The following is a 54,990-nucleotide window of genomic DNA, read 5'->3' on the forward strand; positions in this document are numbered from 1 at the left end:
CAAGCGGTACGACCTGGCGAAGGTGGGCCGCTACAAGATCAACAAGAAGCTCGGGGTCGACGCGGAGATCACGCAGGGCACCCTGACCGAAGAGGACATCGTCGCCACGATCGAGTACATCGTCCGGCTGCACGCCGGCGAGGAGTCGATGCCGGGGGCCAACGGTGAGGTGATCGTCGAGATCGACGACATCGACCACTTCGGCAACCGCCGCCTGCGCAGCGTCGGCGAGCTGATCCAGAACCAGGTCCGGCTCGGCCTGGCCCGCATGGAGCGGGTCGTGCGCGAGCGGATGACGACGCAGGACGTCGAGGCGATCACGCCGCAGACCCTGATCAACATCCGGCCGGTCGTGGCGTCGATCAAGGAGTTCTTCGGCACCTCCCAGCTGTCGCAGTTCATGGACCAGACCAACCCGCTCGCCGGCCTGACGCACAAGCGGCGTCTGTCCGCGCTGGGCCCCGGTGGTCTGTCCCGTGAGCGGGCCGGCTTCGAGGTCCGTGACGTGCACCCGTCCCACTACGGCCGGATGTGCCCGATCGAGACCCCTGAAGGCCCCAACATCGGCCTGATCGGCTCGCTGGCCTCCTACGGCCGCATCAACGCCTTCGGCTTCGTCGAGACGCCCTACCGCAAGGTCGTCGACGGCAAGGTGACCGAGCAGGTCGACTACCTGACCGCCGACGAGGAGGACCGCTACGTCAAGGCGCAGGCCAACACGGCGCTCAACCCCGACGGCTCGTTCGCCGAGGCCCGCGTCCTGGTCCGCACCAAGGGCGGTGAGACCGAGCTCGCCCGTGCCGAGGAGGTCGACTACATCGACGTGTCGCCGCGCCAGATGGTGTCGGTCGCGACGGCGATGATCCCGTTCCTCGAGCACGACGACGCCAACCGCGCGCTCATGGGCTCCAACATGCAGCGCCAGTCGGTGCCGCTGCTCAAGAGCGAGGCGCCGCTGGTCGGCACCGGCATGGAATACCGCGCCGCGACCGACGCCGGCGACGTCATCAGCGCCGAGAAGGCCGGCGTGGTCGAGGAGGTCTCCGCCGACTACGTCACCGTCATGAACGACGACGGCACGCGCACCACCTACCGTGTCGCCAAGTTCAAGCGTTCCAACCAGGGCACCAGCTTCAACCAGAAGCCCATCGTCGCCGAGGGCGACCGGGTGGAGGTCAACCAGGTCATCGCCGACGGCCCCTGCACCGACCAGGGCGAGATGGCGCTGGGCAAGAACCTCCTGGTGGCGTTCATGCCGTGGGAGGGCCACAACTACGAGGACGCGATCATCCTGTCCCAGCGCCTGGTGCAGGACGACGTGCTGTCGTCGATCCACATCGAGGAGCACGAGGTCGACGCCCGCGACACCAAGCTGGGCCCCGAGGAGATCACGCGGGACATCCCGAACGTCTCCGAGGAGGTGCTGGCCGACCTCGACGAGCGCGGCATCATCCGCATCGGCGCCGAGGTCGTCCCCGGCGACATCCTGGTCGGCAAGGTCACCCCGAAGGGCGAGACCGAGCTGACTCCGGAGGAGCGGCTGCTTCGCGCGATCTTCGGCGAGAAGGCCCGCGAGGTCCGTGACACCTCGCTGAAGGTGCCGCACGGCGAGTCCGGCAAGGTCATCGGCGTCCGGGTGTTCTCCCGCGAGGAGGGCGACGAGCTTCCTCCGGGCGTCAACGAGCTGGTCCGCGTCTACGTCGCGCAGAAGCGCAAGATCACCGACGGCGACAAGCTGGCCGGCCGGCACGGCAACAAGGGCGTCATCTCCAAGATCCTGCCGGTCGAGGACATGCCGTTCCTGGAGGACGGCACCCCGGTCGACATCATCCTCAACCCGCTGGGCGTGCCCGGCCGAATGAACGTCGGCCAGGTGCTGGAGACCCACCTCGGGTGGATCGCCGCCCGTGGCTGGGACATCTCGGGTGTCCAGGAGGCGTGGGCCGAGCGGCTGCGCGACAAGGGCTTCGGCCAGGTCGAGCCGCGCACCAACGTCGCCACCCCGGTCTTCGACGGCGCGCACGAGGAGGAGATCGTCGGTCTGCTCCAGAACACCGTGCCCAACCGCGACGGCCAGCGGATGGTCCAGCCCTCCGGCAAGGCCCAGCTGTTCGACGGCCGCTCCGGTGAGCCGTTCCCGTACCCGATCTCGGTCGGCTACATCTACATCCTCAAGCTGCTCCACCTGGTCGACGACAAGATTCACGCTCGGTCGACCGGCCCGTACTCCATGATCACCCAGCAGCCGCTCGGCGGTAAGGCCCAGTTCGGTGGCCAGCGCTTCGGTGAGATGGAGGTGTGGGCGCTGGAGGCGTACGGCGCCGCCTACGCCCTGCAGGAGCTCCTGACCATCAAGTCCGACGACGTCCTCGGCCGCGTGAAGGTCTACGAGGCCATCGTCAAGGGCGAGAACATCCCCGAGCCCGGCATCCCGGAGTCCTTCAAGGTCCTCATCAAGGAGATGCAGTCGCTGTGCCTCAACGTCGAGGTGCTCTCCAGCGACGGCATGTCCATCGAGATGCGCGACACCGACGAGGACGTCTTCCGCGCCGCGGAGGAGCTCGGCATCGATCTGTCCCGGCGTGAGCCGAGCAGCGTGGAAGAAGTCTGAGGGGGAGATCGCACATAATGCTGGACGTCAACTTCTTCGACGAGCTTCGGATCGGGCTGGCGACGGCCGACGACATCCGTCAGTGGTCGCACGGCGAGGTCAAGAAGCCGGAGACCATCAACTACCGCACCCTCAAGCCGGAGAAGGACGGGCTCTTCTGCGAGAAGATCTTCGGTCCGACCCGCGACTGGGAGTGCTACTGCGGCAAGTACAAGCGCGTCCGCTTCAAGGGCATCATCTGTGAGCGCTGCGGCGTCGAGGTGACCCGCGCCAAGGTGCGTCGTGAGCGGATGGGCCACATCGAGCTGGCCGCGCCGGTCACGCACATCTGGTACTTCAAGGGCGTCCCGTCGCGTCTCGGCTACCTGCTCGACCTGGCCCCGAAGGACCTGGAGAAGGTCATCTACTTCGCGGCCTACATGATCACGCATGTCGACACCGAGATGCGTGAGCGTGACCTGCCCTCGCTGGAGGCGAAGATCTCCGTCGAGCGGCAGCACATCGAGCAGCGCCGTGACGCCGACGTCGAGTCCCGGCAGAAGAAGCTCGAGACCGACCTGGCCGAGCTCGAGGCCGCCGGCGCCAAGGGCGACCAGCGCCGCAAGGTCCGTGAGGGCGCCGAGCGCGAGATGCGTCAGCTCCGTGACCGGGCCCAGCGCGAGCTGGACCGGCTGGAGGAGGTCTGGAGCCGCTTCAAGAACCTCAAGGTCCAGGACCTCGAGGGCGACGAGCTGCTCTACCGCGAGATGCGCGACCGCTTCGGCCGCTACTTCAAGGGCGGCATGGGCGCTCAGGCCATCCAGGACCGCCTGATCGGCTTCGACCTCGACGCCGAGGCCGAGAACCTCCGCGAGACGATCCGCAGCGGCAAGGGCCAGAAGAAGGCCCGCGCGCTCAAGCGGCTCAAGGTGGTGTCGGCGTTCCTCAACACCACCAACTCGCCGCGCGGCATGGTGCTCGACTGCATCCCGGTGATCCCGCCGGACCTGCGTCCGATGGTGCAGCTCGACGGTGGCCGCTTCGCGACCTCCGACCTCAACGACCTCTACCGCCGGGTCATCAACCGGAACAACCGCCTCAAGCGTCTGCTCGACCTCGGCGCGCCCGAGATCATCGTGAACAACGAGAAGCGGATGCTCCAGGAGGCCGTGGACGCGCTGTTCGACAACGGCCGGCGCGGCCGCCCGGTCACCGGCCCCGGCAACCGTCCGCTCAAGTCCCTCAGCGACATGCTGAAGGGCAAGCAGGGCCGGTTCCGCCAGAACCTGCTGGGCAAGCGAGTCGACTACTCCGGCCGTTCGGTCATCGTCGTCGGCCCGCAGCTCAAGCTGCACCAGTGCGGCCTGCCCAAGCAGATGGCGCTGGAGCTGTTCAAGCCGTTCGTGATGAAGCGGCTGGTCGATCTCAACCACGCCCAGAACATCAAGTCGGCCAAGCGGATGGTCGAGCGCGCCCGCCCGGTGGTGTGGGACGTGCTCGAAGAGGTCATCACCGAGCACCCCGTGCTGCTCAACCGCGCTCCGACGCTCCACCGCCTGGGCATCCAGGCGTTCGAGCCGCAGCTCGTCGAGGGCAAGGCCATCCAGATCCACCCGCTCGTCTGCACCGCGTTCAACGCGGACTTCGACGGCGACCAGATGGCCGTGCACCTGCCGCTGTCGGCCGAGGCCCAGGCCGAGGCGCGCATCCTGATGCTCTCGACCAACAACATCCTCAAGCCGGCCGACGGCAAGCCCGTCACCATGCCGACCCAGGACATGGTCATCGGCCTCTACTGGCTGACGACCATGAAGGAAGGCGCGAAGGGCGAGGGCCGGGTGTTCGGCTCGGTGGCCGAGGCGCAGATGGCCTTCGACCGCCGCGAGCTGGACATCCAGGCCAAGATCCAGATCCGGCTCAAGGACGTCCTGCCGCCGCGCGCCTGGGTGGCTCCCGAGGGTTGGGAGCAGGGCGACCCGGTCCGGCTGGAGACCACGTTCGGGCGGTGCCTGTTCAACCAGACGCTGCCGGTCAGCTACCCGTTCGTCGACTTCCAGGTCGGCAAGAAGCAGCTGTCCCAGATCGTGAACGAGCTGGCGGAGACCTACCCGAAGATCGAGGTCGCCGCTTCGCTCGACGCGCTCAAGGACGCCGGCTTCCGGTGGGCGACGCGCTCCGGCGTCACGATCTCGATCGAGGACGTCGTCGCGCCGCCGAACAAGACCGACATCATGGAGAACTACGAGCGCCGGGCCGACAAGGTCCAGCGCGAGTACGAGCGCGGTCTGATCACCGACGAGGAGCGCCGTCAGGAGCTCATCGAGATCTGGACGCACGCGACGGCCGACGTCGAGACCGACATGGTCAACGCCTTCCCGGCGACCAACCCGGTCTGGATGATGGTCAACTCCGGCGCCCGAGGCAACAAGATGCAGGTCCGCCAGATCGCCGGCATCCGCGGCCTGGTGTCCAACACCAAGGGTGAGACGATCCCGCGGCCGATCAAGGCCTCGTTCCGCGAGGGCCTGTCGGTGCTGGAGTACTTCATCTCCACCCACGGTCAGCGGAAGGGTCTCGCCGACACCGCGCTGCGCACCGCCGACTCGGGCTACCTGACCCGTCGTCTGGTGGACGTCGCGCAGGACGTCATCGTGCGTGAGATCGACTGCGGCACCGACCGCGCGGTCCCGCTGCACGTCGGCGACAGGGACGCCTCGGGCAACCTGGTCAAGGCGGAGAACGCCGAGTCCAACGTGCACGGGCGCATCCTGGCCGAGGACGTCGAGGTCGACGGCAAGGTCATCGTGCCGGCGGGCGTCGACATCAACGACACCCACGTCACGAAGCTGGTCGAGGCCGGCGTCGAGACCGTGCGCACCCGCAGCGCGCTGGTGTGCGAGGCGAAGATCGGTGTCTGCGCCACCTGCTACGGCCGCTCGCTGGCGACCGGCAAGCTCGTGGACGTCGGCGAGGCGGTCGGCATCATCGCCGCCCAGTCGATCGGTGAGCCCGGCACGCAGCTGACGATGCGGACCTTCCACACCGGTGGTGTGGCGGGCGCCGACATCACCCACGGTCTGCCCCGTGTCACGGAGCTGTTCGAGGCGCGCATCCCCAAGGGTGTCGCCCCGATCTCCGAGGCCGAGGGCCGGGCGAGGATCGACGAGACCGACAAGACCAGGAAGATCGTCATCACTCCGGACGACGGCTCGGAGGAGATCGCCTACCCGGTCTCGATGCGTTCGCGCCTGCTCGTGCAGGACGGCGACCGCGTCTCGGTCGGCACCCAGCTCGTGGCCGGTGCGGTCAACCCCAACGAGGTGCTGCGCATCCTCGGCCCGCGGGCCGTGCAGCTGCACCTGGTGGCGGAGGTCCAGCAGGTCTACCGCTCGCAGGGTGTGTCGATCCACGACAAGCACATCGAGATCATCGTCAGGCAGATGCTCAAGCGGGTCAACGTCCTGGAGTCCGGCGACACCGACCTGCTGCCCGGCGAGCTCGTCGAGCGGCCGAGGTTCGAGCAGATGAACCGCGAGACGGTGGCCGAGGGCGGCAGCCCGGCCGCGGGCCGTCCGGTGCTCATGGGCATCACCAAGGCCTCGCTGGCCACCGAGTCGTGGCTGTCGGCGGCCTCCTTCCAGGAGACCACCAGGGTCCTGACGGACGCGGCGATCCACGCCAAGTCCGACTCGCTCCTGGGCCTGAAGGAGAACGTCATCATCGGTAAGCTCATCCCGGCCGGCACGGGCATGCCCCAATACCGCAACATCCGGGTGGAGCCGACCGAGGAGGCCAAGGCTGCCATGTACACCGTCGGCGGTTACGACGGCTCGGCGGCCGACTACACCTTCGGCACCGGCAGCGGCGAGGCCGTGCCGCTGGAGGAGTACGACTTCGGCCAGTACAACCGGTAAATCCGCGACGTACGGCGCGCCCGGGCCCCTCTGCCGAGGGGCCCGGGCGCGTCGCTTCTCCGGGGCGCTCAGGCCCGCGGGGGCGTCGTTTCCGGTCGCGGTACGGTGACGGTTCGCCGTACCGCGAACGAGAGCTCGTCAGGGCCTATATCATTACCCGGGAGCTGTGGGACGGGCCGCATGCGAGACGCCTGATGAAGCAGGGCCCCGACGACCCGGAGCAGCATGGCTTGCTGGTCATGCTGCGCCGTTTTGACGTGTCGCTCGGGCCTGGGTAGTCTTGAGCATCGTGCCCGTTCTCATGCGGGCTCTCGACCGTGCGCTCATGACAAGCGCAGGACGGTCTTCCGGCTCGTAAACCTCGCGGGAAGTCTGCGTGAACAACGCGACACGCCCGAGCGCGGGGGCACCGGGACGGAGAAAATCAGCAGGTCATGACACCGGCAGTGCCTGCGAAAAGCACCACCAATGACGTGACACCGGCCAAGGCACGAAACGGAGTGGCAGTGCCCACTATTCAGCAGTTGGTCCGCAAGGGCCGGCAGGACAAGGTCTCCAAGACCAAGACTCCTGCCCTCAAGGGGAGTCCGCAGCGGCGCGGCGTCTGCCAGCGCGTTTACACCACGACTCCGAAGAAGCCCAACTCGGCACTGCGCAAGGTGGCCCGCGTTCGGCTCACGAACGGCATCGAGGTCACGGCTTACATCCCCGGTGTGGGTCACAACCTTCAGGAGCACTCCATCGTGCTCGTGCGTGGCGGTCGTGTGAAGGACCTGCCTGGTGTTCGCTACAAGATCATCCGCGGTTCGCTGGACACCCAGGGTGTCCGCAACCGCAAGCAGGCCCGCAGCCGCTACGGCGCGAAGAAGGAGAAGAGCTAACAATGCCTCGTAAGGGTTCTCCTGGCCGTCGGCAGCTCATGGCCGACCCGGTCTACAGCTCGCCCCTGGTTACCGCTCTGATCAACAAGGTCCTCCTCGACGGCAAGCGTTCCATCGCCCAGTCGATCGTGTACGGCGCCCTCGAGGGCTGCAGGGAGAAGACCGGCAACGACCCGGTCGTCACCCTGAAGCGCGCGCTCGACAACGTCAAGCCCACCCTCGAGGTCCGCAGCCGCCGCGTCGGTGGCGCGACCTACCAGGTGCCGGTCGAGGTGCGCGCCGCGCGCAGCACCACCCTGGCCCTGCGCTGGCTGGTGCAGTACTCCCGCGCCCGCCGCGAGAAGACCATGACCGAGCGCCTCATGAACGAGCTCCTCGACGCCAGCAACGGCCTCGGGGCGAGCGTCAAGAAGCGCGAGGACACCCACAAGATGGCCGAGTCCAACAAGGCCTTCGCCCACTACCGCTGGTAACCCGGCGGGTCCGACGAGACGACGAGGACGCGAGTTACAGTGGCCGCTACGACCGCTCTTGACCTGGCCAAGGTCCGCAACATCGGGATCATGGCCCATATCGACGCGGGCAAGACCACCACGACCGAGCGCATCCTGTTCTACACCGGCATCAACTACAAGCTCGGTGAAGTCCACGAGGGCGCAGCCACCATGGACTGGATGGAGCAGGAGCAGGAGCGCGGCATCACCATCACGTCTGCCGCGACGACCTGCGAGTGGATCGGTCACACGATCAACATCATCGACACCCCGGGTCACGTCGACTTCACCATCGAGGTGGAGCGTTCGCTCCGCGTCCTCGACGGCGCGGTCGCCGTGTTCGACGGCGTCGCCGGTGTTGAGCCCCAGTCAGAGACGGTGTGGCGCCAGGCGGACCGCTACAACGTCCCGCGCATCTGTTTCGTGAACAAGATGGACCGGGTCGGCGCGGAGTTCCACCGCTGCGTCGACATGATGGTCAGCCGTCTGGGCGCCACGCCGGCCGTCATCCAGCTCCCGCTGGGCGTCGAGGCCGACTTCAAGGGCGTCATCGACCTGATCAAGATGAAGGCCCTGCTCTGGAGCGCCGAGGCGGCCAAGGGCGAGATGTACGACACCGTCGACATCCCGGCCGACCACGCCGACGCGGCCCGTGAGTGGCGCGACCGCCTCATCGAGACGGTCGCCGAGAACGACGACGAGCTGATGGAGCTCTTCCTCGAGGGCACCGAGCCCTCCGAGGAGCAGCTGGTCGCGGCCCTGCGCCGCGCGACGCTGGCCAGCGCCATCAACCCGGTGCTGTGCGGCACCGCGTTCAAGAACAAGGGCGTGCAGCCCCTGCTCGACGCCATCGTCGCCTACCTTCCGGCGCCGACCGACATCCCGGCCTTCAAGGGCCACGCGGTCGGCAACGAGGACAAGGTCATCGAGCGGCACGCGGACCCGGCCGAGCCCTTCTCGGCCCTGGCCTTCAAGATCGCCAGCGACCCGCACCTGGGCAAGATCACCTACATCCGCATCTACTCGGGCACGCTCGAGTCCGGTTCACAGGTCATCAACTCTGTGAAGGGCAAGAAGGAGCGGATCGGCAAGATCTACCAGATGCACGCCAACAAGCGCGAGGAGCGCCCGTCGGCGATCGCTGGTCAGATCGTCGCGGTCATGGGTCTGAAGGACACCACGACCGGCGACACCCTGTCCGACCCGTCCAACCAGGTCGTGCTCGAGTCGATGACGTTCCCGGCCCCGGTCATCAACGTCGCGATCGAGCCCAAGACCAAGGGCGACCAGGAGAAGCTGTCCACCGCGATCCAGCGGCTGGCCGAGGAGGACCCGTCCTTCCAGGTCCGCCGTGACGAGGAGACCGGTCAGACGGTCATCTGGGGCATGGGCGAGCTTCACCTGGAGATCCTCGTCGACCGGATGCGTCGCGAGTTCAAGGTCGAGGCCAACGTCGGCCGCCCGCAGGTCGCCTACCGCGAGACCATCCGCCGCAAGGTGGAGAAGGTCGACTACACCCACAAGAAGCAGACCGGTGGTTCCGGTCAGTTCGCGCGGGTGATCATCGACCTCGAGCCGCTCGGCGAGGGCAACGACGGCTACGAGTTCGAGAACAAGGTCACGGGTGGCCGTGTCCCGAGGGAGTACATCCCGTCGGTCGACGCGGGCGCTCAGGAGGCCGCCGAGTTCGGCGTGCTGGCCGGCTACCCGATGGTGGGCGTGAAGGTGACGCTCCAGGACGGTGCCGCGCACGACGTCGACTCCTCGGAAATGGCCTTCAAGATCGCCGGCTCGATGGCCTTCAAGGAGGCCGCGCGCAAGGCGGACGCCGTTCTTCTCGAGCCGATGATGGCCGTCGAGGTCACCACGCCCGAGGACTACATGGGTGATGTCATCGGTGACCTCAACGGTCGCCGCGGGCAGATCCAGGCGATGGACGAGCGGGCCGGCGCCCGTGTCGTCCAGGCGCTCGTGCCGCTGTCTGAGATGTTCGGCTACGTGGGCGACCTGCGTAGCAAGACGCAGGGGCGCGCGAGCTACAGCATGCAGTTCGACTCCTACGCGGAGGTGCCTCCGGGCATCGCCAAGGAGATCGTCGCGAAGGCCCGGGGCGAGTAGTTCCGGTCCCTGGCGGGGTGGTGCGAGCCACCCCGCCGCCTAGGGGTCTGGGTTCTCCCGGGCCCGAGTGTGTAGACGAAAGTCAGTCAGATTCTCTAAGGAGAGAACCAGTGGGCAAGGCCAAGTTCGAGCGGACCAAGCCGCACATGAACATCGGCACCATTGGACACATCGACCACGGCAAGACCACGCTGACCGCGGCGATCACCAAGGTGCTTCACGACCGTTACCCCGAGCTCAACAAGGCGACCCCGTTCGACAAGATCGACAAGGCGCCGGAGGAGAAGGCTCGCGGCATCACGATCTCCATCGCGCACGTCGAGTACCAGACCGAGAAGCGCCACTACGCCCACGTGGACTGCCCCGGTCACGCCGACTACGTGAAGAACATGATCACCGGTGCCGCTCAGATGGACGGCGCCATCCTCGTGGTCGCCGCCACCGACGGCCCGATGCCGCAGACGAAGGAGCACGTCCTCCTGGCCCGCCAGGTCGGCGTCCCCTACATCGTCGTGGCCCTCAACAAGTCCGACATGGTGGACGACGAGGAGATCCTGGAGCTCGTCGAGCTCGAGGTCCGCGAGCTGCTGTCGGCGCAGGAGTTCCCCGGCGACGACCTGCCCGTGGTGCGTGTGTCCGCGCTCAAGGCCCTCGAGGGCGACGAGAAGTGGGCCGACAGCATCATCGAGCTCATGAACGCCGTGGACGAGAACGTCCCCGAGCCGCCGCGTGAGACGGAGAAGCCGTTCCTCATGCCGGTCGAGGACGTCTTCTCGATCACCGGTCGCGGCACGGTCGTCACCGGCCGTATCGAGCGCGGCATCGTCAAGGTCAACGAGCAGGTCGACATCATCGGCATCAAGCCGGAGAAGACGACGACCACCGTCACCAGCATCGAGATGTTCAACAAGATGCTCGACGAGGGTCACGCCGGTGACAACGCCGCCCTGCTGCTCCGCGGCATCAAGCGCGACGACGTCGAGCGCGGCCAGTGCATCATCAAGCCGGGCACGACCACCCCGCACACCGAGTTCGAGGGCCAGGTCTACATCCTGTCCAAGGACGAGGGCGGCCGGCACACGCCGTTCTTCAACAACTACCGCCCGCAGTTCTACTTCCGTACGACGGACGTGACCGGCGTGGTGAACCTCCCCGAGGGCACCGAGATGGTCATGCCGGGCGACAACACCGAGATGCGCGTTGAGCTGATCCAGCCCATCGCCATGGAGGAAGGCCTGAAGTTCGCGATCCGTGAGGGTGGCCGCACCGTCGGCGCCGGTCGGGTCACGAAGATCATCAAGTAGCCAGACCGTGGGGGCGGCGGTCGGGCCCCGAATCCCGGGCCCGACCGCCGTTCCACGTGGACCTCGCGCAAAAGGCGCCGTGATCCAGCAGTGAATTCGGCCCCAGTGACCGAAGTCACTGCCGGATCACGGAAGAAAAGGCAGATCGACTACGTCTGCCTCGTGGGGTCAAAGCAGGCATCGACCTGCACTGACATAGCGGCAACAGGCCGCACGATACTTTTTCAGACGACAGCGAAGGACACCGAGGCCACTATGGCGGGACAGAAGATCCGCATCCGGCTTAAGGCCTATGACCACGAGGTCATCGACAGCTCGGCCAAGAAGATCGTCGAGACGGTGACGCGGACTGGCGCGAAGGTCGCGGGCCCGGTGCCGCTGCCGACCGAGAAGAACGTGTACTGCGTCATCCGCTCGCCGCACAAGTACAAGGACAGCCGCGAGCACTTCGAGATGCGCACGCACAAGCGGCTGATTGACATCATCGACCCGACCCCCAAGACGGTCGACTCGCTCATGCGGCTCGACCTCCCCGCGGGTGTCGACATTTCGATCAAGCTCTGAGGGAACGCACTGACATGGCTAAGACGATCAAGGGCGTCCTGGGCAAGAAGCTCGGCATGACCCAGGTCTTCGACGCGGACAACCGGATCGTACCGGTGACCGTGGTCGAGGCCGGTCCGTGCGTGGTGACCCGGGTCCGCACCGCGGAGAAGGACGGCTACACCGCCGTCCAGCTCGGCTACGGGCAGGTCGACCCCCGGAAGGTCAACAAGCCGCTCGGCGACTACCTGCGCAAGCACGACATCACCCCGCGCCGTTACTTCGCGGAGATCCGCACCGACGACGCGAGCGACTACACCATCGGCCAGGAGCTGCTGGCCGACACCTTCGAGGCCGGCCAGTTCGTCGACGTGACGGGCAAGAGCAAGGGCAAGGGCTTCGCCGGTGTCATGAAGCGGCACGGCTTCGGTGGTCTGGGCGCGTCGCACGGTACGCAGCGCAAGCACCGCTCGCCGGGTTCCATCGGTGGCTGCGCCACCCCGGGCCGCGTTTTCAAGGGTCTGCGCATGGCTGGCCGGATGGGCAACGTCCGCACCACCGTGCAGAGCCTCAAGGTTCACGCCGTGGACGCCGAGAAGGGTCTCATCCTCATCAAGGGTGCGATTCCCGGCGCCAACGGCAGCCTGGTCCTCGTCCGTACCGCTGCCAAGAAGGGGGCTGCCAAGTGAGCACCACTATTGACGTCCTCGACGCCAGCGGCGCGAAGACCGGCACCGTCGACCTCCCCGAGGACATCTTCGGGGCCAAGGTCAACGTTCCGCTGATCCACCAGGTGGTCGTGGCCCAGCTCGCCGCTCGCCGGCAGGGCACCCACAAGGCCAAGACCCGTGGTGAGGTCTCCGGCGGCGGCAAGAAGCCGTACCGCCAGAAGGGCACCGGCCGCGCCCGTCAGGGCTCGACCCGCGCGCCGCAGTTCGCCGGCGGTGGCGTCGTCCACGGCCCCGTGCCGCGCGACTACTCCCAGCGCACGCCCAAGAAGATGAAGTCCGCCGCGCTGCGCGGCGCGCTGTCCGACCGCGCGAGCGGCGGCCGCGTGCACGTGGTCAGCTCGCTGGTCACGGGGGAGACCCCGAAGACCAAGTCGGCGCTGGAGGCCCTGCGCAAGATCACCCAGGCTCCGCGCGTCCTCGTCGTGGTCGACGAGGCCGACGAGCTGACCTGGCTGAGCCTGCGCAACGCCCCCGAGGTCCACCTGCTGGACTCCGGGCAGCTCAACACCTACGACGTGCTCGTGCACGACGACGTGGTCTTCACCCAGGAGGCCTACGACCAGGTCGTCGCTCGCCTGAGCAACAGCGGGAAGGAAGAGGCCTGATGGACAAGATCGCCGACCCGCGCGACGTCATCATCAAGCCGGTCGTCTCCGAGAAGAGCTACGGCCTGATCGACGAGAACAACAAGTACACGTTCCTGGTGAAGAAGACCGCGAACAAGACCCAGGTCAAGATCGCCGTCGAGCAGATCTTCGGGGTCAAGGTCACCAGCGTGAACACGATCAACCGGCAGGGCAAGCGCAAGCGCACCCGCACCGGCTACGGCAAGCGTCCCGACACCAAGCGCGCGATCGTGAGCCTGGTCGAGGGCGATCGGATCGACATCTTCGGTCAGATCGGCTAGCAGCCAGAAGATAGAGCGGGCCCCCGAGGTCCGCGGGGTGAGACCGCCGCACGCTCGTGCGGCGGGCTCATCCATGTAACCGACGAAGGATGAACGAAAAAGATGGGCATCCGTAAATACAAGCCGACGACTCCCGGTCGCCGCGGATCGAGTGTCTCGGACTTCTCCGAGATCACTCGCAGCGAGCCCGAGAAGTCGCTGCTTGCGCCCCTTCACAACAAGGGCGGCCGCAACGTGCACGGCCGGGTGACCGCACGCCACCAGGGCGGCGGCCACAAGCGCGCCTACCGGATCATCGACTTCCGTAGGCATGACAAGGACGGCATCCCGGCGAAGGTCGCTCACATCGAGTACGACCCCAACCGCACCGCCAACATCGCTCTGCTGCACTACGCCGACGGTGAGAAGCGCTACATCATCGCGCCGACGGGCCTCAAGCAGGGCGACCGCATCGAGAACGGCCCCGCGGCCGACATCAAGACGGGCAACTGCCTGCCGCTGCGCAACATCCCGACCGGTACCTTCATCCACGCGGTGGAGCTCCGTCCGGGCGGCGGCGCCAAGCTCGGTCGCTCCGCCGGCGCCCAGATCCAGCTGCTCGCCAAGGAAGGCCAGTACGCCACCCTGCGTATGCCGTCCGGTGAGATGCGCATGGTCGACGTGCGCTGCCGGGCGACGGTCGGCCAGGTCGGCAACGCCGAGCAGGCCAACATCAACTGGGGCAAGGCCGGCCGTATGCGGTGGAAGGGCAAGCGCCCCACCGTCCGCGGTGTCGCGATGAACCCCGTCGACCACCCGCACGGTGGTGGTGAGGGCAAGACCTCCGGTGGTCGCCACCCGGTGAACCCGAAGGGCAAGCCCGAGGGCCGCACCCGCCAGGCGAACAAGGCCAGCGACCGGCTGATCATCCGGCGTCGCAGCAAGAGGAAGAAGCGGTAGGAGCAGCCGAAATGCCACGTAGCCTTAAGAAGGGTCCCTTCGTGGACGACCACCTGCAGAAGAAGGTGGACGCCCAGAACGAGAAGGGCACCAAGAACGTCATCAAGACGTGGTCGCGGCGCTCCATGATCGTTCCCGACATGCTCGGGCACACGATCGCCGTGCACGACGGCCGTAAGCACGTCCCGGTGTTCGTCACCGAGTCGATGATCGGCCACAAGCTCGGAGAGTTCGCCCCGACGCGGACGTTCCGCAGCCACGTCAAGGAAGACCGGCGCAGCCGGCGATAGACGCCTTCAGAAGCATTCAGAGGAGTAAGCGATGGAAGCCAGGGCTCAGGCGCGGTTCGTCCGCGTCACGCCCCAGAAGGCCCGCCGTGTGGTGGACCTCATTCGCGGGCTGCCCGCTTCGGAGGCGCAGGCCGTGCTGCAGTTCGCTCCCCAGTCGGCGAGCGAGCCGATCTACAAGGTGCTCAGCAGCGCCATGGCGAACGCCGAGCACAACTTCGACCTCGACCCGCAGACGCTCGTCGTCAGCCGGGCCTGGGTCGACGAGGGCCCGACGCTGAAGCGGTTCCGCCCGCGTGCACAGGGTCGTGCCTATCGGATCAACAAGCGGACGAGCCACATCACCGTGATCGTGGAGTCCCGCGAGCCGAAGGGAAGGACCCGATAGTGGGCCAGAAGGTTAACCCGCACGGGTTCCGCCTCGGCATCACGACCGACTTCAAGAGCCGGTGGTACGCCGACAAGCTGTACAAGTCCTACGTCGCCGAGGACGTGTCGATCCGCCGCATGCTCCAGAAGGGCATGGAGCGGGCCGGCATCTCCAAGGTCGAGATCGAGCGCACCACGGACCGCGTGCAGGTGGACATCCACACCGCGCGTCCCGGCATCGTGATCGGCCGTCGCGGCGCCGAGGCCGACCGCATCCGCGGTGACCTGGAGAAGCTGACCAAGAAGCAGGTCCAGCTCAACATCCTCGAGGTCAAGAACCCGGAGATCGACGCGCAGCTCGTCGCGCAGGGCGTGGCCGAGCAGCTGTCCAGCCGTGTCTCGTTCCGCCGCGCCATGCGCAAGGCGATGCAGTCGGCCATGAAGTCCGGCGCCAAGGGCATCCGTGTCCAGTGCTCCGGTCGTCTGGGCGGCGCCGAGATGTCCCGGTCGGAGTTCTACCGCGAGGGCCGCGTGCCGCTGCACACCCTCCGCGCGGACATCGACTACGGCTTCTACGAGGCCCGCACTACCTTCGGCCGCATCGGCGTGAAGGTCTGGATCTACAAGGGCGAGGCTCCGACCAGCCGCGCCGAGCGCGAGGCGGCTGCCGCCGGCGCCCGGGCCGGCCAGCGCCGTGAGCGTGACGACCGTCGCGGTGGCGGCGACCGTCCGCGCCGTGGCGGCGACCGCGCACGTCGCGGCGGCCGCGCCCCCCGCACCGAGGCGGCCGCGCAGGCCGCCCCCGAGACCGGCCCGGCCGCGCAGCCGGGTGCTGAAGGGAGCTGACCATGCTGATCCCGCGCAGGGTCAAGCACCGCAAGCAGCACCGGCCCGACCGCAGCGGAGCCGCCAAGGGCGGCACCAGGGTCGTGTTCGGCGAGTTCGGCATTCAGGCCGTTGAGCACTCCTACGTGACCAACCGCCAGATCGAGTCGGCTCGTATCGCCATGACCCGTCACATCCGCCGTGGCGGCAAGGTGTGGATCAACATCTACCCCGACCGTCCGCTCACGAAGAAGCCGGCCGAGACCCGCATGGGTTCCGGTAAGGGTTCGCCTGAGTGGTGGATCGCCAACGTCAAGCCCGGACGCGTGATGTTCGAGCTGTCCGGCGTGGCGGAGCCGATCGCTCGCGAGGCGCTTCAGCGTGCGATCCACAAGCTCCCGATGAAGTGCAAGATCGTTAAGCGTGAAGTGGGTGAGGCGTGATGGCACAGGGCCTGACCGCCGGCGAGCTGCGGCTCGAGGACCAGGACACCCTGGTCCAGAAGCTGAAGGAGGCGAAGGAGGAGCTGTTCAACCTCCGCTTCCAGGCGGCGACCGGTCAGTTGGAGAGCCACGGGCGGCTGCGGGCCGTCCGCCGCGAGATCGCCCGTATCTACACCGTGATGCGCGAGCGGGAGCTCGGCATCGTCACGGTCGAGAAGGAGTCGAGCGATGGCTGACGAGACCACCACCAGCACCGAGGCCGGCGCGGCCGAGGCCGAGGGCACCCAGCGGAACTTCCGCAAGGTGCGCGAGGGCCTCGTCGTCAGCGACAAGATGGACAAGACCGTCGTCGTCGCCGTCGAGGACCGCGTCAAGCACCGCCTGTACGGCAAGGTCATCCGCCGGACGACCAAGTACAAGGCGCACGACGAGGCCAACGCCTGCGGCGTCGGCGACCGCGTGCTGCTGATGGAGACCCGCCCCCTCTCCGCCACCAAGCGGTGGAGGGTTGTGGAGATCCTCGAGAAGGCCAAGTAAGGCCCTCTCGCATATACCGCGCCCCGTGGGGGCTCTCCAGAGCCCCCATGACGGCGTCCAAGGACGCGGGGTCCTCCGGGGCCTCGCGTCGCCTGCGGTGCGGCCCCAGCGGGGCTGTGGCCGTGGGAACAAGACAACATCAGGTTCCGCCAGGCTCAGCGATGAGAACCGGCGCGACTAACAGGAGTTAACGTGATCCAGCAGGAGTCGCGGCTCAAGGTCGCCGACAACACGGGCGCGAAGGAGATCCTTTGCATCCGTGTGCTCGGCGGCTCGGGCCGACGCTACGCCGGTATCGGCGACGTGATCGTCGCCACTGTCAAGGACGCGCTGCCGGGCAGCACGGGCGTCAAGAAGGGCGACGTGGTCAAGGCCGTCATCGTCCGCACGGTCAAGGAGCGGCGCCGGCCCGACGGCTCCTACATCCGCTTCGACGAGAACGCCGCCGTCATCATCAAGGACAGCGGTGACCCTCGTGGCACTCGTATCTTCGGCCCGGTCGGCCGCGAGCTGCGTGACAAGAAGTTCATGCGCATCATCTCGCTCGCCCCGGAGGTGCTGTAATGCCGAAGCTGCATGTGAAGAAGGGTGACCTGGTCGAGGTCATCGCCGGCAAGGACAAGGGCGCCAAGGGCCGGGTCATCGCCGCGCTCCCGGGCGAGGACCGTGTGGTCGTCGAGGGCGTCAACATGATCAAGAAGCACGCGAAGGAGACCCACCAGGGTCCGCGCGGCGCCAAGACGGGCGGCGTGCAGACCATGGAGGGCCCCATCCACGTCTCGAACGTGAAGAGGCTCAAGGACGACAAGCCCGCCGACAAGAAGGCCGACGAGAAGAAGGCCGACGAGAAGACGGGTGAGGACAGCTGATGACTGCCACGACCACTGAGACCGAGCGCCCGACGCCCCGGCTCAAGACGAAGTACCGCGAGGAGATCGCGGCGCAGCTGCGCGAGCAGTTCGACATCAAGAACGTCATGCAGACCCCCGGCCTGGTCAAGATCAAGGTCAACATGGGTGTCGGCGAGGCGGCTCGCGACTCCAAGCTGATCGAGGGCGCCGTTCGCGACCTCACCGTGATCACCGGCCAGAAGCCGGCCGTCGTCCGGGCCCGCAAGTCCATCGCGCAGTTCAAGCTGCGTGAGGGCATGCCGATCGGCGCGCACGTCACGCTGCGCGGCGACCGCATGTGGGAGTTCCTGGACCGGCTGCTCGCGCTCGCGCTGCCCCGTATCCGTGACTTCCGCGGCCTTTCGCCCAAGCAGTTCGACGGCAACGGGAACTACACCTTCGGTCTGACCGAGCAGGTCATGTTCCACGAGGTCGACCAGGACAAGGTCGACCGGCCGCGCGGCATGGACATCACGATCGTGACCACCGCGACCAACGACGACCAGGGCCGGGCGCTGCTGAAGCTCCTCGGCTTCCCGTTCAAGGAGGCCTGATCCAATGGCGAAGAAGTCGCTGATCGCCAAGGCGGGGCGCAAGCAGAAGTTCGAGGTCCGGGCCTACACCCGGTGCTCGCGGTGCGGCCGTCCCCGCGCCGTCTACAGGAAGTTCGGGCTCTGCCGCGTGTGCTTCCGCGAGATGGCGCACCGTGGCGAGCTGCCCGGCATCACCAAGTCGAGCTGGTAGGTAACCTGGTGGGCGGCTGTGCCGCTCACCAGGCACTCATATTTTCGTAGTACAAGGATCAGGACGCCCGGTGCGGGCGTCCGTGACCACGCCGAAGGTCCACCGGCAGAGCGCTGCTTGGCCGACTGGAAACCGCGGCGAGGAAGGCCACTGGCCATGACGATGACCGACCCGATCGCAGACATGCTCACGCGTCTGCGCAACGCGAATTCGGCGTACCACGACAGCGTGTCGATGCCGTACTCGAAGATCAAGGCGCACATCGCCGAGATCCTCCAGCAGGAGGGCTACATCCAGGCCTGGACCGTCGAGGACGCCAAGGTTGGCAAGAACCTTGTCGTGGAGCTCAAGTTCGGGCCGACCCGTGAGCGGTCGCTCGCGGGTCTGCGCCGGGTTTCCAAGCCCGGCCTGCGGGTCTATGCGAAGAAGGACAATCTGCCTCGAGTCCTGGGCGGGCTGGGCGTCGCGATCATCTCGACGTCCCACGGCCTCATGACCGACAAGCAGGCCGGCAAGCGTGGCGTGGGCGGGGAAGTCCTCGCCTACGTCTGGTAGAGGGGAGGAACCCAGCATGTCGCGTATCGGACGGCTGCCCATCCCTGTGCCCAGTGGCGTGGACATCACGATCGACGGCCAGAGCGTTCAGGTGAAGGGCCCTAAGGGCACGCTTACTCACAACGTCGCGGAGCCCATCCAGGTGGGTCGCGACGACGACGGCTCCATCGCCGTCACCCGTCCCAACGACGAGAACAAGGTCCGTGCCCTGCACGGCCTCTCGCGCACGCTCATCGCCAACATGGTGCAGGGCGTGACCCAGGGCTACTCGAAGTCCCTGGAGATCGTCGGCGTCGGTTACCGCGTCCAGGCCAAGGGCCCGACGCAGCTGGAGTTCTCCCTGGGCTTCAGCCACCCGGTCATCGTGGACGCCCCCGAGGGCGTCACCTTCCGCGTCGAGAAGCCGACGCTGTTCCACGTGGACGGCATCGACAAGCAGAAGGTCGGCGAGGTCGCCGCGAACATCCGCAAGCTGCGCAAGCCTGACCCGTACAAGGGCAAGGGCGTGCGCTACCAGGGCGAACAGATCCGCCGCAAGGTCGGAAAGGCTGGTAAGTAGGCATGGCTCCGAAGACTGCGTTCAGCAAGCACACGGCTGCCCGCACCGTCTCGCGGGCCCGCCGTCACCGCCGCGTCCGCAAGTTCGTCGTCGGTACGGCCGAGCGTCCGCGCCTGGTCGTCAACCGCTCGACCCGTCACATGTTCGTCCAGATCGTGGACGACTCCGTCGGCCACACGCTGGTGAGCGCGTCCACCATGGACCCCTCGCTGCGCACGCTGGAGGCGGACAAGACCGAGAAGGCGAAGAAGGTCGGCGAGCTCCTCGCTCAGCGGGCCAAGGAAGCCGGGATCACCAAGGTCGTCTTCGACCGCGGTGGCAACCGCTACGCGGGGCGCATCGCCGCGCTGGCGGACAGCGCCCGCGAAGGTGGGCTCGAATTCTGATGACCGCAAATGCTGAGATGAGGAACCACTGATGGCTGCAGCTCCGCGTCGCGGTGGCGGCACCGGTGGCGAGCGGCGGGACCGTCGTGACGATCGCCGCGGTGGCGCCGCCGACAAGGGCGTCTCGTACATCGAGCGCGTAGTGAAGATCAACCGAGTGGCCAAGGTCGTGAAGGGTGGTCGTCGCTTCAGCTTCACCGCCCTCGTCGTCGTCGGTGACGGCAACGGCCTGGTCGGCGTCGGCTACGGCAAGGCCAAGGAAGTGCCCGCGGCCATCGCCAAGGGCGTCGAAGAGGCCAAGAAGCACTTCTTCAAGGTGCCCCGCATCCAGGGCACCATCCCGCACACCGTGCAGGGCGAGGAGGCGGCCGGTGTCGTCTTCCTGCGTCCGGCCTCGGCCGGTACCGGCGTCATCGCCGGTGGCCCGGTGCGCGCGGTGCTGGAGTGCGCCGGCATCCACGACGTCCTGTCGAAGTCGCTCGGCTCCGACAACCCGATCAACATCGTGCACGCCACCGTGGCCGCGCTGAAGGGCCTTTCGCGCCCCGAGGAGATCGCCGCCCGCCGTGGCCTGCCGATCGAGGACGTGGCTCCGGCCGCCATGCTCAAGGCTCAGCGCGAGGGCCTGGCGGAGGCCGCGGCCGCTAAGGCGGTGAGCTAGTCATGGCACGCCTGAAGATCACTCAGGTTCGCTCGAAGATCGGTGGCAAGCAGAACCAGCGTGACTCGCTGCGTTCGCTTGGCCTGAAGCGAATCGGCGACGTCGTCGTCAAGGAGGACCGTCCCGAGATTCGCGGGATGGTCTCCGTGGTGACGCACCTCGTCGAGGTGGAAGAGGTCGACTAGTCATGACTGACAAGGCTCCGCTCAAGATTCACGACCTCCGTCCGGCTCCGGGCGCCAACAAGTCCAAGATCCGCAAGGGTCGCGGCGAGGCGTCCAAGGGCAAGACGGCCGGTCGGGGCACCAAGGGCACGCACGCCCGCACCACGATGCTCCCGGGCTTCGAGGGTGGCCAGGTGCCGCTGCAGAGGCGTCTGCCGAAGCTCAAGGGCTTCTCCAACGCCCTGTTCAAGACGACCTACCAGGTCGTCAACCTGGACCGGATCGGTGAGCTGTTCCCCGAGGGTGGCGAGGTCACCGTCGAGGCGCTGGTCGCCAAGGGTGCTGTTCGCAAGAACCAGCTCGTGAAGGTCCTCGGCACCGGTGAGATCTCCGTCGCGGTCAACGTGCAGGCGCACGCCTTCTCGTCCGCGGCGAAGGAGAAGATCGCCGCCGCCGGTGGCTCCGTTACCGAGCTGTAGTAACGCTATGACGAGGCGTGGGGGCCCTGACAATGGGCTCCCACGCCCGTAGTGCGTTAGAGTTCGCGAGACGGCAGGCTTCTGTCCGGCTCGTTCTGACAATGAGACTCAGATGGCAGATCCCCGCACCATCGCATACTCAATTCGCCTCATAGGCGCGCAGGAGGGACCGTGCTGACCGCGTTTACCCGGGCGTTCCGGACGCCGGACCTGCGCAAGAAGTTGCTCTTCACGCTGGGCATCATCGCGCTTTTCCGTCTCGGCTCGGTTCTTCCGACTCCGGGAGTTCACGTCCAGAATCTGGCCGCCTGTTTCAACCAGGCGCGCGCTGATCAGGAGACCGGCAACATCTACGGGATGGTGCAGCTGTTCAGCGGTGGCGCCCTCCTGAAACTTTCAGTGTTCGCGCTGGGCATCATGCCGTACATCACCGCGAGCATCATTCTCCAGCTGCTCGTCGTGGTCATTCCACGACTGGAGGCGCTGAAGAAGGAAGGCCAGGCCGGCCAGACCAAGATCACGCAGTACACGCGTTATCTGACCATCGGCCTCGCGGTCCTGCAGTCGACGGCCTTCATCGCCCTGGCCCGCACGGGTCAGCTCTTCCCGAACTGTCAGCAGAGCGTGCTGCTCGACCCTGACGACATCTTCAGCATCGTCACGATGGTCGTCATCATGACGGCGGGCACCTCGGTCATCATGTGGCTGGGTGAGCTGATCACCGACCGCGGCGTCGGCAACGGCATGTCGATCCTGATCTTCACCCAGGTCGTGGCGGTCTTCCCGTCCGAGCTGGTCAACATCTTCAAGGCCAACCCCTTCACCTTCACGGTGGTCATGGTGGTCGGCGTCTTCATGATCGCCGCGGTGGTCTTCGTCGAGCAGGCGCAGCGCCGCATCCCGGTCCAGTACGCCAAGCGCATGGTCGGCCGGCGGATGTACGGCGGCACCTCGACCTACATCCCGCTGAAGGTCAACCAGGCCGGCATCATCCCGGTGATCTTCGCGTCCTCGCTGCTCTACCTGCCGCAGCTGGTGACCTCGCTCTTCCAGACGAGCGACAACGCGGTCATCAGGTGGATCTCGACGAACCTCGCCACCGGCGACACGCCGATCTACATGGCCACGTTCTTCCTGCTGATCATCTTCTTCACGTACTTCTACGTGTCGATTACGTTCAACCCCGCTGAAGTCGCCGACAACATGAAGAAGTACGGTGGGTTCATTCCGGGCATCCGCCCCGGTCGCCCGACGGCTGAGTACCTCAACTTCGTGCTCACCCGCCTGACGGCTCCGGGGTCGCTCTATCTGGGTCTCATCTCCATGGTCCCGATCGTCGCTCTCGCGGTGTCCGGTGCGAGCCAGAACTTCCCGTTCGGAGGGACGAGTATCCTGATCATGGTAGGCGTGGGCCTGGACACGGTTAAGCAGATCGAGAGCCAGCTGCAGCAGCGTAACTACGAAGGCTTCCTGCGGTAGTGCGTCTCGTCCTGGTGGGGCCTCCCGGAGCGGGTAAGGGGACTCAGGCCCAGTACATCGCATCGAACCTGTCCATCCCGAAGATCTCGACAGGTGACATCTTCCGTGCCAACGTCTCCGGCGGCACGGACCTCGGCAAGCTGGCCAAGACCTACATGGACCGCGGCGACCTGGTGCCCGACGAGGTCACCATCGCCATGGTCCGCGACCGCCTGTCCGAGCCCGACGCGCAGGACGGTTTCCTGCTCGACGGGTTCCCGAGGAACGTCGCGCAGGCGGAGATCCTGCGCGACATGCTCAAGGACTGGGGCCAGGCGCTCGACCTGGTCCTGGAGCTGGTCGTGGACGACGACGAGGTGGTCAGGCGGCTGGCCGGCCGGCGCACCTGCAGCCAGTGCGGCCGCATCTGGCACGTCGACTTCGACGACAAGAAGGACGACAGGTGCGACGCGTGCGGGGGCGTGCTCTTCCAGCGGGACGACGACAAAGAGGAGACCGTCCGGCACCGGCTGGAGGTCTACCAGGAGCAGACCGCGCCGCTGGTCTCCTACTACGCGGAGGAGGGCATCCTCGTGGGGGTCGACGCGACCGGCCCCGTGGAGGAGGTCACCGGGCGGGCCATGGAGGCGATCAGCCCTTACATGGGCTAGCTGCGGCATCGACAAGGCGGAGGTGGCACGGGTTTCCGTGCCACCTCGCGGCTATTGTGGGGGAATTGGGCCCCCGATGTGGCCCGTTGAGACCCATGGGGGGCAGAACATGTTCAAGAGGAACCGGCACGGCATCCAGATCAAGTCGCCGGAGCAGCTGGAGAAGATGCGCGCGGCCGGGCTGGTCGTCGGGCGCACGCTGGACCTGCTGAAGCGCTCGGTCGAGCCGGGGATGACGCCGCTCGACCTCGACTCCATCGCCGAGAAGGCGATCAGGGACGAGGGCGCGATCCCGTCGTTCAAGGGCTACCAGGGCTTCCCCGCGACGATCTGCGCCTCGGTCAACGACGAGGTGGTCCACGGCATCCCCACCGACGCCCGCAAGCTGCGCGAGGGCGACGTCATCTCCATCGACTGCGGCGCCATCCTGGACGGCTGGCACGGCGACTCGGCCGTGACGGTCCCGGTCGGCGAGGTGGACCCGAAGCTGACCGAGCTGATGCGGGTGACCGAGGAGGCCATGTGGCGCGGCATCGCGGCGCTGCGGCCCGGCCGGCACCTGTCCGACATCGGCTTCGAGATCGAGAAGTACGTCAAGTCGCAGGGCCGCTTCGGCATCCCGCCCGAGTACGGCGGCCACGGCATCGGCACCGAGATGCACATGGACCCGTGGATCGCCAACCACGGCCGGCCCGGGCGCGGCCCGGTGCTGGAGGAGGGCATGTGCCTGGCCATCGAGCCCATGGTCAACCTGGGCACCGAGCGCACCCGGGTGCTGTCCGACGAGTGGACCGTGGTGACCGTGGACGGCAAGTCGTCCGCGCACTTCGAACACAGCGTCGCCGTGACACATAATGGTCCTTGGGTGCTTACCGCCCTGGACGGGGGCGAATCGCGCCTCGGAGGACACTCGCAGAACTGAACCGGGAGTGGTGGGATGGCGAACAGCCCTGAGATGCGAGCCTCGGACGGCGACCGCGACCGGGTCGCCGCCGTCCTCCGCGAGCACACGGCCCAGGGCCGCATCACCATGGACGAGTTCAACGAGCGGCTCGAACAGCTCTACAAGTCCAAGACCTACGGTGAGCTGGCCAGGCTGACCGCCGACCTGCCGGAGGTCGACCTCCGCAACCGCCCCAAGGTCTCGAAGGAGATCGAGAAGAAGCGCGACGCGCACGCGGGCATCAAGGCGGCGTGGGGCGCGTGGGCGATGGCCAGCGGCATCAACTGGGTGATCTGGTTAATCGTGAGCTCCACCTCCAACGGTGACGTCTATCCCTGGCCGCTGTGGGTCATGGGCCCGTGGGGCGTGATCCTGCTGATCAGCACCATCTTCGGCAACAACCAGCCCAAGCAGCAGCAGTAGGGATTTGTGCACTAGTGCACTGTGTGCATTCATCCGCAGTACGGATAAGTCCGGATTCCTAACGTGAGCGGTGTCGGCAACACCACTCACCGGAGGAACCCAAGATGCGCAAGCTGTTCGCGGCCGCCGCCCTCGCCGGCTCGATCGCCGTCACCGGCCTCACCCTCGCCGCCCCCGCCGCCCAGGCGGCCACCTCGCAGACCACGGCCAGTTCGGTGAAGAGCTGGGGCAAGTACTACTCCAGCAACCGCAAGGCCTACACCTACGGCAAGACCTGGAAGTCCGGCGGCCGGGTGTACACCCACTGGTACGGCAAGGAGTCGACGCCGAAGAAGGGCTACGTCTGGTTCAAGTACTACTCGGGCGGGAACTGGCACTCCTTCTATCGCGGCTGGAACGGCTCGTACCACGAGACCTGGTCGCAGCCGGGCATCAAGAAGCTGTACACCTACACCTGCTGGGGCGGCCCCACGAAATACTGCGGGCCCACGCACCGCATCTACTGATCGTCCCCTTCCCGAAAGGTCCGCCGGGCTCTCTCCCCTGGCGGGCCTTTCGGGCTGTGCGGGTGGGGTACACTCTTACATGGTTGTGTCAGGACACCTGGCACGCGTTTCGCGTTTTTGGCTCAGGTGTCGTACACTCCTTAGTCGGCTCACTATGACTTGTCACGCGTCGGCGGTCCTCGCTGATCGCCGCTCTCTCCGAAGCGTGAAGGTCGCGGCTGCGTAGTGAACCGGAGCCTCAGACGACCGATCAGTGAAACGCGAGGAATTCTTTGGCCAAGAAAGACGGCGCCATCGAGATCGAGGGCACTGTGGTCGAGTCGCTCCCGAACGCCATGTTCCGGGTGCAGCTCGACAACGGCCATAAGGTCCTGGCCCACATCAGCGGACGGATGCGGATGCACTACATCCGGATTCTGCCGGACGACCGGGTTGTCGTTGAGCTGAGCCCCTACGACCTCAGTCGTGGGCGGATCGTCTACCGATACAAGTAAGACGTCTGAGGAACAAAGGACAATGAAGGTAAAGCCGAGCGTCAAGAAGATCTGCGACAAGTGCAAGGTGATCCGCCGGCACGGTCGCGTCATGGTGATCTGCGACAACCTGCGCCACAAGCAGCGCCAGGGCTAAGTCGCCGCAAGGCTTCTCCGAGTCCGCCCCGATCGCGGGAGCGGGCTCGACGCATGAGAAGCCTCCAGTCAGTTAGCGCGTTTCACGCCTGAGCAGGCGGCCTTTTCGGTCGAACCGTTCAGGAGACCCCCGGTCGGAGGCCGGGGCCCTCACCCCGGGCATGGGGAGGGGTAGTGCGGCGCAAGACCTCCGCCACAGAAAAGGAGAATGCCCGACCATGGCTCGCCTGGTTGGCGTCGACCTCCCCCGCGACAAGCGGCTGGAGATCGCTCTCACCTACATTTACGGGATCGGCCGCACCCGCGCCCAGGAGATCCTCGAGGCCACCGGTGTCAGCGGGGACCTTCGCGTCCACCAGCTCAGCGACACCGAGCTCGTCCCGATGCGTGACTACATCGAGGCGAACTTCAAGATCGAGGGTGACCTGCGCCGCGAGGTCCAGGCCGACATCCGTCGCAAGATCGAGATCGGTTGCTACCAGGGCATCCGGCACCGCAAGGGCCTGCCCGTGCACGGTCAGCGCACGCAGACCAACGCGCGCACCCGCAAGGGCAAGAAGAAGACCGTCGCCGGCAAGAAGAAGCCCGGTAAGAAGTAGTCCTCGCAGCCGCTGGACCGAAGACCTCAGGAGTAACGGCAAACAATGCCTCCTAAGAGCCGTCAGGGCGCGCCGAAGAAGGTGCGCCGCAAGGAGAAGAAGAACGTCGCTCACGGGCACGCCCACATCAAGAGCACGTTCAACAACACGATCGTCTCGATCACCGACCCCAGCGGGAACGTGATCTCCTGGGCCAGCGCCGGCCACGTGGGTTTCAAGGGCTCCCGTAAGTCCACCCCGTTCGCCGCCCAGATGGCCGCCGAGAACGCCGCCCGCCGCGCCATGGAGCACGGCATGCGCAAGGTCGACGTCTTCGTCAAGGGTCCCGGCTCCGGCCGTGAGACCGCGATCCGCTCGCTGCAGGCCACCGGCCTCGAAGTGGGCTCGATCCAGGACGTCACCCCGGTTCCGCACAACGGTTGCCGGCCGCCCAAGCGCCGCCGCGTCTGAGATAGCGCAGGAGATAGAGACACATGGCTCGTTACACGGGCGCGGACTGCAAGCTGTGCCGCCGCGAGAAGACCAAGCTCTTCCTCAAGGGCAGCAAGTGCGAATCCGCCAAGTGCCCCATCGAGATCCGTCCTTACCCGCCGGGTGAGCACGGCCGCGGACGTCCCAAGGAGTCCGAGTACCAGCTTCAGCTTCGTGAGAAGCAGAAGACCCGCCGCATCTACGGCGTCCTCGAGAAGCAGTTCCACAACTACTACGAGGAAGCCTCCCGCAAGACCGGCAAGACCGGTGAGGTGCTGCTCCAGATCCTGGAGAGCCGCCTCGACAACGTGGTCTACCGCGCCGGTTTCGCCCAGTCGCGCGACGCCGCCCGCCAGCAGGTCCGTCACGGGCACATCCTGGTGAACGGCAAAAAGGTCGACATCCCGTCCTACCTGGTCCGGGAGCACGACATCATCGAGGTCCGCGAGAACAAGCGCAACCTCATGCCGTACGAGGTCGCGCGGGCCACGGCCGGCGACCGCACGATCCCGGCCTGGCTGGGCGTCGTGCCGGACAAGCTCCGCGTCCTGGTGCACCAGCTGCCCGTCCGGCAGCAGATCGACACCCAGGTCCAGGAGCAGCTCATCGTCGAGTACTACTCGAAGTGAGCCTCGGCCGAGGTGCGGTTCGCCGTACCTCGGCTACGCTTTTCATCGGAGTGGTGTCATATAGCGGGCGCCACACGAAAAAGGGGAGAACCCGCACATGCTGATCGCTCAGCGCCCGACTCTCCTGGAAGAGTCGCTCGACGACACCCGGTCCCGGTTCGTGATCGAGCCGCTGGAGCCGGGCTTCGGTTACACCATCGGCAACTCGCTGCGTCGCACGCTGCTGTCGTCCATTCCGGGCGCGGCCGTGACGAGCATCCGCATCGAGGGCGTGCTGCACGAGTTCTCGACCGTTCCCGGGGTCAAGGAAGACGTCACCGACATCATCCTCAACCTCAAGGAACTGGTCGTCTCCTCCGAGCACGACGAGCCGGTCGTGATGTACCTGCGCAAGCAGGGCCCGGGCGAGGTCACCGCCGCCGACATCGCGCCTCCGGCCGGTGTCGAGGTGCACAACCCCGAGCTGCGCATCGCGACGCTCAACGGCAAGGCCAAGCTGGAGATGGAGCTGACCGTCGAGCGCGGCCGCGGCTACGTCTCCGCCGCCCAGAACAAGCAGCCGGGCCAGGAGATCGGTCGCATCCCGATCGACTCGATCTACTCCCCGGTGCTCAAGGTCACCTACAAGGTCGAGGCCACCCGAGTCGAGCAGCGGACCGACTTCGACCGGCTCATCCTCGACGTCGAGACCAAGCCCGCCATGAAGCCCCGCGACGCGGTGGCCTCCGCCGGCAAGACCCTCGTCGAGCTCTTCGGCCTGGCCCGTGAGCTCAACGTCGAGGCCGAGGGCATCGACATCGGCCCGTCGCCCACCGACGCCGCCCTGGCGGCCGACCTTGCGCTGCCGATCGAGGAGCTCAACCTCACCGTCCGCTCGTACAACTGCCTCAAGCGCGAGGGCATCCACACCGTGGGCGAGCTCGTCGCGCGGAGCGAGCAGGACCTGCTCGACATAAGGAACTTCGGCGCCAAGTCGATCGAAGAGGTCAAGCAGAAGCTGCACGAGATGTCGCTGTCGCTCAAGGACTCCCCGCCCGGGTTCGACCCGAGCGCGGTGGCCGGCGGCGGCTACGACGACGACGACAGCGCGTACGTCGAGACCGAGCAGTACTGATCACACACTGATAGCGCGGGCCCCCTGGCAAGCAGGGGGCCTGGCGGCCCGACTCCGGTACCTGGCACGGCCGGGGCGGGTTGACTCCGAGGAGAGAATCCCATGCCCAAGCCCACCAAGGGTGCCCGTCTTGGCGGCAGCCCGGCGCACGAGCGGCTGATCCTGGCCAACCTGGCGACGGACCTGTTCCGGCACGGCAAGATCCGTACGACGGTCGCGAAGGCCAAGCGCCTGCGTCCGGTCGCGGAGCGCCTGATCACCAAGGCGAAGAAGGGCGACATCCACAACCGTCGCCAGGTCCTGACCGTCGTCAGGGACAAGGGCGTCGTGCACCACCTCTTCACCGAGATCGCGACGACGTTCGCGGAGCGTCCCGGTGGCTACACCCGGATCACCAAGATCGGTCCGCGTAAGGGCGACAACGCCCCCATGGCGATCATCGAGCTGGTGACCGAGCCGCTGAACGCCGTCACGACCCGCCGCACCGAGGCCCCCGCCGCCCCGGCCGCCGCTCCGGCGACCGAGGAGGCCCCGAAGGCCGAGGCTGCTGAGGCCGCCGAGGCCGACGCCGCCGAGGAGCCCAAGGCCGAGACCGCCGAGGCTCCGGAGGCTCAGGCCGCCGAGGGCGCCGGCGACGCGGAGAAGAAGGACGCGGAGAAGAAGGACGAAGCCTGATCTTTCAGGCAGGACGTATCGGGCCCGGACCCCTCCACGGGGGGCCGGGCCCTTTGCTCTCTCAGGGGGATTCATCGTGGTACGGCTCCGCCTCGACCTCGCGTACGACGGGAGCGAGTTCTCCGGCTGGGCCCGGCAGCCCGGGCGGCGTACCGTCCAGGGCGAGCTCGAACAGGCGCTCGGCCGGATCCTGCGCCTCGGCGAGCCCGTGACGCTGACCGTGGCCGGGCGGACGGACGCCGGCGTGCACGCCCGCGGCCAGGTCGCCCATCTGGACGTGCCGGACGACGCCCTCGCCGAGCTGGACGGCAACCGGGGGCCGCTCGGCACGGCGGAGCGGCTCGCTGCGCTCGTTCGGCGGCTGGGTGGGGTTCTGCCCCTCGATGTACGGGTTCATCGCGTCAGCGTGGCTCCTGAGGGCTTTGACGCACGGTTCTCGGCGACGTTCCGGCGGTACGCGTACCGGGTGTGCGACACGGTGGGCGGAGTGGACCCGCTGCGGCGGCACGAGATCGTCTGGCACAACCGCCCCCTCGACCTCGACGCGCTCAACGCGGCCGCGGCCCGGCTGCTCGGCGAGCACGACTTCGCGGCCTTCTGCAAGAAGCGCGAGGGCGCCACGACCATCCGGGAGCTGCGGCGGCTCGACTGGGCGCGCGAGCCCGGCGGCGTGCTGGTGGCCACCGTCGTGGCCGACGCGTTCTGCCACTCGATGGTGCGGGCGCTGGTCGGGTCGCTGCTGGCGGCCGGCGACGGGCGGCGGCCGGTGGAATGGCCCGGACAGGTGCTGGTCCGGGCCGTACGCGACTCGGGCGTGCACGTCGCGCCCGCCCACGGGCTGTGCCTGGAGGAGGTGGGCTACCCGCCGGACGCCGAGCTCGCCGCGCGGGCGGCGGCCACGCGGCGGGTGCGCACCCTGCCGGTCCCCGGCGACGCGGCCTCAGCCGCCGGTGACGCGGCGCTCCAGGACGAGTGAGGTCTCGTCGCGGAAGGCGCCGCTGACCTTCGGCAGCGTCTTCTCGTTGTCGGCCGGGGTGCGGCCGTCGGCGTACGTGGCGTAGCTGAAGACGATGTAGCGGCCCCAGACGAGGCCGGCCGCGTACCCGCCGGCGATCTGCACCCGATCGCCGCCCGAGCCCTTGGGGCCGGGCAGCGGGCGGAACCAGACGTTCTTCCCGAGGTCCTTCGTCTGGTCGACGGCGGTGGCGGCTTCCTTGGTCGGCAGGACCGCGATGCCCGTGGTGACCGCGTAGCGCTTCTTGCTGTCCACGTAGGTGGCGCGGAGGACGCGGGTGCAGCTCTGCGCCTTCAGCGCGTCGGCGAAGGCGCCGGTGGCGGCCTTGTCGCAGGTCGTCTCCATACCGGCCTTGACCCGTTTGAACGTCGTGCCCGCCGCGCTCACCTTCTTCTTCGGGAACGCCTCCGACAGCGACAGCTTCTGCGGGTCGCTCTGCTCCGAGTCGAGAACGGACGCGCCGGGGCCGTCGCTGGTGACGGCGGTCTGCTGGGGCTGGCCCTGGCCCTGCCCCTGACCTTGCCCGTCCTGGCCGGACGGGGGGCCGGTGCGGGCGGCGGCCGTGGTGGGGGCCGGGTCGCTCACCGCCTGATAGGCGAAGAAACCGCCGGTGGCGACGCCGACCAGGGCGAGGGCGCCCAGGGTGACCAGCAGCGCCCGCTTCCCGCCGCCTGAGGGGGGCGGGGGTGGGGGCGGGATCTGGAACGGGGCCTGCTTGAACGCCCCCGGCGGGAACGCCGGGCCGCCTCCGGCCGTGCCCTTGCCCGCCGTGGTGACCGCCAGGCCGTGGGGCGGGGTCGGCAGGTCCAGGCTGGTGGACTGGCGCTGGCCCCAGGTGTCGCGGGAGAAGGGGAGGTCGGGGATCCGCTGCGGGGCCGTCGCGCCCGTCGCGTCCGTCGCGTCCGTCGCGCCCGGCGGGAGCGGCGGCCAGACGGGGACGTCACCGGGCTCTGCTGGGCGGACCGGGGTGGGGGCGTTCGGGTCGAAGGGGGTGGCGGGCGGCTGGTCGTCGTCCGGGGTGCCGGTGTCCTCGGGCGGCGTGGCGCCGTGGGGAGACGCGGGTGCTCCGGAGGGGGCGGCCGGCTGGGGCGGCAGGGGCGCGTCCGACGGTTGCCGCTGCTCGGCAGGGCGGGTGTCCACGGCCTCGGCCACGGGGGCGGAGAGGGGGATCGCGTGGCCGCCGCTGTGCCGTCGCGGGTCCTCGTCCGGCGTCGCGCCCTGCTGGGCGTCGTCGGAGGGGTGCCGGTGAGGACCTTCCTGAGGAACGGGGACAGCGCCGGGACGGGTGGCGTCCGGGTCGGTGCCGTCGGGAGAGGCGGGGTGTCCGGGCGCGGAGGCGTTCTGGCTCGCGGGCGGAGGGGCGCCTGGGCCGGGCGTGGAGATGCCCGGGGCGGTGGTGGCGGGGTAGGCGGTGAGGCCGGTGGCGGGCTGCGAGAGGCCGGCGGGGCGCTGGACGGGGTGCGGGCCGCTCGGCCCTTGCGGGTCACTCACCCCTTGTACGTGGCCTGGGCCCTGCGGGTGGCTCGGCCCTTGTACGTAGCCTGGGCCCTGCGGGTGGCTCGGCCCTTGTACGTGACCCGGGCCTTGTGGGCCGCTGGGGCCTTGCTGCAGGTGGCTCGGTCCTTGCGCGTGGCCCGGGCCCTGCGGACCGCTGGGGCCTTGTTGTGGGTGGCTCGGTACCTGGGGCTGGTCCGGGGTGGGCGCGGCGGAACTGTGGGGTGGGCGAACGGTGCCCTCCGGGTCGGTGGCGTTGGCGTCGAAGGCGGTGGGCTGAGGCTCGTCGGGCTCGGCCACCAGCTCGCCGGTGGCGGCGGGCCACGGGGGCATGGCGTGCGGGTCCGAGGGCGGGGCCGGCCATACGGGCATGCCCGCCGCTGCGGCGGTGAAGGCGGGAGGCGGCTCCCACGGGGGCGCACCGGGTACGCCGGGGTTCACGGGCCAGGACGGCGGGTCCTGCGCGGTCGGCTGCTGCGGGGCGGGACGGCCGTCGGACGCCGGGGTGGCGGACGGCCAGGGGGCACCCTCGGCGGGCTGGTGGCCGATCACGCCCTGGAGGTCCGCCTGGAGCGGCCCGACCCACGGGGTGTCGGCGGACGGCTGCCCAGGCTGCGGGACAGGGGCCTGCTGAGAAGCGGCGTCCGGAGAGCCGCCGTAAGGGGAAGCGGCGTGCGGCTCGGCGCCACCCGGGAACGCGGTGTGAGGGGAAGTGGCGTGTGCCTCGGTGCCGCCTGGAAAAGTGGCGTGCGGGGGAGCAGCGTGAGGGGTAACGGCGTACGGTCCGGTGCCACCCGGAGAAGCGGCGTGCGGGGGGATGGGCTGCGGGCCGCTGACGTGCGGGTGTGCGGTCTCCGCGCCGGGGGCCTGCCCCATCGCGGGCGGTTGGGTGGTGTGCGGGCCGCTTGTGGGCTGCGGATGGACGGTTCGGGGGTCGCCGGCCTGCTGTCCCGTGTACGGGCCGCTTGGGTGCGGGGCGGCGTGTGGCTGGGCCGGGTACGGCACCGTCGGCGGGTGTTGAGGAACGTCGGCGGCCTGGGAGGGCGCGGGGTACGGGTTGGCCCCGGAGTGGGGCGAGCGACCGTAGCCGGAGGGCGGCTGGGCGCCGGGGCCGGGGGGCGCGGCACCAGGGTGGGGCTGGTTCAGGCCGGGATGAGTCTGGTCGGAGCCGAGGTGAGTGGCGCCATGGCCGGGTTGCGCGAGGCCGTGGCCAGGTTGCGCGAGGCCGTGGTCGGGCTGGGCGGTGCCAGCGCTGGGGTGAGCGACGCCGTAGCCGGGCTGGGCGGTGTCAGCGCTGGGGCGAGCGGCGCCGTAGCCGGGCTGCATGGGGCCGGGGCCAGGTGGGGTGGCGCCGGGGGTGGAGTGGGGTGGGGCTGGTGCGGGGTGGCGGGGGGTGTGGGACGGGGGGTCGGCGTCGGCGTGGTCGGCGTACCAGTCGTACGGTGTGCCGGCGTCCGTCGGCACCTCCCACGGCTGTACGGCGCCCCCTGCCCCCGACGGCGGCTCGGTGGGTACGGACCCGAGGATCGGGGGGACGACGGACACGGTCTCGTCGCCGGGCTCCTCCGCTGGGGAGGCGGGCGCCGGCGGTTGGGCTCGCCCGTTGGTCTGGCCGAAGCTAGGCGGCGGCGTCGCAGGTCGGGCAGTGTTGCCGGTGCCCTTGCGATCGTGTTCAGACCCGGGTTCCTGACCACGCATAGGGGGAGCCTAGCGAGAGAGGCGAGATCGTTACGTCGGTATGGGCGTTCCCAGAGGCAGTGGGCATCCCGTTTGGGGGGTTAAGACGGCAGAAGACGGGTTACGTCAACGGGCTGCCGGTCAGCGTCCGGTTGTCCAGAGCCTTGAAGACTGTCGCCTTCGTGATGTCGTCAATTGCCTGTGAAATGCGCTTTTGTCCCTTTGCGTCGGGCTTGGTGCCGTTCTTGTTCTGGAACCAGACGAGGACCGCGTAGTGACCGTGCGTCCAGATCCGCGCCCCGCCGCTGCCCGACCCTAGAAACTTGGTGACACTGTCCTTACCGGTCAGCGGCTTCACGTAGTTGCTCGCGTCGCCGACCTTGGCCACCTTGCCGGCGTTCTTGCCGGTCGAGAGGTTGGCCAGGCCGACCGTGCCGATCACCGTGCCCGCCTTGTCGCGGAAGCTCGCCCGGACGAATTGCGTGCACTTGGCGGCTTTGAGCGCCTTCTGCAGCTTGTCGCCGAGCGCGCCGTCGGTGCACTTCTTGTCCTTGCTGGTGATCGTCACCTCGTAGCCGCGGCCGGACGTGGTGAACTTCCGCTTCTTGCCGAAGACCTCCTTGACCGAGATGGGGTCGGGGTCGGTCGAGCGGTTCTCGGCGTAGCCGTACTTGCCGGGCGGCACGGACGGCAGCGGGGCCGAGGTGCGCTGCGGCTCGGCGGTCTCGGCGCTGGTGGGGCCGCCCGCGTTCCACATCATGGCGATGCCGCCGCCGAGCGCGCCGAGCACCAGCACGCCGCCGATCGCGAACCACAGCGGCGCGCGTGAGCGCGGCCCCTCGTCGTAGGGGCTCCAGCCGATCCTGCTGTTGACCTGCGTGGCCGCGCCAGGAGCGGGGTCGCCGGCGGCCTCCGCGCCGGGCGCGCCAGGAATGCCGGGGCCGTCAGGGCCGCCAGGGGCGCCGAAAGCACCGGGACCGCCGAAAGCACCGGGACCGCCGAAGGCACCGGGACCGCCGGGACCGCCGGGGGCACCGGGGGCTCCACCAGGGGCGCCGGGGGGCGGTTGCTGCGCGGGTGCGGCGTCGTCGAAGGGGCGAGCGCGGCGGGACCGGCGAGGGGCGCGCTCCTGGGCGTTCTCAGGCTGCTCGGGAAAACCCATGCGGCGACATTACCGCGACGTGGCTCACTGAGTTCCGAAGTCCTGGGTCCACCAAGGGCCGTCAGGGCCGGAGGCGACGCCCACGCCGATGGCCCTCAGGTCGCAGTCGAGGATGTTCCTGCGGTGGTCGGGGCTGTCGAGCCAGCCGCGCACCGCCTCCTCGGCCGTGCTGTAGCCGGCGCCGATGTTCTCGGCGGCGCCGTAGCGGTATCCGGCGCGCTCCATGCGGTCCCAGGGGGAGTCGCCGCCGGGGGAGTTGTGGGTGAGCCGGCCGGTACGGGCCATCTCCAGCGCGTGCGTACGCGCCGAGCGGGTCAGCCCCGAGTCCACCCGCAGCGGCCCGCAGCCGCGCCGGGCCCTGGCCGCGTTCGTGAGCGTGACGACGCGGCCCGCGAGGCCGGGGATGAGCGCCACCTCGGCGTCCTGGTCGCCGCCGAGCACCTGGGTGGGATCGCCCTGGCTGTCGAAGGAGCCGGGGATCTGGCTGTCGGTGCGCGAGGCGGTGGGCTTGGGGGTCGCGCCGCCCGGGAGCCGGTTGGTCGTGACCTCGCGCGGGATGCTTTCGAGCTGCTGGTACGCCTTCTTCTCGACGGTCGGCGCGGGGTTGGCCGTGGCCGCGGCGGGCGGGGCGGTGCCGTTGAGGTAGATGTGGGGGTCCGCCGCCGGATCGTCCGTCAATCGACCGATCAGCACCCCCGTGAACAGCACGGCGAACATGAGGCAGGTCAACACACCCAGATGGCTCCGGCGCCGAGCGCCCCGCTGGGATGGCCGGGTGTGAGAGGTCTGCCACATACCGCAAACAACGATAGGGATGAAAGGTCGTGGGAAAGAAGGGGTCCCAGGGAAACGAAATCGAACCGTTCTGAGTCGGGTAGACTCTTCCGCGGGTACCGGTCTTTTGACCTGCAGACAGGTGGGCGGGTAACCTAATCGTTCGTTGTGTGCATAGGTCCTGCGTGACCAATGCGCGGCGCGTCCGGCGTCATCTCCCGTAGCGAGGAGACGGAAGGTCCGGGCTGCCGTGTGCCCGCACCGACCGACCAATGCGGCTGTCGCATCCGACAGCGCCGAAGACGCGAGCATAAAGAAGGCTACGACCGTGCGCACGTACTCACCGAAGCCCGCCGACGTCCAGCGTCAGTGGTACGTCATCGACGCGACCGATGTCGTGCTGGGCCGGCTGGCCAGCCACGTCGCGACCCTGCTCCGCGGCAAGCACAAGCCGATCTTCGCCAACCACGTCGACACCGGTGACTTCGTCATCGTCATCAACGCGGACAAGATCGCGCTGAGCGGCAACAAGCTTGAGCAGAAGAAGGCGTACCGCCACTCGGGCTACCCGGGCGGTCTGCGTTCCGTCTCGTACGGCGAGCTCATGGAGAAGCGGCCCGACAAGGCCGTCGAGAAGGCCGTCAAGGGCATGCTGCCGAAGAACTCCCTCGGCCGGAAGATGGCCAAGAAGCTGAAGGTCTACGCGGGCGCCGAGCACCCGCACCAGGCCCAGAAGCCCGTGCCGTTCCAGATCACCCAGATCGCCCAGTAGTAGCGAAAGATTTAGAGGAGAACCGTGGCTGAGCCCACCGGTGTCGAGACGGTCGAGGCCGAGCTGGAGGAATACTCCGGCGAGGACTTCCCTTCCGAGTACACCACCGAGTCCACCGCCAGCGCTGACGCGCCTGTGCGTAAGCCCGTCACCACGGGCAACTCGTACGGCACCGGTCGCCGCAAGGAGGCGATCGCCCGCGTGCGCATCGTCCCCGGCACCGGCAAGTGGACGATCAACGGCCGTTCGCTGGACGTCTACTTCCCGAACAAGGTCCACCAGCAGATCGTCAACGAGCCGTTCGTCGTGCTCGGCGCCGAGGAGGCGTTCGACGTCATCGCCCGCATCGACGGCGGCGGCGTGACCGGCCAGGCCGGCGCGCTGCGCATGGGCCTGTCCCGCGCGCTGGCGATCCTGGACGTCGAGGTCAACCGGCCGCCGCTGAAGAAGGCCGGCTTCCTCACCCGTGACGCCCGCGCCACGGAGCGGAAGAAGTACGGCCTCAAGAAGGCCCGCAAGGCTCCGCAGTACAGCAAGCGCTAAATTGGCGCGCCTTTTCGGCACCGACGGGGTACGAGGGGTCGCGGGCCGCGACCTCACGGCCCAGCTCGCCATGGATCTGTCCGTGGCGGCGGCCCACGTCCTCGGCGATGCAGGCGCGTTCGCCGCCACCGGGCGTCATCCGGTGGCGGTGGTGGGCCGGGACCCGCGCGCCTCGGGGGAGTTCCTCGAGGCCGCCGTGGTCGCCGGCCTCGCGGCGTCCGGGGTGGACGTGCTGCGGCTCGGGGTGCTGCCCACGCCCGCCGTCGCCCACCTCACGGCCGCGCTCGGCGCCGACCTCGGCGTCATGTTGTCGGCCTCGCACAACGCTGCGCCGGACAACGGCATCAAGTTCCTGGCCCGCGGCGGCTTCAAGCTGTCCGACGCGGTCGAGGACGAGATCGAGCGGCGGCTCGGCGAGGAGTGGGGCTTCCCCGTCGGCTCCGGCGTGGGCCGGGTGCGTGACGCCTACGGTGAGGCCGACCGTTACATCTCGCACGTGCTGACCACGATGAACCACCCGCTCGACGGGCTCAGCGTGGTCGTCGACTGCGCCCACGGCGCCGCCCACATGGTGGCTCCGGAGGCGCTGGTGCGGGCCGGCGCCCGCGTCGAGGCCATCGGGGCCCGCCCCGACGGCCTCAACATCAACGACGGCTACGGCTCCACCCACCTCGACCGAGTCCGCCAGGTGGTCGTCTCGCGCGGCGCGGACCTGGGCGTGGCCTACGACGGCGACGCCGACCGCTGCCTCGCCGTCGATCACACGGGCGAGATCGTGGACGGCGACCGGATCATGGCGATCCTGGCCGGCGCCATGCACGACGAGGGCCTGCTGGCCAAGGACACCGTGGTCGCGACCGTGATGTCCAACCTGGGCTTCAAGCTGGCGATGCGCGAGGCGGGCATCTCCGTGGTGGAGACCGCGGTGGGCGACCGCTACGTGCTCGAACGCATGAAGTCCGACGGCTACAACCTCGGCGGCGAGCAGTCGGGCCACGTCATCATGCTGGACCACGCCACCACCGGCGACGGCCTGCTCACCTCGCTCCACCTGCTGGGCGTGGTGGCGAAGACGGGCGTGCCGCTGAAGGAGCTGGCCGCGGTGATGACGCCGCTGCCGCAGATCCTCATCAACGTCAAGGACGTCGACAAGGCCAAGGCCGGCGCCGACGAGCTGACGGCCGCCGTGCGGGCGGCCGAGGCGGAGCTGGGGGAGACCGGCCGGGTGCTGATCCGGCCGAGCGGCACCGAGCCGATGATCAGGGTCATGGTCGAGGCCGCGTCGGAGGAGCACGCCACCCAGGTGGCCAACCGCCTCGCCGACGTGGTCCGCAGAGCCTGCGGCACCTGAGCGACGAAAGAAGAAGGGCCCACGGGGAGCGCTCCCCGTGGGCCCTTCTCGTACCCCTGGTCCCATCGCTCTGCCCAGGAGTGCCGCGGTTATTCGTCTCCGGTCAAGGAATAGACGCGTAGGCGGCGGCCTGCCCAGAAGACGCCGGCGAGGGTGACGACGATCAGGGCGGGGACGGCGAAGCCCAGGGTGACGTCCGTACGGAAGAACGGGGAGTCGGTGATCTGGCCGGCGACGGACTGTCCCCACGCCTGGATGGAGAAGCGGCGGGCGCCCGGGACGAGGTTGCCCACGAGGCTCTCCCAGACCAGGGCGTAGATGACGCCGATCGTGACCGCGTGCCGGGTGACGACGCCGAGCAGCAGGAAGAGCGCCGCGTAGGCGATGCCCGCCACCAGGGCGCCGACGGCGAACCCGGCCGCGATGCCGGCCTCGTTCCCGACGAGCAGCCAGCCGGCGACGTACGTCGGCACCGTCGCGAACAGCGCCAGCAGCGAGACGGCCACCACGAACTTCGTCCGGATGATGACCGGGCGGGAGATCGGCTTGGACATCAGGTGGATGATCGTGCCGTCGTCGATCTCGGGGGCGATGACGCCGGTGCCGGCGATGAGGCCGAGCAGCGGCAGCATGGTGCTGAGCGCGAAGCTCTGCAGCAGCAGGACGGTGGTGCGCTGGTCGCTCTCGCCGACCAGCTTGAACAGCACCGCGAGCGCGATCAGGGCGAGGGGCAGCAGCAGGAGCAGCACGATCCGCCGCCGCCCGAGCAGGGCGCGGTAGGTGATGGCCGCGACGACGGTGTTCATCCGGTGCTCCTGTTGATCAGGTACGAGAAGACGCTCTCCAGGTCCTCGTCGGCGGGGGAGACCTGGTGCAGGCGGACGCCCTCGGCCTGGGCGAGCTTGGGCAGCAGGCGGGCGAAGCGCCGGAACTCGGTCGCCTGGACCTCCAGGCCGTCGGGGCGCAGCGTGATGCCGCCGGCCGAGGGGTCGCGGATGAGGGCGGCGGCGAGCTTCCTGTCGTCGCTGGAGCGGATCATGAACAGGTGGGGGCGGTCGGTCATGAGCCGGCGGATGTCGCGGAAGTCGCCGGAGGCGGCGTGGCGGCCGGAGACCAGCACCTCGATGTGCTGGGCGACGCGCTCGACCTCCTCCAGGATGTGCGAGCTGAACAGGATGGTCTTGCCGGCCGTGCCCATGGCCCGGATCAGGTCCATGAGGTGCAGGCGCTGACGCGGGTCCATGCCGTTGAACGGCTCGTCCAGCAGCAGCACGGGCGGGTCGTGGACGAGCGCGGCGGCGACCTTGACGCGCTGGCGCATGCCCTTCGAGTACGTCTCCACCCGCCGGTCCTTCGGCTCCTCCATCTCGACCGTGGCGAGGGCCTTGCGGGCGGCCTCCTCGGGGTCGGACAGGCCGTGCAGCCGGGCGGCGGACAGGACGAACTGCCAGCCGGTGAGGAAGCCGTAGACGCCCTCACGTTCGGGGACCAGCCCGATATTTCGGTAAATCTGGTGGTTCTTCCAGACGCGGTCGCCGTTGAGCGTGACCGTGCCGCCCGAGGGGGCCAGGAAGCCCGCCATCATGTGCAGGAGCGTCGACTTGCCGGCGCCGTTGGGGCCGAGCAGGCCGGTGACGCCGGGGCCGATCGTCATCGTCACGTCGTTGACGGCGACGACGTTGCCGTACCAGCGCGACACCTGGGAGAGCTCGATCTTCATCGGGCGGCCGCCTTCCGGTAGCGCAGCGCGAGCGCGCCGAGGCCGGCGGCGATCAGCAGGACGAGGACCGCCAGCGAGGCGGGGCCGCTGGGGTAGGGAGCCTCGTCGATGAAGTGCGACGGGGTGCCGAACAACCAGGACTGTACGGAGTCGACCAGCCAGAACGGGTTGAGCAGCGCAGCCCAGGAGGCCGCGGCCTCGTTGCCGGTCGAGTAGAAGGCGCCGTAGACGATGGGCACGGACGCGGACGACAGCAGGTAGACGACCATCACCGAGGCCACGCCGAGCCCGCGCCGGGGCGTGAACGAGGCCAGCGCCAGCCCGAACGCGGCCAGCAGCAGCGCCAGCGCCAGCGCCATGAGGACCGAGCCGGCGTACTCGCCGGTGGCCAGGTCGCCCGGCAGGTCCACGACCACCTCACCCACGAAGATGAGGGTGAGCGGCGCCGCGACGAGCAGGAACACCGCCACGGTCATGGCCGCGACCTTGGCGACCACGTAGTCGGTGACCGAGACCGGCCGCGACAGGTAGAGCGGGAGCACGCGGTGGCGCAGGTCGGGGGCGACCACGGTGGGCGACTGCGAGGCCAGGAAGATCGCCACGACGGCCTGCATGATCACCGCGTACGCGCTGTAGGCGATGCCGCGCTCCTTGAGCAGCGCCATGAGGGCGATGCTCACGACGGCGGGCATCAGCATGATGGCGAACAGCGCGAACGGCACGATCTTGCTGCGCGCCGGGCGGCCGAGGCCGAAGATCCCGCGCAGGCTGTGCACGGCCAGCGCGCGGAACGAGTGGGCGCGGCCGAGCCGGGGCCCGTCGTAGTGGCGGTAGCCGATGTCGTAGATCTCAGACATGCGCCACCTCCTCCCTGAAGACGTCCTCGATGCGGTGGCGGCCCTGCTCCAGCCGGATCAGGCACAGGTCGAGGTCGGCGGCGGCGTCGCGGACGGCGTCGTACGTCTCCGGCCCCACCACCTCCACCACCAGCAGCCGCCCCTGCGGCGAGACGGTGTGCCCGGCCTCGGACAGGCGGGCGGCCAGCGCGTCCATGCCCTCGTCGACCTCGACCGTGACGGTCCGCGTGGTCTGGGTGAACTCGCCGATGGCCGACGAGCGCAGCAGCCGCCCCGCGTCGATGACCACGACGTGGTCGCAGATGCGTTCGAGCTCGCCCAGCAGGTGGGAGGTGACCACCACGCTGATGCCGAACTCGGTGCCGATGCGCCGGACGAGCGCCAGCATCTCGTCGCGGCCACGCGGGTCGAGGCCGTTGGTGGGCTCGTCCAGGAAGACCACCTTGGGGTCGTGGACGAGCGCCTGGGCCAGCTTGACCCGCTGCTTCATGCCGGTGGAGTAGCCGCCGATCGGGCGGTAGCGCTCTTCGGCGAGGCCGACGTGGCGCAGCACGTCGGCGGCGCGCTCGCGGGCGGCCGTGCGCGGCAGCCCGGACATCTGGGCGAGGTGGACCACCAGCTCGGTGGCGGAGACGTCGGGGGGCAGGCATTCGTGCTCGGGCATGTAACCGACGAGCCTGCGGATCCCGGCGCCCTGGGAGGTGACGTCCAGGTCGAGTACGCGGGCCGTGCCGCTGGTGGGCGGCAGCAGGCCGAGCAGGATCTTGATCAGCGTCGACTTGCCCGCGCCGTTGGCCCCCACCAGCCCGGTGACGCCGGGCCCGACGGTGACCGTGAGCTGGTCGACCGCGGTGACGGTGGGGAAACGTTTGGTCAGCCCCTCGGTGGCGAGGATGTGCATGAGCCGGACCCTACCTGGGCGGCCCGTGCCGTGGCGTCGGTCAAACGGATGAACGTCGTCCTACTTGAGGCCAGAATCTGCGCTGGATCTGCAGGGTGACGGTGCCCGCGATGACCATGCCGAGGATGTTGACCGCGAGCTGGGACACCGAGCCCGCGACCTCCTCCCAGTCGGCCAGCGCCAGGGCCACGGCGGCGTAGCCGGCCGCGGGGACCGTGGTGACCGAGATGAACACGCCGATCAGGGCCGAGGACTTGCCGGCGGTGACCGACAGCACCCCGGCCGCGCCCGCCAGCAGCGCCACGATGAACGACCACCGGTCGGGCTTGACGATGAACTGCACCTCGGCGTTGCTCTGCAGATTGCCGATGTCGATCCAGCCGAGCAGGTGGATGACCAGCGCGCAGGCGAAGGTGACGACGATGGCCACCAGGAAGCCGACGACCAGCGTGCGCAGGGACGTGACGATGAGGTGCCAGTGCCGGTGGAGCAGGCCGAAGCAGATGGCGGCGATCGCGCCGAACTCGGGCCCGAGCACCATCGCGCCGACCATGAGGATCGGCGAGTTCTGCAGCACGCCGATGCCCGACAGCATGGTGGCGATGACGAAGAAGGTGAGGTACGCCCACGTCACACGGGAGTCGGCCGACACCCGCTGCGCCAGCTCCTCCCAGATGACCGCGTCGTCGGGATGGCCGGGCGCCTCCTCGACCGCCTCGTCGGCGACCTCGGACAGCGACAGGTCGACCTGCTCGGCCGCGATCGAGCCCTCGCTCCTCAGCCAGCCGAGGCGGCCGATCACCTCGTTGGCCGACTCGCGGGCCGCGTCGCAGAGGATGACGTCACCCTTGGGAACGCGGCCCGCGCCGGTCAGGACCACGATGTTGGTGACGCCGGGGCAGTCCTCCAGCACCGCCGTCACCTCGTCGGTGCGGCCGGCCGGGCTGATCAGTCGCAGATGCAGCACGAGCCCATTGTGATCGATCGCGGCGTCGATCGGACGTTGACGGGGTTTTGATACCTATGCCGGAAGCTCCCTGCCATGATCCGGTACAGATGCCACGAACACGGCGAAGAGTGCTGGTTCGCCGATCTCGACGACCAGGAGTGCGGGGGCAGGTTCGCCCTCTACCTGTTCGAGGAGGTGGCGTTCAGGTCCGGCGAAGCCGTACCCGCCTGACCGCGTGGTCGACGCCCTTCTTCAGCACGAGGTCGGCCCGGCCCCGGGTGGGGGCGATGTTCTCGACCAGGTTGCGCTCGTTGATGTCGCGCCAGACGTTCACGGCGAAGGCGGTGGCCTCGTCGTGGGAGAGCTCGGCGATGTGCCGGAAGTACGACTTCGGGTCCTCGAAGGCGGTGCGGCGCAGCTTGTGGAAGCGTTCGACGTACCAGGTGCGGATGCTCTCCACCTTGGCGTCGACGTAGATGGAGAAGTCGAAGTAGTCGTTGACGGCGAGGGAGGTGGGCGGGGCGGGCTGGAGGACGTTGAGTCCTTCGATGATCAGGATGTCGGGATTTTTCACGGTCTGGACCGCGCCGGGGACGATGTCGTACTCAAGGTGGCTGTAGACGGGCGCCCGCACCTCGGCAGCCCCCGCCTTGACCTCCGCCACGAACCTGACCAGCGCCCGCCGGTCATAGCTCTCGGGGAACCCCTTGCGGTGCATGATCCCCTTGGCCTCCAGCACCGCGTTGGGGTGGAGGAAGCTGTCGGTGGTGACCAGCTCCACGCGCGGATGCTCGGGCCAGCGGGCCAGCAGCGTGTGCAGCAGCCGCGCCGTGGTGGACTTGCCCACCGCGACGCTCCCGGCGATGCCCAGGATGTACGGCACGCGCGTCTCGGGATGGCCGAGGAACGCGCTCAGCACGCTGCTGCGTTGCTTGGATCCGGTGAAGTGCAGGTTGAGCAGCCGGGTCAGCGGAAGATAGATGTCCGTGACCTCGGTCAGGTCGATGGGGTCGTCCAGACCGCGCAGCTCTTCCAGCTCTTCGGCGGTGAGAGTCAAGGGCGTGTTCTTGCGGAGCTCGCTCCACTGCTCCCTGCTCAGTTCCACGTAGCCGTTGTTCACCTAGGCAGCGTAGCGATGCGCCACAAGGGAGATCATGGGCGGCCCCTGGTTCCGCGTCCACAGCCTGTGGATAAAAAATGGGGATTATCGAGAGCCAGTTCGGGGAACGATGATCGATTCGACGAAATCGTTATGCAAGGGTTGGGAGGCGGCTAGCCTCTCGTTGCGTGGACCGTCGCCGTTTCCTCACCGCCATGACCGCCGCCGGCGTCGTCGCCGGGCCGTTCGCCGGGGTCGCCTGCGCGGGACGGCAGGGCGGCGCCCAGGCCGCCCCCAGCGGTTACGGCCCGCTGCGCCCGGCCCGCGACCTGCGTGACGGCAAGGTGCGCCTGCACCTGCCCGAGGGCTTCCGCTACCGCTCGTTCAGCGCCGCGGGCGAGAAGTTCAGCGACGGCGGCGAGGTGCCCGGCCGGCACGACGGCATGGCCGCCTTCTCCGGGCCCGGCGACAGCGTGATCCTCGTACGCAACCACGAGGTCGGCGGCGCGGTCGGCGCGTTCGGCGACCGCGAGCGCGCCTACGACCCGATGGCCGGGGGCGGCACCTCCACCCTGCGCGTCACCCGCCAGGGCGAGGTCATCAGGGCCACCCCGTCGCTCACCGGCACCATGATGAACTGCTCGGGCGGGCCCATGGCGTGGCGGGCCTGGGTGAGCTGCGAGGAGACCGTCAACGGCCCCGACGTGGCCGACGCGCCCGGCGGCGAGGGCAACGCCAGGCTCACCGAGAAGCACGGCTACATCTTCGAGGTGCCGCTCAACCGCGCCGCCACGGCCAGGCCCATCCGGGCGGCCGGCCGGTTCGCGCACGAGTCGGCCGCCTTCGACCCCTCCTCGGGCGCCCTCTACCTCACCGAGGACAACTTCGCCCATCCGTCCGGGTTCTACCGCTACCTGCCGCCCAAGCACCCGGTGCTGGCCGGCAAGCTGCTCGACGGCGGGCGGCTGCAGATGCTGGCCGTCGCCGAAACCGAGCGCGCCGACCTGTCCCTGGGGCAGCGGCCCGGGGCCGCGTACGCCACCACGTGGGTGGACATCGACGACCCCGACCCCGCCTTCCGCGGCCGGCCCGCCTACGACGAGGCGGTCCAGGCCGTCGGCCGCCAGGGCCGGGCCAAGGGCGCGGCGATCTTCGCCAGGCTGGAGGGCGCGGTCTTCCACCAGGGCGTGGTCTACTTCGTCTCCACGCAGGGCGGCGACACCTCGCCGGCCGACCCCATGCCCGACGGGTTCGGCAAGGGGCGCGGCCAGGTGTGGGCGTACGAGACCTGGAGCGGCACGCTCAGGCTGGTCTACGAGTCGCCGCGCGCGTCGGTCCTCGACCTGCCCGACAACATCACGGTGAGCAGGCGCGGCACGCTCGTCCTGTGCGAGGACGGCGACGGCGACAACTACCTGCGCGGGCTGACCAAGGCCGGGAAGCTGTTCGACTTCTGCCGGCTCGCGCCGATCGCCGGCGATCCCGGGGCCGAGTTCGCGGGCAGCACCTTCGGGCCCGGCGGGCACACGCTGTTCGTCAACGTGCAGGCCAAACAGGGCAGGTCGTTCGCCATCTGGGGGCCCTGGGAGCGCGGGCTGTTCTAATGGACGCCATGATCCTGGGCATCGGCGTGGACGTGGTGGACATCTCCCGCTTCGAGCAGGCGCTCGAACGCACCCCGAGCCTGCGCGAGCGGCTGTTCACCGAGAATGAGCAGACGCTGCCCGCGCGGTCGCTGGCCGCCAGGTTCGCCGCCAAGGAGGCCGTGGCCAAGGCGCTGGGCGCGCCCCGGGGGCTCGGGCACCGGGAGGCCGAGGTGTGCCGCGGCGAGCTGGGCCGGCCCGAGCTGCGGGTGACCGGGCGGGTGGCCGAGGTGGCGTACGAGCTGGGCGTCAAGCGTTGGCACGTCTCACTCAGCCACGACGCGGGCGTGGCCGTGGCCTACGTGATCGCCGAGGGCTAGCGCGGGGGATAGCTTCGGATCATGCGCACCGCCTACACCGCCGACCAGATCCGCGCCGCCGAGCACGTCCTCATGGCCGGGCTGCCGCCCGGCACGCTCATGCAGCGGGCCGCCGCCGGGCTCGCCGCCGCCTGCGCGGGGCTGCTCGGCCGTGTCTACGGCAGCCGGGTCGTGCTGCTCGTCGGCAGCGGCGACAACGGCGGCGACGCGCTCTACGCGGGCGAGCGGCTGGCGCGGCGCGGGGCGCGGGTGGAGGCCATCCTCGCCGGGTCGAAGACGCACGAGGAGGGGCTGGCCGCGCTGCTGCGGGCCGGCGGGCGGGCAGCCGGGCCCTCAGCCGGGCCGGACGCGCTCACGCGGGCCGACCTCGTCATGGACGGGCTGGTCGGGATCGGGGCGTCGGGGGCGCTGCGGGAGCCGTACGCGGCGCTGGCCGAGCAGGCGAACGCGGCCCGCGCCCCCGTCGTCGCCGTGGACGTGCCGAGCGGCGTGGACGCGAGCACCGGCCGGGTCGAGGGCGCGGCCGTGCGCGCCCAGGTGACCGTGACCATGGGCGCGATCAAGACCGGACTGCTGGTCGATCCAGGAGCCGGGTACGCCGGCCGGGTCGAGCTGGTGGACATCGGGCTCGGCCCCTGCCTGCCCGACCCCGACGTGGCCGCGCTCACCGGCGGCGACGTGGACGACCTGCTGCCGCGCCCCGGCAACGAGTCCGACAAATACCGCAGGGGAGTGCTCGGCGTGCTGGCCGGCAGCGACCTCTACACCGGCGCGGCCGTGCTGGCCGTCGGCGGGGCGCTGCGCGCCGGGGCCGGGATGGTCCGCTACGCCGGGCCGGCCGAGCCCGTGGCGCAGGTGCGCGCCGCCTGGCCGGAGGCCGTGATCACCACGCTCGACCGGCCGACCATCGAGGACGTCGGCAGGGTGCAGGCGTGGGTGCTCGGGCCGGGCCTCGGCACCGGCGACTGGGCGCACGAGCTGGCCGCCCAGGTGCTCGGCACCGGCCTGCCGGTGCTCGTGGACGCCGACGGGCTGACCGTGGTCGCGCGGGACCGCTCGCTGCTGCGCCGCGCCGCGCCCACGCTGATCACCCCGCACGCCGGCGAGCTGGCCAGGCTGATCGGGGCCGAGCGCGCGGACATCGAGGCGGCACGGCTGGAGCACGCCCGCGCGGCGGCGGCGGAGCTGGGCGTGACCGTGCTGCTCAAGGGCTCGACCACGGTCGTGGCCGAGGAGTCCAGGCCGGTCCGGGTCAACCCGACCGGCACCTCCTGGCTGGCCACCGGCGGCACCGGCGACGTGCTGTCGGGCGTGGCGGGCTCGCTGCTGGCCCAGGGGCTCGGGGCGTACGACGCGGGGTCGTGCGCGGCCTATCTGCACGGGCTGGCCGGCCGGCTGGCCGCCGACGGCGCTCCGCTGGCCGCCGCGGACGTCACCACGGCCGTTCCCGCCGCCATCCGGGCGGTGACGGCCGGGGGCGCCTGAGGTAAAAAACGCGCTCGACCACGCCCGTGAGCTGCCACACTGGGAGGATGTACTCCTCGATGGCCACGCCCGCGGAGGCACGCGTCGACCTGGCCGCCATCAGGCACAACGTCGCCCTGCTCAAGGAGCGCACGGGCGCCGAGCTGATGGGCGCCGTCAAGGCCGACGCCTACGGGCACGGCCTTGTCCCCTGTTCGCGCGCGGTTCTGGAGGGCGGCGCGAGCCGCCTCGGCGTCGCGTTCGTCAGGGAGGCGCTGGAGCTGCGCGCGGGCGGCGTGACCGCGCCCGTCCTCGCCTGGCTCATCACCCCGGGCGAGCCGCTCGACGAGGCGCTGACGCACGACGTCGAGCTGTCGGCCGCCGACGTGCGGCTGCTCGACGAGATCGCCGCCGCCGCGCGCCGCACCGGACGCACCGCCCGGCTGCACCTGGAGGCCGACACCGGCATGAGCAGGGGCGGCGCTCCGCTGGCCGCCTGGCCGGGGCTGCTGGCCAGGGCGCTGGAGCTGCAGGCCGAGGGGGCCGTCGAGATCGTCGGCCTGTGGTCGCACTTCGCCTGCGCCGACATCCCCGGCCATCCGTCCGTGCACCAGCAGCTGGAGGCCTACCAGACGGCGCTGAAGCTCGCCGAGCAGGCGGGCGCGGCCGGCTCCCACGTGATCAGGCACCTCGCCAACTCCGCCGGCGCGCTCACGCTGCCCGAGGCCCGCTACGACCTGGTCCGGCCGGGCATCGCGATGTACGGCCTCAGCCCGATCCCCGAGCAGGGCGGCTTCGGCCTGCGCCCGGCGATGACCCTGGTGGCGCAGGCCGCGCTGGTCAAGCGTGTCCCGCAGGACTCCGGGGTCTCCTACGGCCACCTCTACACCACCGAACGCGAGACCCACCTGGCGCTCGTCCCTCTCGGCTACGCCGACGGCATACTCCGGCACGCCACGGGAAGAGCCGAGGTGCTCGCGGGCGGGCGGCGCAGGCGGGTCGCGGGCCGCGTGTGCATGGACCAGTTCATGATCGACCTAGGTGACGACCTGCTCGCCGCCGGCGACGAGGTGGTGCTGTTCGGCCCGGGCGACGGGGGCGAGCCGACCGCTCAGGAGTGGGCCGATACCCTCGGCACGATCACGCATGAGATCGTGACCAGGATCGGCTCGCGGGTGCCGCGGGTCCACACGGGCGCTTGAGAAGGATCGGGGAGATGACGACGACAACACGCCGCAGGTTCGGGATCGCCGGCGCGCTCGTCGGCGCGGCGTCGGCGGGGGTCGCGGCGGCGGCCATGGCCAAGCGCTACGCGGTCGGCCGGATCAGGCTCCGCCCCGACACCGAGGCCAGCGAGCCGTTCGGCGAGCTGCGGGGCAGGGAGCGCACGCACATCACCTCCGACGGCGTGGCGCTGCACGTCGAGCTCGACGGCCCCGACGACGCGCCGCTGACCATCGTGTTCTGCCACGGCTACTGCCTCAGCCTGGAGTCCTGGCACTACCAGCGCAAGGACCTGCGCGAGAACTACCGGCTGGTGCTGTGGGACCAGCGCTCCCACGGCCGTTCGCAGCGCGCCCAGGCCGACGAGAGCATGATCGACCGGCTGGGCGACGACCTGGCCGAGGTGATCGAGGAGTTCGTGCCCGGCCCGTGCGTGCTGGTCGGCCACTCCATGGGCGGCATGACGATCATGGCGCTGGCCGACCGCCACCCCGGCCTGTTCGGCGACAAGATCCGCGCCGTGGCGCTGCTCGCGACCTCGGCGGGCAAGCTGGCCGAGCTGACGCTGGGCCTGCCGGCCATGCTGTCCAAGGTCGTCCACAAGTTCGCGCCGGGCACGGTGTCCATGCTGGGCAAGCGCGGCGCGCTCATCGACCGCACCCGCAGCGCCGGCAGCGACATCGCCTTCCTCATCACCCGCTACATGGGCTTCGGCGACGCGAAGAACGTCAGCCCCACCGTCGTCGACTTCGCCGAGTCGATGATCAGGGCCACCCCGACCGAGGTCTTCGCCGACTTCTACCCGGCCCTGATGAACCACGACAAACTGGCCGCGCTGGACGTGCTCGACTCCGTGCCCACCGCGATCCTCGTGGGCGACGGCGACTGGCTCACCCCGCCCGACCACAGCAAGGCCATCGCGGCCGCGCTGCCCAAGGCCCAGCTGACCGAGGTGCCCGACACCTCGCACCTGATCCAGCTCGAACGTCCCGGCGTGGTCAACGACGCGCTGCGCGACCTGGCCAAGAGGGTGGAGCTGTAGCGATGAGAGCAGCGACCGCCGAGGCCATGCGGGCGTTCGGCGCCCGGCTGGCGGCCCACCTGCGGGCCGGCGACCTGATCGTGCTGTCCGGGCCGCTCGGCGCCGGCAAGACCACGCTGGTGCAGGGCATCGCGGAAGGGCTCAAAGTACGCGGCCCGATCACCTCGCCCACGTTCGTCATCGCCCGGGTGCACCCCTCGCTGCGTCAGGGGCCGCCGCTCGTGCACGCCGATGCCTACCGGCTGGGCGGCGACCTGGAGGTCGACGACCTCGACCTCGACGCCTCGCTGGAGGAGTCCGTCACCGTCGTCGAGTGGGGCGAAGGGCTGGTCGAGGGCCTGGCCGACGACCGGCTGGAGATCCACATCGACAGGGAGGCGGGCGACGAGGCCCGCGTGCTCACCGTGCGCGGCATCGGGCCCCGTTGGGCCGACACGCCGATTGATCGGCTCGAAGGGTAAAACGCCGGTCACGTCCTGGCAAAACTGGCACCCTTGACGTACCCGGCCGAAGACATGATCGTTGGCAGGGATTCGCCCAGAATTTCTGGGTATCAGGGAGGGCGACATCCACGATTCGGGTGGATGCTGGTGGCAGGACGGCAAAGTGGGGTGCGGCCGGTGCTCAGGGTCAGGCGTGTCGCGTACGCGGGAGCTCTCGTCATCGTAGGTCTGACCGGCTGCACAGCCTCGGCCGAGACCGAACCCACGGCAACCCCGACGGCCACGGCGTCGGGCACGCCGTTATCCAGCGCCACCGGCACCCCCGCGCCCACGGGCACCCGGCCCAGGATCCAGGTCCAGCTCAACCCCGACCGGGTCACCGCGGGCCAGACCAACACCGTGTGGATCCTCGCCAACTGCCCCGTCCCCACCGGCGGCCCGGCGCACACCGGCACCGCCACGTCCCGGGCGTTCGTCAGCGGCGCCACGCTCAACCCCGTGCCCTCCGGCGCCAGCTCCCCGACCCCCACCGGCTCGGCGGCCGGCTCGCCCTGGGTGCGCGGCTCCGCGCAGGTCTCAGGAACGGTCCCGCGCGGCACCTACACCGTCAGCGTCAAGTGCGACGGCACCAACGACGCCGGCAGCGCGCGGCTGCGCGTCGTGGCCGGCGAGGCGCTGCCCACCCACGTCCCGACCCGGGCGCCCCGCGCGGGCGGCGGCGGCACGTACGCCAAGGACATGGACGAGGGCTCCTCCATCCCCTTCGGCCCGGCGGGCGTGCTGCTCGGTCTCGCCCTCGCGGGTGGCATCGGCTGGGCGGTCAAGCGGCGCAAGGGGTAGACGATGGCACGACCTGGACGGGTCGTCGTCGCGGGGGTCGTCACGGGGCTGGTGCTGTTCGCCTTCGGCAAGGGCGCTCAACAGGAGGCGTCCACGCCCGCCGCGAACGTCGTGCCCGAGAGCCTCGACATCCCCTCGATCGACCTGGAGGCCCCGCTCATGAAGCTCGGCCTCGCCAAGAACGGCGACGTCGAGCTGCCGCCGTACGAGAAGCCCAAGACCGCCGGCTGGTACGAAGGCAGCGCCGTGCCCGGCGAGAAGGGCGCCTCGGTCATCATCGGCCATGTCGACACCAAGACCGCCCCCGCCGTGTTCTACAAGCTCAGGGACCTGCGCAAGGGCCAGACCGTCAAGGTGCGGCGCAGCGACGGCAAGACGGTGACGTACAAGGTCGACTCGATCGAGCAGGTGCACAAGGACAGCTTCCCCACCAGGCGGGTCTACCTGGAGGACGGGCTGAGGCTGGTGACCTGCGGCGGCGAGTTCGATCGCGCGCGTGGCGAGTACCTCGACAACGTCATCGTCTACGCTTCCCGTGCATGAGCCATCCTCCCGCCGTCGGCGGCAGCCGGGTGCCCTGGTCGCGGGTGCCTGAAGAGGTCCGAGCCGCGGTCGAGGAGTTCCTCGGCGGGCGCGTGATCGAGGCGCGCACCCAGGAGGGCGGGTTCTCGCCCGCGGCCGCCGTACGGCTGCGCACCGAGCACGGCCGGCGGGCCTTCGTCAAGACCGTCGGGCCCGAGCCCAACCCCGACACCCCGCCCATCTACCGCGCCGAGCTCAGGATCGCCGCGGCCCTGCCGGAGTCGGCGCCCGTGCCCCGGCTGCTGACCGGGTTCGAGCTGGCCGGCTGGGTGACGCTGGTCTTCGAGGACGTCGAGGGCGAGCACCCCGAGCTGCCCTGGAGACGCGACCAGCTCGACCGGGTGCTTGAGGCGCTCGCCCGGATGTCGCGGGCGCTGACCCCCTCGCCCGTCGCCGACGCGCCGACGGTCGCCGAGGTCTTCGGCGACTCCTTCCACGGCTGGCGCAGGCTGACCGGTGAGGACACCGCCGGGCTCGACCCGTGGGCGCTGCGCCACCTCGGCGAGCTGGCCGAGCTGGAGGCCGGCTGGGAGGCGGCCGCGGCCGGCGACAGCCTCGCGCACGGCGACCTGCGCGCCGACAACATCCTGCTGGCCGGCGAGCGCGTCTTCGTCGTGGACTGGCCCTGGGCCTGCCGGGCGGCGCCCTGGTTCGACCTGCTGTGCATGCTGCCGTCCGTCGGGATGCAGGGCGGGCCGCCGCCGTGGGAGCTATTCGCCGACGCCGAGCCCGCCGTGGTCGCGGCGGTGGCCGGATATCTGGCCCGGCAGTCGCGGCAGCCGCCACCGCCGGGGCTGGCGACGGTACGGGAGTTCCAGCGGGCGCAGGGCGTGGTCGCGCTGGAGTGGCTGCGGCGGCGTACGGGCTGGGACTGACGGCGTTACGGGCGGGTGCGCGGTCCGCTGCGGGTAGGCTAATCAGTCGTGCTGGTCCTGGCTTTCGATACCGCGACACCCGCCGTCACCGCCGCGCTCCACGACGGCGAACGGGTGCTCGCCGAGCACACGACGATCGACGCGCGGCGCCACGGCGAACTGCTCGCCCCCACCATCGAGCTCGTGCTGGCCGAGGCCCGCGTGACGCTCCGCGACGTGACCGCCGTCGTCGCCGGCAGCGGCCCCGGCCCCTACACCGGGCTGCGCGTCGGCCTCATGACCGCGCAGGGGCTCGCGACCACGCTCGGCGTGCCCGCGTACGGCGTCTGCACGCTCGACGCGCTCGCCTACGGCAGCGGCCTGACCGAGCCGTTCCTCGCCGCCACCGACGCGCGGCGCAAGGAGGTCTTCTGGGCCCGCTACGCCGACCTGCGCACCCGGCTCGACGGGCCGGCCGTCGACCGGCCCGCCGACGTCCCCGCCGACGGGCTGCCGGTCATCGGCGCCGGCGCCGACCTCTACCGCGACGTGCTGGAGGGCAAGGGCCACGAGGCTCCGCCCTACCCGTACGCCGGATCGCTGGCCGCCCTCGCCGTCGAACGGCTGGCCGCCGGCGCCCCGCTCGACCCGGCGCGCCCCATCTACCTGCGGCGCCCCGACGCCGTCGTGCCCGGCGCCCCGAAGAAGGTGCTCGCGCCCGGCGAGAGCGGGCGGGCGACGGCGTGAGGCGGCCCACATGGTGACGCTGCGGCCCATGACCGGCGCCGACCTGCCGGCGGTCATGGCGATCGAGCGGGCCACGTTCCCGCTCGACGCCTGGAGCGAGGGCATGATGCGCGGCGAGCTGGACGACATGCCGCGCACCCGCCACTACGTGGTGGCCCTGGACGAGGACGAGATCGTCGGCTACGCCGGGCTCGCGGCCGCCTCCGACCAGGCCGACGTGCAGACCATCGCGGTGCTCGACAAGCACCAGGGGCGCGGCATCGGCAGCGCCCTGCTGACCGAACTGCTGGCCGAGGCCCGGCGCAGGGGAGCGCGCGAGATGTTCCTGGAGGTCCGCGCGGACAACCCGCGCGCCCAGGCGGTCTACCGGCGCTTCGAGTTCGAGGAGATCGGCACCCGCCGCCGCTACTACGACGACGGCACCGACGCGATCATGATGAGAAGGAAGCTGGATGGCTGACGAACCCCTGGTGCTCGGCATCGAGACGTCCTGCGACGAGACCGGCATCGGCATCGTCCGCGGCCACACGCTGCTGGCCAACACCATCGCCTCCAGCATGGACGAGCACGCCAGATTCGGCGGCGTGGTGCCCGAGGTAGCCTCGCGCGCCCATCTGGAGGCCATGACGCCCACCGTGGAGGCGGCGCTGGCCGCGGCCGGGCTGCGCTTCACCGACATCGACGCCATCGCCGTCACCGCCGGGCCAGGCCTCGCGGGGGCGCTGCTGGTCGGCGTGGCGGCGGCGAAGTCGTACGCGCTCGGGCTCGGCGTCCCCCTCTACGGCGTCAACCACCTGGCCGCGCACGTGGCCGTGGACGAGCTGGAGCACGGGCCGCTGCCCAAGCCGTGCATCGCCCTGCTGGTCTCCGGCGGGCACTCCTCGCTGCTGCTCGTGCCCGATGTGACCGGCGACGTCATCTCGCTCGGCTCGACCGTGGACGACGCGGCGGGGGAGGCGTTCGACAAGGTGGCGCGGGTGCTGGGGCTGCCGTTCCCCGGCGGGCCGCACATCGACCGGGCCGCCCGCGACGGCTCGGGCACCGCCGTCACGTTCCCGCGCGGCAAGATCGACGACGGCACGCTCGACTTCTCCTTCTCCGGGCTCAAGACCGCCGTGGCGCGGTGGGTGGAGGCGCGCGAGGCGGCGGGGCAGAGCGTGCACGTGCCCGACGTGGCCGCCTCCTTCCAGGAGGCCGTGGTCGACGTGCTCACCCGCAAGGCGCTGCAGGCGTGCCGCAAATACGGTGTCTCCGACCTGCTCATCGGCGGCGGCGTCGCGGCCAACTCGCGGCTGCGGGCGCTCGCCCAGGAGCGGTGCGACGCCGCCGGGGTCCGGCTGCGGGTGCCGCGGCCGGGGCTCTGCACCGACAACGGGGCGATGGTGGCCGCGCTGGGCTCCGACCTGATCGCGGCCGGCGTCTCGCCGTCCAGCCTGCAGATCCCGGCCGACTCGTCCCTGCCGATCACCACCGTGCACGTGTGACCCCGGCCCGGCCTTCGATGCGCATCGTCCCTCTGGTCGATCCGGAGCCGACGCCGTCCAGCCGGCGGCTCGCCTGGCTCGCCACCCTGCCGACCGGCGCTCCCGCCGGGTCGGCGTTCCTGCGCCTGTACGTGAAGGCGGGCCAGGATCATCTGGCCGAGCTCGACCTGCACGTCCACCCGGCCGAGCAGCGCAAGGGCGTCGGTTCCCTCCTGCTGGACGCCGCGGTGACAGCGGCCCGGCAGGAACGGCGGCGCAGCCTCACCGCGCAGGCGGAGCCCGGCTCGCCGGCGGAGGCGTTCCTGGCCGCGCGCGGCTTCCGTACGGTCCTGACCCTGACCTACGCGCGGCTGCCGCTCGCGGACACGAACCCGGACGACCTCAAGGCCGTCGTCCAGAGCCCGCCCCCCGGCTACCGGCTGGTCACGTGGGAGGGTGTCGTGCCCGACGACCTGGCCGAGACGTTCGCCCGGTCCCGCCGCGCGATGGACGACATGCCCATGGACGACACCGACCACGGCACCGTGAGCTGGGACGTCGACCGCGTACGACAGGCGGCGCTGACCATCGGGAAGCGCGGCGAATCGCTGCACAC

66 protein-coding genes (1 of these 66 only partly in view) are annotated in these 54,990 nt (G+C 69.6%); 57 read left to right on the plus strand and 9 right to left on the minus strand.

The window, feature by feature from the left end; genetic code table 11:
- The 40 genes from rpoB to truA all read left to right on the plus strand — a co-directional run.
- A partial coding sequence (gene rpoB, locus ABD292_RS39080; protein WP_344216642.1) for a DNA-directed RNA polymerase subunit beta occupies positions 1-2,611 on the plus strand: 2,611 nt, incomplete at its 5' end.
- A 17-nt stretch (positions 2,612-2,628) separates the two neighbouring features.
- Positions 2,629-6,504 carry a DNA-directed RNA polymerase subunit beta' gene (locus ABD292_RS39085; protein ID WP_344216644.1) on the plus strand — a complete coding sequence of 1,292 codons (3,876 nt, stop codon included), beginning with the start codon at positions 2,629-2,631 and terminating at the stop codon, positions 6,502-6,504.
- A 506-nt stretch (positions 6,505-7,010) separates the two neighbouring features.
- Entirely contained in the window at positions 7,011-7,385 is a 375-nt protein-coding gene (gene rpsL, locus ABD292_RS39090) for a 30S ribosomal protein S12 (RefSeq protein WP_020542315.1), read from the plus strand.
- Positions 7,386-7,387: 2 nt separating this feature from the next.
- Positions 7,388-7,858 carry a 30S ribosomal protein S7 gene (gene rpsG, locus ABD292_RS39095; protein WP_020542314.1) on the plus strand — a complete coding sequence of 157 codons (471 nt, stop codon included), beginning with the start codon at positions 7,388-7,390 and terminating at the stop codon, positions 7,856-7,858.
- A 90-nt stretch (positions 7,859-7,948) separates the two neighbouring features.
- Entirely contained in the window at positions 7,949-9,997 is a 2,049-nt protein-coding gene (gene fusA / locus ABD292_RS39100; protein ID WP_371251248.1) for an elongation factor G, read from the plus strand.
- Between the two features lie 110 nt (positions 9,998-10,107).
- Complete coding sequence (tuf, locus tag ABD292_RS39105) at positions 10,108-11,301, plus strand: elongation factor Tu (protein WP_020542312.1); 1,194 nt, start codon at positions 10,108-10,110, stop codon at positions 11,299-11,301.
- A gap of 255 nt (positions 11,302-11,556) precedes the next feature.
- Positions 11,557-11,865, plus strand: a complete 309-nt coding sequence (gene rpsJ, locus ABD292_RS39110) for a 30S ribosomal protein S10 (protein WP_012887830.1) — start codon at positions 11,557-11,559, stop codon at positions 11,863-11,865.
- Positions 11,866-11,879: 14 nt separating this feature from the next.
- Entirely contained in the window at positions 11,880-12,533 is a 654-nt protein-coding gene (gene rplC / locus ABD292_RS39115; protein ID WP_329585564.1) for a 50S ribosomal protein L3, read from the plus strand.
- Entirely contained in the window at positions 12,530-13,180 is a 651-nt protein-coding gene (gene rplD, locus ABD292_RS39120; protein WP_344216652.1) for a 50S ribosomal protein L4, read from the plus strand. Before rplC ends, rplD begins: the two co-directional genes overlap by 4 nt.
- Positions 13,180-13,482 (plus strand): 50S ribosomal protein L23, encoded by a 303-nt coding sequence (gene rplW / locus ABD292_RS39125; RefSeq protein ID WP_329585558.1) that lies wholly within the window; start codon positions 13,180-13,182, stop codon positions 13,480-13,482. The genes rplD and rplW overlap by 1 nt, the downstream gene beginning before the upstream one ends.
- Before the next feature lie 102 nt (positions 13,483-13,584).
- Positions 13,585-14,421 carry a 50S ribosomal protein L2 gene (rplB, locus tag ABD292_RS39130; RefSeq protein WP_020542308.1) on the plus strand — a complete coding sequence of 279 codons (837 nt, stop codon included), beginning with the start codon at positions 13,585-13,587 and terminating at the stop codon, positions 14,419-14,421.
- An 11-nt stretch (positions 14,422-14,432) separates the two neighbouring features.
- Positions 14,433-14,711 (plus strand): 30S ribosomal protein S19, encoded by a 279-nt coding sequence (gene rpsS / locus ABD292_RS39135; RefSeq protein ID WP_030451498.1) that lies wholly within the window; start codon positions 14,433-14,435, stop codon positions 14,709-14,711.
- Positions 14,712-14,742: 31 nt separating this feature from the next.
- Positions 14,743-15,096 (plus strand): 50S ribosomal protein L22, encoded by a 354-nt coding sequence (rplV, locus tag ABD292_RS39140; protein ID WP_020542306.1) that lies wholly within the window; start codon positions 14,743-14,745, stop codon positions 15,094-15,096.
- Positions 15,096-15,923: a 30S ribosomal protein S3 gene (gene rpsC / locus ABD292_RS39145; RefSeq protein WP_344216656.1), complete on the plus strand. Its 828-nt coding sequence runs from the start codon at positions 15,096-15,098 to the stop codon at positions 15,921-15,923. The genes rplV and rpsC overlap by 1 nt, the downstream gene beginning before the upstream one ends.
- 2 nt (positions 15,924-15,925) lie before the next feature.
- Positions 15,926-16,345 (plus strand): 50S ribosomal protein L16, encoded by a 420-nt coding sequence (gene rplP, locus ABD292_RS39150; RefSeq protein ID WP_080043233.1) that lies wholly within the window; start codon positions 15,926-15,928, stop codon positions 16,343-16,345.
- Complete coding sequence (gene rpmC / locus ABD292_RS39155; RefSeq protein WP_344216658.1) at positions 16,345-16,581, plus strand: 50S ribosomal protein L29; 237 nt, start codon at positions 16,345-16,347, stop codon at positions 16,579-16,581. Before rplP ends, rpmC begins: the two co-directional genes overlap by 1 nt.
- Positions 16,574-16,882 carry a 30S ribosomal protein S17 gene (gene rpsQ, locus ABD292_RS39160; RefSeq protein ID WP_344216660.1) on the plus strand — a complete coding sequence of 103 codons (309 nt, stop codon included), beginning with the start codon at positions 16,574-16,576 and terminating at the stop codon, positions 16,880-16,882. The genes rpmC and rpsQ overlap by 8 nt, the downstream gene beginning before the upstream one ends.
- A gap of 192 nt (positions 16,883-17,074) precedes the next feature.
- Entirely contained in the window at positions 17,075-17,446 is a 372-nt protein-coding gene (gene rplN, locus ABD292_RS39165; protein WP_026214151.1) for a 50S ribosomal protein L14, read from the plus strand.
- 8 nt (positions 17,447-17,454) lie between these two features.
- Entirely contained in the window at positions 17,455-17,751 is a 297-nt protein-coding gene (rplX, locus tag ABD292_RS39170) for a 50S ribosomal protein L24 (RefSeq protein ID WP_344217050.1), read from the plus strand.
- Positions 17,751-18,326, plus strand: a complete 576-nt coding sequence (rplE, locus tag ABD292_RS39175) for a 50S ribosomal protein L5 (protein ID WP_344216662.1) — start codon at positions 17,751-17,753, stop codon at positions 18,324-18,326. Before rplX ends, rplE begins: the two co-directional genes overlap by 1 nt.
- A gap of 4 nt (positions 18,327-18,330) precedes the next feature.
- Positions 18,331-18,516, plus strand: coding sequence for a type Z 30S ribosomal protein S14 (locus tag ABD292_RS39180; RefSeq protein WP_020542298.1), 186 nt, complete (start codon positions 18,331-18,333; stop codon positions 18,514-18,516).
- Positions 18,517-18,672: 156 nt separating this feature from the next.
- The gene (gene rpsH / locus ABD292_RS39185; RefSeq protein ID WP_020542297.1) at positions 18,673-19,071 is read left to right on the plus strand and encodes a 30S ribosomal protein S8; all 399 of its coding nucleotides are present in this window, start codon (positions 18,673-18,675) and stop codon (positions 19,069-19,071) included.
- 16 nt (positions 19,072-19,087) lie between these two features.
- Positions 19,088-19,630: a 50S ribosomal protein L6 gene (rplF, locus tag ABD292_RS39190; RefSeq protein ID WP_344216665.1), complete on the plus strand. Its 543-nt coding sequence runs from the start codon at positions 19,088-19,090 to the stop codon at positions 19,628-19,630.
- A 2-nt stretch (positions 19,631-19,632) separates the two neighbouring features.
- Entirely contained in the window at positions 19,633-20,016 is a 384-nt protein-coding gene (gene rplR, locus ABD292_RS39195) for a 50S ribosomal protein L18 (protein ID WP_091090113.1), read from the plus strand.
- 31 nt (positions 20,017-20,047) lie between these two features.
- Positions 20,048-20,677, plus strand: a complete 630-nt coding sequence (rpsE, locus tag ABD292_RS39200) for a 30S ribosomal protein S5 (RefSeq protein ID WP_103960875.1) — start codon at positions 20,048-20,050, stop codon at positions 20,675-20,677.
- A gap of 2 nt (positions 20,678-20,679) precedes the next feature.
- Entirely contained in the window at positions 20,680-20,862 is a 183-nt protein-coding gene (rpmD, locus tag ABD292_RS39205; RefSeq protein ID WP_080043226.1) for a 50S ribosomal protein L30, read from the plus strand.
- A 2-nt stretch (positions 20,863-20,864) separates the two neighbouring features.
- Complete coding sequence (rplO, locus tag ABD292_RS39210) at positions 20,865-21,320, plus strand: 50S ribosomal protein L15 (protein WP_329585533.1); 456 nt, start codon at positions 20,865-20,867, stop codon at positions 21,318-21,320.
- 171 nt (positions 21,321-21,491) lie between these two features.
- The gene (gene secY / locus ABD292_RS39215) at positions 21,492-22,799 is read left to right on the plus strand and encodes a preprotein translocase subunit SecY (protein WP_344216667.1); all 1,308 of its coding nucleotides are present in this window, start codon (positions 21,492-21,494) and stop codon (positions 22,797-22,799) included.
- Entirely contained in the window at positions 22,799-23,449 is a 651-nt protein-coding gene (locus ABD292_RS39220) for an adenylate kinase (protein ID WP_344216669.1), read from the plus strand. The genes secY and ABD292_RS39220 overlap by 1 nt, the downstream gene beginning before the upstream one ends.
- A 109-nt stretch (positions 23,450-23,558) precedes the next feature.
- Entirely contained in the window at positions 23,559-24,371 is an 813-nt protein-coding gene (map, locus tag ABD292_RS39225) for a type I methionyl aminopeptidase (protein ID WP_344216671.1), read from the plus strand.
- 15 nt (positions 24,372-24,386) lie between these two features.
- Positions 24,387-24,815, plus strand: a complete 429-nt coding sequence (locus tag ABD292_RS39230; protein ID WP_344216673.1) for a DUF1707 SHOCT-like domain-containing protein — start codon at positions 24,387-24,389, stop codon at positions 24,813-24,815.
- Between the two features lie 104 nt (positions 24,816-24,919).
- Positions 24,920-25,321, plus strand: a complete 402-nt coding sequence (locus tag ABD292_RS39235; protein ID WP_344216675.1) for a hypothetical protein — start codon at positions 24,920-24,922, stop codon at positions 25,319-25,321.
- Positions 25,322-25,593: 272 nt separating this feature from the next.
- Positions 25,594-25,815, plus strand: a complete 222-nt coding sequence (infA, locus tag ABD292_RS39240; protein WP_012887858.1) for a translation initiation factor IF-1 — start codon at positions 25,594-25,596, stop codon at positions 25,813-25,815.
- Positions 25,816-25,837: 22 nt separating this feature from the next.
- Positions 25,838-25,951, plus strand: coding sequence for a 50S ribosomal protein L36 (gene rpmJ, locus ABD292_RS39245; protein WP_003956441.1), 114 nt, complete (start codon positions 25,838-25,840; stop codon positions 25,949-25,951).
- A gap of 217 nt (positions 25,952-26,168) precedes the next feature.
- Complete coding sequence (gene rpsM / locus ABD292_RS39250; protein ID WP_020542286.1) at positions 26,169-26,549, plus strand: 30S ribosomal protein S13; 381 nt, start codon at positions 26,169-26,171, stop codon at positions 26,547-26,549.
- A gap of 45 nt (positions 26,550-26,594) precedes the next feature.
- Positions 26,595-26,999, plus strand: a complete 405-nt coding sequence (gene rpsK / locus ABD292_RS39255; protein ID WP_012887860.1) for a 30S ribosomal protein S11 — start codon at positions 26,595-26,597, stop codon at positions 26,997-26,999.
- 23 nt (positions 27,000-27,022) lie between these two features.
- Entirely contained in the window at positions 27,023-27,649 is a 627-nt protein-coding gene (rpsD, locus tag ABD292_RS39260; protein ID WP_020542284.1) for a 30S ribosomal protein S4, read from the plus strand.
- A 97-nt stretch (positions 27,650-27,746) separates the two neighbouring features.
- A complete protein-coding gene (locus ABD292_RS39265) occupies positions 27,747-28,763 on the plus strand; it encodes a DNA-directed RNA polymerase subunit alpha (RefSeq protein WP_020542283.1) in 1,017 nt (338 codons plus the stop codon).
- 102 nt (positions 28,764-28,865) lie between these two features.
- The gene (gene rplQ, locus ABD292_RS39270; RefSeq protein ID WP_344216679.1) at positions 28,866-29,438 is read left to right on the plus strand and encodes a 50S ribosomal protein L17; all 573 of its coding nucleotides are present in this window, start codon (positions 28,866-28,868) and stop codon (positions 29,436-29,438) included.
- A 76-nt stretch (positions 29,439-29,514) separates the two neighbouring features.
- Positions 29,515-30,414, plus strand: coding sequence for a tRNA pseudouridine(38-40) synthase TruA (gene truA, locus ABD292_RS39275; protein WP_344216681.1), 900 nt, complete (start codon positions 29,515-29,517; stop codon positions 30,412-30,414).
- Here truA and ABD292_RS39280 read toward each other — a convergent pair.
- The 3 genes from ABD292_RS39280 to ABD292_RS39290 form a co-directional block, all read right to left on the minus strand.
- Positions 30,379-31,944: a hypothetical protein gene (locus ABD292_RS39280; RefSeq protein ID WP_344216683.1), complete on the minus strand. Its 1,566-nt coding sequence runs from the start codon at positions 31,942-31,944 to the stop codon at positions 30,379-30,381. The genes truA and ABD292_RS39280 overlap by 36 nt on opposite strands.
- Before the next feature lie 1,801 nt (positions 31,945-33,745).
- Entirely contained in the window at positions 33,746-34,786 is a 1,041-nt protein-coding gene (locus ABD292_RS39285) for a hypothetical protein (RefSeq protein ID WP_344216685.1), read from the minus strand.
- Positions 34,787-34,810: 24 nt separating this feature from the next.
- Complete coding sequence (locus ABD292_RS39290; protein ID WP_344216687.1) at positions 34,811-35,518, minus strand: CAP domain-containing protein; 708 nt, start codon at positions 35,516-35,518, stop codon at positions 34,811-34,813.
- A 370-nt stretch (positions 35,519-35,888) separates the two neighbouring features.
- Between ABD292_RS39290 and rplM the strand changes: the two genes are divergently transcribed.
- Genes rplM through glmM form a run of 3 tightly spaced genes read left to right on the plus strand, consistent with a single transcriptional unit; the run spans position 35,889 to position 38,226 of the window.
- On the plus strand, positions 35,889-36,332 hold the full coding sequence (gene rplM / locus ABD292_RS39295) for a 50S ribosomal protein L13 (RefSeq protein WP_020542277.1): 444 nt from the start codon (positions 35,889-35,891) through the stop codon (positions 36,330-36,332).
- A 24-nt stretch (positions 36,333-36,356) separates the two neighbouring features.
- A complete protein-coding gene (gene rpsI, locus ABD292_RS39300; protein WP_329585493.1) occupies positions 36,357-36,875 on the plus strand; it encodes a 30S ribosomal protein S9 in 519 nt (172 codons plus the stop codon).
- A gap of 1 nt (position 36,876) precedes the next feature.
- On the plus strand, positions 36,877-38,226 hold the full coding sequence (glmM, locus tag ABD292_RS39305; RefSeq protein ID WP_344216690.1) for a phosphoglucosamine mutase: 1,350 nt from the start codon (positions 36,877-36,879) through the stop codon (positions 38,224-38,226).
- Between the two features lie 89 nt (positions 38,227-38,315).
- Here the strand turns inward: glmM and ABD292_RS39310 are convergent, their stop codons facing one another.
- Genes ABD292_RS39310 through ABD292_RS39330 form a run of 5 tightly spaced genes read right to left on the minus strand, consistent with a single transcriptional unit; the run spans position 38,316 to position 42,671 of the window.
- Complete coding sequence (locus ABD292_RS39310; protein WP_344216692.1) at positions 38,316-39,032, minus strand: ABC transporter permease; 717 nt, start codon at positions 39,030-39,032, stop codon at positions 38,316-38,318.
- On the minus strand, positions 39,029-39,946 hold the full coding sequence (locus ABD292_RS39315) for an ABC transporter ATP-binding protein (RefSeq protein WP_344216694.1): 918 nt from the start codon (positions 39,944-39,946) through the stop codon (positions 39,029-39,031). Before ABD292_RS39315 ends, ABD292_RS39310 begins: the two co-directional genes overlap by 4 nt.
- A complete protein-coding gene (locus ABD292_RS39320; RefSeq protein WP_344216696.1) occupies positions 39,943-40,803 on the minus strand; it encodes an ABC transporter permease in 861 nt (286 codons plus the stop codon). The genes ABD292_RS39315 and ABD292_RS39320 overlap by 4 nt, the downstream gene beginning before the upstream one ends.
- Positions 40,796-41,704 (minus strand): ABC transporter ATP-binding protein, encoded by a 909-nt coding sequence (locus ABD292_RS39325; protein WP_344216698.1) that lies wholly within the window; start codon positions 41,702-41,704, stop codon positions 40,796-40,798. The genes ABD292_RS39320 and ABD292_RS39325 overlap by 8 nt, the downstream gene beginning before the upstream one ends.
- 40 nt (positions 41,705-41,744) lie before the next feature.
- A complete protein-coding gene (locus tag ABD292_RS39330) occupies positions 41,745-42,671 on the minus strand; it encodes a DUF389 domain-containing protein (protein WP_344216700.1) in 927 nt (308 codons plus the stop codon).
- Between the two features lie 75 nt (positions 42,672-42,746).
- Between ABD292_RS39330 and ABD292_RS39335 the strand changes: the two genes are divergently transcribed.
- Positions 42,747-42,884, plus strand: a complete 138-nt coding sequence (locus ABD292_RS39335) for a hypothetical protein (protein WP_329585474.1) — start codon at positions 42,747-42,749, stop codon at positions 42,882-42,884.
- Here the strand turns inward: ABD292_RS39335 and coaA are convergent.
- Complete coding sequence (gene coaA / locus ABD292_RS39340; protein ID WP_344217052.1) at positions 42,856-43,758, minus strand: type I pantothenate kinase; 903 nt, start codon at positions 43,756-43,758, stop codon at positions 42,856-42,858. The two genes, ABD292_RS39335 and coaA, sit on opposite strands and share 29 nt — an antisense overlap.
- Before the next feature lie 182 nt (positions 43,759-43,940).
- Here coaA and ABD292_RS39345 point away from each other — a divergent pair, with 182 nt between their 5' ends.
- From ABD292_RS39345 to ABD292_RS39405, 13 genes are all read left to right on the plus strand, one after another.
- On the plus strand, positions 43,941-45,356 hold the full coding sequence (locus ABD292_RS39345) for a PhoX family protein (RefSeq protein WP_344216702.1): 1,416 nt from the start codon (positions 43,941-43,943) through the stop codon (positions 45,354-45,356).
- Between the two features lie 8 nt (positions 45,357-45,364).
- Positions 45,365-45,715: a holo-ACP synthase gene (locus ABD292_RS39350; protein WP_344216704.1), complete on the plus strand. Its 351-nt coding sequence runs from the start codon at positions 45,365-45,367 to the stop codon at positions 45,713-45,715.
- Between the two features lie 21 nt (positions 45,716-45,736).
- The gene (locus tag ABD292_RS39355) at positions 45,737-47,200 is read left to right on the plus strand and encodes an NAD(P)H-hydrate dehydratase (RefSeq protein WP_344216706.1); all 1,464 of its coding nucleotides are present in this window, start codon (positions 45,737-45,739) and stop codon (positions 47,198-47,200) included.
- A 59-nt stretch (positions 47,201-47,259) separates the two neighbouring features.
- Positions 47,260-48,381, plus strand: coding sequence for an alanine racemase (alr, locus tag ABD292_RS39360; protein WP_344217054.1), 1,122 nt, complete (start codon positions 47,260-47,262; stop codon positions 48,379-48,381).
- A 14-nt stretch (positions 48,382-48,395) separates the two neighbouring features.
- Positions 48,396-49,445 (plus strand): alpha/beta fold hydrolase, encoded by a 1,050-nt coding sequence (locus ABD292_RS39365; protein ID WP_344216708.1) that lies wholly within the window; start codon positions 48,396-48,398, stop codon positions 49,443-49,445.
- Between the two features lie 2 nt (positions 49,446-49,447).
- On the plus strand, positions 49,448-49,906 hold the full coding sequence (gene tsaE, locus ABD292_RS39370) for a tRNA (adenosine(37)-N6)-threonylcarbamoyltransferase complex ATPase subunit type 1 TsaE (RefSeq protein ID WP_344216710.1): 459 nt from the start codon (positions 49,448-49,450) through the stop codon (positions 49,904-49,906).
- A gap of 159 nt (positions 49,907-50,065) precedes the next feature.
- Positions 50,066-50,728, plus strand: a complete 663-nt coding sequence (locus ABD292_RS39375; RefSeq protein WP_344216712.1) for a hypothetical protein — start codon at positions 50,066-50,068, stop codon at positions 50,726-50,728.
- Positions 50,729-50,731: 3 nt separating this feature from the next.
- Positions 50,732-51,271 carry a class F sortase gene (locus tag ABD292_RS39380; protein WP_344216714.1) on the plus strand — a complete coding sequence of 180 codons (540 nt, stop codon included), beginning with the start codon at positions 50,732-50,734 and terminating at the stop codon, positions 51,269-51,271.
- A complete protein-coding gene (locus tag ABD292_RS39385; protein ID WP_344216716.1) occupies positions 51,268-52,185 on the plus strand; it encodes an aminoglycoside phosphotransferase family protein in 918 nt (305 codons plus the stop codon). Before ABD292_RS39380 ends, ABD292_RS39385 begins: the two co-directional genes overlap by 4 nt.
- A gap of 48 nt (positions 52,186-52,233) precedes the next feature.
- Positions 52,234-52,911, plus strand: a complete 678-nt coding sequence (gene tsaB, locus ABD292_RS39390; RefSeq protein WP_344216718.1) for a tRNA (adenosine(37)-N6)-threonylcarbamoyltransferase complex dimerization subunit type 1 TsaB — start codon at positions 52,234-52,236, stop codon at positions 52,909-52,911.
- Between the two features lie 10 nt (positions 52,912-52,921).
- A complete protein-coding gene (gene rimI, locus ABD292_RS39395) occupies positions 52,922-53,371 on the plus strand; it encodes a ribosomal protein S18-alanine N-acetyltransferase (protein WP_344216720.1) in 450 nt (149 codons plus the stop codon).
- A complete protein-coding gene (tsaD, locus tag ABD292_RS39400; protein ID WP_329585447.1) occupies positions 53,364-54,395 on the plus strand; it encodes a tRNA (adenosine(37)-N6)-threonylcarbamoyltransferase complex transferase subunit TsaD in 1,032 nt (343 codons plus the stop codon). The genes rimI and tsaD overlap by 8 nt, the downstream gene beginning before the upstream one ends.
- Before the next feature lie 17 nt (positions 54,396-54,412).
- On the plus strand, positions 54,413-54,990 hold the 5' portion of the coding sequence (locus tag ABD292_RS39405) for a GNAT family N-acetyltransferase (RefSeq protein ID WP_344216723.1). 298 nt of this gene lie beyond the right edge of the window; the window shows 578 of its 876 coding nt (coding positions 1-578); it begins with the start codon at positions 54,413-54,415; its stop codon lies beyond the right edge, outside the window.

This window comes from Nonomuraea bangladeshensis (assembly GCF_039529455.1).
GTDB lineage: Bacteria > Actinomycetota > Actinomycetes > Streptosporangiales > Streptosporangiaceae > Nonomuraea > Nonomuraea bangladeshensis.

Bases quoted from the DNA above. Each gene is read 5' to 3' on its own strand.
- ABD292_RS39085 (WP_344216644.1), top strand. From the start codon at position 2,629: ATGCTGGACGTCAACTTCTTCGACGAGCTTCGGATCGGGCTGGCGACG.
- rpsG (WP_020542314.1), top strand. From the start codon at position 7,388: ATGCCTCGTAAGGGTTCTCCTGGCCGTCGGCAGCTCATGGCCGACCCG.
- fusA (WP_371251248.1), top strand. From the start codon at position 7,949: ATGGCCCATATCGACGCGGGCAAGACCACCACGACCGAGCGCATCCTG.
- rpsJ (WP_012887830.1), top strand. From the start codon at position 11,557: ATGGCGGGACAGAAGATCCGCATCCGGCTTAAGGCCTATGACCACGAG.
- rplC (WP_329585564.1), top strand. From the start codon at position 11,880: ATGGCTAAGACGATCAAGGGCGTCCTGGGCAAGAAGCTCGGCATGACC.
- rplW (WP_329585558.1), top strand. From the start codon at position 13,180: ATGGACAAGATCGCCGACCCGCGCGACGTCATCATCAAGCCGGTCGTC.
- rplB (WP_020542308.1), top strand. From the start codon at position 13,585: ATGGGCATCCGTAAATACAAGCCGACGACTCCCGGTCGCCGCGGATCG.
- rpsS (WP_030451498.1), top strand. From the start codon at position 14,433: ATGCCACGTAGCCTTAAGAAGGGTCCCTTCGTGGACGACCACCTGCAG.
- rplV (WP_020542306.1), top strand. From the start codon at position 14,743: ATGGAAGCCAGGGCTCAGGCGCGGTTCGTCCGCGTCACGCCCCAGAAG.
- rplP (WP_080043233.1), top strand. From the start codon at position 15,926: ATGCTGATCCCGCGCAGGGTCAAGCACCGCAAGCAGCACCGGCCCGAC.
- rpmC (WP_344216658.1), top strand. From the start codon at position 16,345: ATGGCACAGGGCCTGACCGCCGGCGAGCTGCGGCTCGAGGACCAGGAC.
- rpsQ (WP_344216660.1), top strand. From the start codon at position 16,574: ATGGCTGACGAGACCACCACCAGCACCGAGGCCGGCGCGGCCGAGGCC.
- rplE (WP_344216662.1), top strand. From the start codon at position 17,751: ATGACTGCCACGACCACTGAGACCGAGCGCCCGACGCCCCGGCTCAAG.
- ABD292_RS39180 (WP_020542298.1), top strand. From the start codon at position 18,331: ATGGCGAAGAAGTCGCTGATCGCCAAGGCGGGGCGCAAGCAGAAGTTC.
- rpsH (WP_020542297.1), top strand. From the start codon at position 18,673: ATGACGATGACCGACCCGATCGCAGACATGCTCACGCGTCTGCGCAAC.
- rplF (WP_344216665.1), top strand. From the start codon at position 19,088: ATGTCGCGTATCGGACGGCTGCCCATCCCTGTGCCCAGTGGCGTGGAC.
- rplR (WP_091090113.1), top strand. From the start codon at position 19,633: ATGGCTCCGAAGACTGCGTTCAGCAAGCACACGGCTGCCCGCACCGTC.
- rpsE (WP_103960875.1), top strand. From the start codon at position 20,048: ATGGCTGCAGCTCCGCGTCGCGGTGGCGGCACCGGTGGCGAGCGGCGG.
- rpmD (WP_080043226.1), top strand. From the start codon at position 20,680: ATGGCACGCCTGAAGATCACTCAGGTTCGCTCGAAGATCGGTGGCAAG.
- rplO (WP_329585533.1), top strand. From the start codon at position 20,865: ATGACTGACAAGGCTCCGCTCAAGATTCACGACCTCCGTCCGGCTCCG.
- map (WP_344216671.1), top strand. From the start codon at position 23,559: ATGTTCAAGAGGAACCGGCACGGCATCCAGATCAAGTCGCCGGAGCAG.
- ABD292_RS39230 (WP_344216673.1), top strand. From the start codon at position 24,387: ATGGCGAACAGCCCTGAGATGCGAGCCTCGGACGGCGACCGCGACCGG.
- ABD292_RS39235 (WP_344216675.1), top strand. From the start codon at position 24,920: ATGCGCAAGCTGTTCGCGGCCGCCGCCCTCGCCGGCTCGATCGCCGTC.
- rpmJ (WP_003956441.1), top strand. From the start codon at position 25,838: ATGAAGGTAAAGCCGAGCGTCAAGAAGATCTGCGACAAGTGCAAGGTG.
- rpsM (WP_020542286.1), top strand. From the start codon at position 26,169: ATGGCTCGCCTGGTTGGCGTCGACCTCCCCCGCGACAAGCGGCTGGAG.
- rpsK (WP_012887860.1), top strand. From the start codon at position 26,595: ATGCCTCCTAAGAGCCGTCAGGGCGCGCCGAAGAAGGTGCGCCGCAAG.
- rpsD (WP_020542284.1), top strand. From the start codon at position 27,023: ATGGCTCGTTACACGGGCGCGGACTGCAAGCTGTGCCGCCGCGAGAAG.
- ABD292_RS39265 (WP_020542283.1), top strand. From the start codon at position 27,747: ATGCTGATCGCTCAGCGCCCGACTCTCCTGGAAGAGTCGCTCGACGAC.
- rplQ (WP_344216679.1), top strand. From the start codon at position 28,866: ATGCCCAAGCCCACCAAGGGTGCCCGTCTTGGCGGCAGCCCGGCGCAC.
- ABD292_RS39285 (WP_344216685.1), bottom strand. From the start codon at position 34,786: ATGGGTTTTCCCGAGCAGCCTGAGAACGCCCAGGAGCGCGCCCCTCGC.
- ABD292_RS39310 (WP_344216692.1), bottom strand. From the start codon at position 39,032: ATGAACACCGTCGTCGCGGCCATCACCTACCGCGCCCTGCTCGGGCGG.
- ABD292_RS39315 (WP_344216694.1), bottom strand. From the start codon at position 39,946: ATGAAGATCGAGCTCTCCCAGGTGTCGCGCTGGTACGGCAACGTCGTC.
- ABD292_RS39320 (WP_344216696.1), bottom strand. From the start codon at position 40,803: ATGTCTGAGATCTACGACATCGGCTACCGCCACTACGACGGGCCCCGG.
- ABD292_RS39325 (WP_344216698.1), bottom strand. From the start codon at position 41,704: ATGCACATCCTCGCCACCGAGGGGCTGACCAAACGTTTCCCCACCGTC.
- ABD292_RS39335 (WP_329585474.1), top strand. From the start codon at position 42,747: ATGATCCGGTACAGATGCCACGAACACGGCGAAGAGTGCTGGTTCGCC.
- ABD292_RS39350 (WP_344216704.1), top strand. From the start codon at position 45,365: ATGATCCTGGGCATCGGCGTGGACGTGGTGGACATCTCCCGCTTCGAG.
- ABD292_RS39355 (WP_344216706.1), top strand. From the start codon at position 45,737: ATGCGCACCGCCTACACCGCCGACCAGATCCGCGCCGCCGAGCACGTC.
- alr (WP_344217054.1), top strand. From the start codon at position 47,260: ATGGCCACGCCCGCGGAGGCACGCGTCGACCTGGCCGCCATCAGGCAC.
- ABD292_RS39365 (WP_344216708.1), top strand. From the start codon at position 48,396: ATGACGACGACAACACGCCGCAGGTTCGGGATCGCCGGCGCGCTCGTC.
- tsaE (WP_344216710.1), top strand. From the start codon at position 49,448: ATGAGAGCAGCGACCGCCGAGGCCATGCGGGCGTTCGGCGCCCGGCTG.
- ABD292_RS39380 (WP_344216714.1), top strand. From the start codon at position 50,732: ATGGCACGACCTGGACGGGTCGTCGTCGCGGGGGTCGTCACGGGGCTG.
- ABD292_RS39385 (WP_344216716.1), top strand. From the start codon at position 51,268: ATGAGCCATCCTCCCGCCGTCGGCGGCAGCCGGGTGCCCTGGTCGCGG.
- rimI (WP_344216720.1), top strand. From the start codon at position 52,922: ATGGTGACGCTGCGGCCCATGACCGGCGCCGACCTGCCGGCGGTCATG.
- tsaD (WP_329585447.1), top strand. From the start codon at position 53,364: ATGGCTGACGAACCCCTGGTGCTCGGCATCGAGACGTCCTGCGACGAG.